Genomic DNA, 45,886 nt, shown 5'->3' with positions numbered 1-45,886 from the left:
AAAAGCCATCCTTTTCCTTCTCTCTTTTCTCTAGGTAATTCCTCTCGCATGTAAAATCCTTCTGGCGGTTTCATGGGAAACAGGAACTTAGAAATCTCTAACCAATACCTTTATTGACATTTTACCCGTCTCTTTGCGTTCTATGTGTTTGAGTGTCTTATTATGGACTCCCTGATGAGCTCTGGAAGGGTTATATAAGCCTTCTATGCCATATTTATCAAATCTTTTAAGCCATTTGTAAACGGTAGGTCTTCCTGTATTAAAAATACGGGCTACATCTCTATAGAGTCTTCTTTCGCATTTTTACCATCTCAAAACGGATTTTTACCTTATCAAAGGGTTGCATATTTTTATAACCTCGTCCTATTGATAATAAAACATATATCCTCCTTTTTTGTTTGTCTTTAAAAGGAGGAGATTTATTTTAACAATCATTGCAACTCCTTAATTCTTCTAACCAACAATTGAGAACAATTTCGCTCATTTTTCTATAAATCTCATCCCTTTTTGTGCAAAATACCTTATATTCTTTCATAACTTCTAGGTTTATATTTAAATCTACCCTCTTTATCTCCAAAACCTCCACAAAGTGTCCACCTGCTTTGGATTTAACAGATAAGATTAGAAAAGCTCTTGACAAAGACCTATTTATTTGTATTATGAACAAAAAAGGAGGCAGATTTATGAAGAATTTTTTTGTTTTTATGGTATTGCTTAGCTTGTTTTTTGTTGTTTTACCGGTTTTAGCTCAAGAGGAGACTCAGGAGGCGCAAGAAGTATTAACTATAGAACAAGTGGTTATCTGCACTTCTATTGAGGATAGGAATCCGGTGGGTGCTGGAGTAGTTTTCAATTCTAACTTGGAAAAGCTCTACTGTTTTACTAAAGTGGTTGGAGCCAAAGACACTACCTCTATTACTCACGTTTGGTATTTTGGAGAGAATGAAGTTGCAAGGGTTAATCTTGCCGTAAGATCTTCCAGTTGGCGCACTTGGAGTTCTAAAACACTTGGGGGATGGATTGGTAAGGGAAGAGTAGAGGTTCTTAGTGAAACCGGAGAACTTTTAACCAAGGTAGAATTTGAAGTTCAGAAGGGATCAGAATCTTTAGGTGAAGCTCAGGAAGAAGAGGAAACTAAAGAAGTTCAAGAGGCCCCTATTGAGGAATCTACTCAGCCTACCACAGAATAAGAAATAAGATTTGTTTTATAAAAACTGCAGTTATTCAAATAACTGCAGTTTTTATTATAAAAAGTTTTGAAAAAGGATTAAGATAATCCTATGATGTTTCCTTCTTCATCTATATCAATTTTTTCTGCACCAGGATATTGAGGTAGTCCAGGCATAAGGAGAATATCACCTGTTATCGGAATTAAGAAACCTGCCCCCCTAGCTATCTGAATTTTTCTTACTGTGACAATAAAATCTTCGGGTCTACATAAAAGTTTGGGATTATCAGAAAGGGAACTGTGAGTTTTTGCAATACAAATTGGAAGATTTTCTAAACCTAATTTTTTAACAAGATTGAGATCTGATTCTCCTTCTTTTGTAAACTCTACAGCCTGAGCCCCATATATTTCTCTAGATACAATTTCTATTTTTCTTTTTATTGACGCCTCAAGAGGATATAGGGGTGTAAATTTTGTGTTGGGCGAAATCATATGAATGACTTTCTCACTTAGCTCCAAAGCACCTTCTCCGCCTTTTTCATAAGCTTCAACAGTGGAAATCTCTATTCCCTTTGAAGAAACAAAATTTTTTATGACTTCAATCTCTTCCTGGGTATCTCCTATGAATTTATTTATTGCTACTATTGCAGGGACGTTAAATTTCTTTATGTTTTCTAAGTGTTTCTCTAAGTTCGGCAAGCCATTTTCCACTGCTTTGGGATCGGGTTTATTAATTTCTCTTAAGTCTTTCCCTCCATGAGTTTTTAGAGCTCTTGTTGTTGCTACAAGAACTACTACCTTAGGAGATAGCCCTGATTTTCTTGCAACAATATCGAAGAATTTTTCTGCTCCAAGGTCAAAACCAAAACCTGTTTCAGTTACTACAAATTCGGAAAGTTTAAGAGCTAATTTCATTGATAAGACCGAGCAGGTCCCTTGAGCAATATTTGCAAAAGGCCCCCCATGGATGAAAGCTGGGGTTCCTTCTGTTGTTTGAACTAAATTAGGTTTTAGAGCATCTTTAAGTAGGGCGGTCACAGCACCTTCAATTTTTAGGTGTTTTAAATAAACAGGTTCCTCTTCATAGGTAAATCCTAATAAGATGTTGGAAACCATTTCTTTTAATTCTGAGTAATTTTCCGCAAGGCAAAGAATAGCCATTATTTCAGAAGAAGCAGTTATTTGGAAGAAAGACTCTCTTGGAACACCATGAGTTTTTCCGCCAAGACCTATTATAATACTTCTTAAAGCTCTATCATTCATATCAATTACTCTACACCATTGTGTTGTTCTTGGGTCAAGCCTTGGTTCTTTTCTGTAATAAATGTGATTATCTAAAACTGCAGCGATGAGATTGTGAGCACTTCCTACAGCGTGTAAATCTCCTGTAAAATGCATGTTTATTTCCTCCATAGGAAGAACCTGAGCGTAACCTCCTCCAGTTGCTCCACCTTTTTTACCAAATAAAGGTCCAAGAGATGGCTCTCTTAAAGTTACAATGGAAGATTTACCTAACTTGTTTAATCCAAGAGAAAGACCTATTGAAATTGTTGTTTTTCCTTCTCCTTGAGGTGTGGGAGTCATTGTGGAAACTAAGATTAAATTTCCTTCTTCTTTTCCTTCTAATTTTTTTATTACTTCTGTTTTAATCTTAGCTTTGTATTTTCCATATAATTCAATCTCTTCCTCAGTTAAACCTAATTTCTTAGCAATTTCAGTTATCTCTTTTAATTTTATAGACTTAGCTATTTTTAAACTATTATCCATAAATAACTCCTTTTGTATACCCTTGACTATCTTAAAATCTTCTTTATTTTAAAATCAAAAACTTCCTTATATTAAGCATAATTGAATATTATGCAAGTCTATTAAAGGAGGAAAAATTATGTATGATATAATTATTATTGGTGGTGGTATTATTGGAGGCTCTTCCCTATTTCATCTTCTTGAAAGAGGATTTAAGGGGAAGATTTTAGTTCTTGAGAGACTTAATGCTCTTGCTCAAGAATCAACCTCTCTTTGCGCTGGCGGAATGAGAAATATATGGACGACAGAGGTAAATATAAAGATGTGTTCATATTCTATAGAGCATTTCAAGAATTTTAAGAAAAATTTTGGGATTTCAATTGGTTTTAGACAAAATGGTTACCTTTTTACTTATTATGAAGAAAATTGGCAGAGCGTTGTAAATTTTAAACCCAATTGGGATAGATTAGGAGTGAATGTTGAACTTCTTTCTCCTTCTGAAATTAGAGAAATTGTTCCTGAATTTAGGCCAGGGGTAGAACATCTTTCTAAAGATATCCTAAATACGATTTCTGTTTATCCTATTGTTGGTGGTCTTTTTGGGAAGGATTGTGCGATATTTAATGCAACAGCTCCGGCTCAAGCTTATTTTGAATTAGCGAGAAGAAAATATCCTGAGCTTGTAGAAATAAGGTTAAATACAGAAGTTAAAAAAATTGTTTTTGATAAAGGAAAAGCTAAAGGAGTGATTATAAATAGTGGAGAGAAAATAAATTCTGGAGCTGTTCTTCTTGCAGCTGGAGCTTGGTCAAGAAAGATCTTAGATGACTCAGAAGTTCCTGGTGAACTATCAATTCCTGTTGTTCCTTTAAAGAGAGTTTTATATGTTATTTCTCCGCCAAAAAACGGAAGGGATTATAGTAATGTTCCTCTAACAATAATAGATAATGGAGTTTATTTTAGACCAGAAGGGGAAAACCTTATTACAGGTAGAGCGGATGAAAAACAACCTCCAGGTTTCGATAAGACTCCAAGTAAGGCTTATTATGAGAAACTCATAAACCTCTATCTCCAGGTTAGGTTCCCTGGAGCCGAGTATTGTAGAATAAAAAATATGTGGGGAGGGCTGTATTCTTTTAATATAGAAGACCATAATGCATTGATTGGGAGACATCCAGATTATGAGAATCTTTTTATATGCACAGGTTTTAGTGGACATGGAGCTATGGAAGCTCCAGCTGCGGGTCTTTCAATTGCCGAAATAATAATAGAAGGAGAGGCGAAAACCATCCCAGAGGTTAATTCTTTAAACATTCAAAGAATTAGGAATAAGAGACTTATAAAGGAAACGATAGTGCTCTAAACTCTTGACAATCTTTTTATTTTAAGTAATATTCTAATATGAAGGATATAGCTATAGAAGGAGATTTATCTTATTTCTCAATGAAAGAGATTTTATATCTCTTCTCGAGATTTAAGAAATCTGGAAGATTGATTATTAAAGGGGAAGGCAATATTTATATCTCGGATGGTAAAGTTTTACACGCAGAAATGGATAATAAAGAAGGAATAGAAGCTTTTTTTTCTCTTGGTTTAAAAAAAGAAGGGAAATTTGTATTTCAGCCTGATGAAAAGCCGTCTGTAAATACTATTTTTCAACCTCTTTCGGATTTGATAGATCAAATTGAAACAAGAGAAGCGCAGATAGAAGAGTTTAAAAAAGATTTACCTCCTCTTTCAATAATTCCTGAAAAGTCTTCGAAGGTTCCAGAGGGAGACAAGATTGCTTTAAAGAAAGATGAATGGAAAGTTTTGATTTTAGTTGACGGGAAAAGGAAACTTTCTGAGATTATTAAAATGAGTCCTCTATCTGAACTTGATACCTTGAAAGCTTTATCCTGGTTGTTTAAGGAGTCTCTATTATATGATCCAGAAGAAAGGAAAAGAGTTTTAGAGGAGGGGATAAAGAAGACTAATTTATTTTTGAAGACTTTTGGAGAAGGGCCTTGGGTTGGAGCAGTTAGAGAATTAATTAAGCAGTATGGTATAGAAGATTGTGTTTCCTTAGATGTAAAGAGTATGCAGGTTAATGAAAAGAAATTCTCATTAGATCTTGAAAAGACGAAGAAATTTTTTTCTGATGTTCTAACTTCTTTAGAAAAGAAAGCCACTGAGACACTTGGCAAATTACTTGTAAAGAAAAGGATGAAAGAGATAGAGAATGAATCCTGATTTATTGGATGAATTGATGGAACTTAGAGAAGTAAAAGGATTTGCTTTGGTTTCTTCAGAAGATGGTTCGATTTTAAAGACAGGAGGGATAACACCAGGGAATATAGACGATTTAGTCGCTTTTATAGGTTCTGCAGCTGAAATTATAGCTGAGACTTGTGAAACAGGAGGGATAGATTCAATTAAAGGGATAGGAAGAGAAAATATTGTGATTTTGCCTTTTAATGGGAATTATTTAGGAATTATATTGGAAGAGGATGTTAAGGATGAAAATATAGAGGATAAGGTTTCCCAGAAGTTAGTGTCTCTGAAAAAAGAAGCTGTTTCGGATATTGAAAGAGTTTTTGTGGAAAGGGCAAGGCAATTAAATATGCTAATTAAAGAATTTGTTAAAGAATCTGATCCAAAGATGTGGAGAGAATATATAGAAAGTGGATTAGAGGCTCTTTCTAAAGAGGGAAAATTGAAGGATTCTATTAAGTTGGAAGGAATGGAACTGAAGGTTGTTCGTGCGGATGGTCTTAGTAGAGAAGATATAAATAAGTTTATGAAATTGTTGCTTGATTATATTGTTAAAAAAGCTTTAAGTAGTTTTGGTAAAGATCAGACAAAAATGATTGTGCAGAAGGTTATAATGGAAATTAGCAAAAAGGCGAAAGAATGATAAATTTGAAGGAATTGAAAGATAATTTTAATTTAGAAGCTGTCTTTAGTTTAAATGAACCTAAAGAATTTGTAGGGAATCTTAAAGATGGAAAAGAGGTTATAGATAGAATTAATCTTGTTTTAACTCAAACTTTTGATGCCATTGGGGGGTTGCCTTTTAGGCAGTTAATTGTTAAAGGTAAAGAGAAGAAAGTAGTTATAATATATTTCAAAAATAATTTCATAGGGATTGTTGGAGAGAGAGATAAAAATATTGATAGTATTATGAAATATATTTATCAGTCTATAGGAGAGGCGGAAGCAAGAGAACCAAAGGTTGAGATAAAGAGAGAAAAAGTCAAAATTGAAGAGATAAAGGAGGAGGAAGAGATAGTAAAGCCAGTTCTGGAACCTAAAAAGTTAGAAGAAGTTATTGTTAAGAAAGAAGTTTTTAGCCCAAAAGTGATAGAATATATAGAAGAGATAGCAAGAAATTACCTTGGGGATTTTTCTTTAGACATTGTTTCTAATGTGATTGAAGATAGCGGAATAGATAGGAATAAACCAACAAGAGATGAGGTTTTAGGTATTGCTCAGGCACTTAGAGATGCGGCTTCTTTAATAATAGGTCCATCTAAAGCGAAAAAAATGAAGGGTGAAATTTTGAAAAAAATAGAGGAGGTAGAATGAATCTTTTTTTGTTAAATTTTTCTTCTTTACCAGAAGAGATTACAAGAATTGCTTCAATTAGTAGTTGGATAATGATTATTGCTGCTCTTTTTCTATGGATTACTTTTGTTCTTTTTGGAATAATTGCCAAAAGATATGAGATTGTTTTAAGGAAAAAAACAGAATGGCAATTTATTATCATTGCTCCTTCTGGTATTTTGATTTATGCTGTGTTACAACTAATTTCGGTTTTACAGGGTAATTTGAAGATGCCTATTAATTTTGGGAGAATTGCGTATTTACTTTTTTGTTTTTCTGGGATTTTGTCTTTGCTTGGAGCTTTTCGTTTTAGAAGGGTTATTAGCCCAAAAAGGGGAGGTTTTAGATGAGAGTTGATATTCCTTTTGAGATTTTATTTGCCTTTAGCATCTTCATCTTTACAATTTCTCTTTTTGTTTACGGTTTGATTATAAAGAGGCTTCTTCCTTTAATTGAGAAAAAGGGAATATGGATTTTGCCTGTGATAGGCTCTATTTTCTTGGTAATATCAGCTGTTATACATTTTTATAGGATATGGTATTTTGGGGGGGCTCTTACAGTTGCAGATCCGGCAGACCTTTTCCCTTTAATTAAGGGAATGTTAAGAGCCAATTCTGTGGAATCTTTTTCTACGCTTAGCTCTGCCCTCTTGACACTTTTAGGAATCACGGTATATTACAGGTGGATTTCAAAATAAATTAAAGCTTGAAAAAGGAGGTTATATGCAAGCGGCTATTGATTTCTTTGTAAGAGGTAGATGGGCGATGTGGCCACTACTTTTCTGTGCAATTATTGGCGTTGCTTATATTATTGAAAGGTTGATAACGTTTGCACGGCTTAGAGTTGATCCTCAAGATCTTGTAGAAGAGCTTATTGATATTTTTAAGAAAGATGGAGCGTCAACCGCGGTTGAGTTTTGTCGACAGAATCCTTCCCCTGCTGCACGTATTTTTGGCCCCACAATAGAGAAATATAAAGAGTTAGCTAAAAAGACTAAAGAAAAGGAAGTTCTTGAAGAAGTAATCACAAGATATGCAACGAGAGAATTGGCTTTTCTAGACAGAGGAATGTTAATTCTTGCTGCTCTTACAAATATTACCCCGATGATAGGTTTTTTGGGCACTGTTTCCGGAATGATTAATGCTTTTGATGCAATAGCTCTTGCTGGAACAGTAGAAGCAACTCTTGTAGCTTCTGGTATTTCAGAAGCTCTTATTACCACTGCAGCGGGTTTATCTTTAGCTATTCCTTTTTCAATGGCTCACGCCTTCTTTACTCAAAAGATAAACGCATATACAAATTCTATGGAGGAGGCTTCTGCTTCTTTAATGGATTTCTTGTTGGAGGCATAAATGAAAATTTTTAAGAAGAAGGCAAATACACCTGAAATCCCGACAGCTTCAATGGCTGATATAGCTTTTCTTTTGCTTATATTTTTTATGGTTACAACAGTATTTGCCAATGAAGTTGGTTTACAAATTATGCTTCCAGAAAAAGAGCAAGAAGTCAAGGTAAAGCCTGAGAATATTCAGCGAATTTATGTAGAAGAAAAAGGAGAAATGAGGCTTAATGGTGAACCTATAACTCAGGATCGCTTAGTTGATGAGGTAAAAAGAATTCTTTCAGAGAATCCAAACGCAATTTTTTCTATAAAGACACATCCTCTTGCTCAATATCAATATATGGTGAATGCTCTTGATAAACTTAGATTGGCGAATGCTGAAAGATATTCTTTAGCACCTTCTTCTGAAGAATGAGGTGGAGCTATGAAGTTCTTTAGAGAAAGATTCGAGGCAAGAATCCCGACAGCTTCAATGGCTGATATAGCTTTTCTTTTAATAATATTTTTTATGGTTACGACCACTTTTAGAGCTGAGACAGGGCTAAAGATTATTATTCCTCAAGTAGAGGCAGCAGAGAAAATGCCTACAAAGGATTTGACACACGTATGGATTGCAAAAAATGGGCTTATTGCCATTGATGATGCGCTTCTTACTAAAGAGAGGGTTTCTGAGATAATGAGTAGGAAAAGGCAACTCAACCCAAATATAATTGTTTCTCTAAAATGTGATGAGGCGACTCCTTACAAACTTGTGGAAGATGTCCTCAATGAATTTATAGATGCTTCCGTTTTGAGAATTCATATGGCAGGAAGAAAGAAAAGGGGGTAAGTAATGGATAGAGAAAAAACAATTGATATAAAGAGAAGGTATCCCCTAAATATGAGGATAGGTTTTCTTACAGCTCTTGTCCTATTAATTCTTGGGTTTATTTTTATTCCAGAAATAGAGAGAAAACCTTACACTCCTCCTACACCAAAGCCAATAGAGGTCGACAAACTTCCCCCTCAGTTACAGAATATTGTGAAACCACCACCTCCTCCAAAACCTAAGATGCCTGTAGCAGCTAAAAGTGATAAGGAGGTTGAGGCGGAAACAATTGAAAAGACTGATTTTTCGGGTTTTGAGAAAAAAGAAGCTGATGTTGAAGTCCCTCCCCCTAAGTTTGTTTACTATGAGGTTCCGCCAAAGGTTTTAAATCCAAAAGTGATGGATTTTTATCCGGAAGTGGCTAAAAGATTGGGAATAGAAGGAACTCTTTATCTTGAGTTATGGGTAGATAAAGAGGGAAAGGTTAGGCAAGTTATTGTAAAAAAACCTCTTTATCCTGCTATTGATGAGGAAGCAAAGAAAAGAGCTTATTTGCTAAGATTTACACCTGCGATGCAGAGAGATAATCCTGTAGATGTTTGGCTTTCTTTTCCTGTGACGTTTAAATTGGAAGATTAGAGAAAGTTTATATTTTTTAAAATTTGTCTTTAAAAATAACTGATTCAATAAAGTGGGTTAAAGGAGTTGGCCCTAAGAAGGCAAGATTACTTTCTCAATTAGGAATTTTCACTATAAAAGATTTTCTTTATCTTGCTCCAAGAAGATATCTTGATAGAAGTCAGATTAAGTCTATTAAAGATGTTAGGGTTAATGAAGAGGTTACTATTACTGGTAAAGTTATCTCTGTGAATGCAAAAAGATCTATAAAAGGAACTCTTCTTTCTGATGTTGCAGTTTATGATGGGACTGGAGTTATTATCGGAAGATGGTTTAATCAGTCTTGGGTGAAAGAAAGATTTAAGATAGGGCAGGAAGTTTTCTTAAGTGGGAAAGTTGAATATTTTAGAGGTTTATATATCACAAATCCTGATTACGAGTTTTTAACCAAAGAAGAAACAAATCTGATTCACACGGGAAGAATTATTCCTGTTTATCCTCTTGTGAAAAATATTGGGCAAAGGTTTATGAGAAGAACAGCAAATTATGTTCTTCAGGCTGTTGTGGATAAGATTGAAGATCCTTTACCAATTGAGATAAAGAAATTTTATAAGTTAATGAGTCTAAAGGAAGCTTTATTTAATTTGCATTTTCCTCAAAGTGAAGAAGCTTTGGAAAAGGCAAAAAGAAGATTGGCTTTTGATGAACTTTTTTATTTACAGTTATTCCTTGCTCTTAAAAAGGAAGAAATAAAGAAAGAAAAAGGAATTTCTTTTAAGACAAATTTGGCTTTAATTGAAGATTTTTTATCTTCTCTTCCCTTTGAGTTGACTTCTTCTCAGAAAAAAGTGATTTCCGAGATAAAAAGAGATATGGAGAAACCTTATCCTATGAATAGACTTCTTCAAGGAGATGTTGGTTCTGGGAAAACAATCGTTGCATTAGTTGCAATGTTAATCGCCGTTGGCAATGATTTTAATGCTGTTTTTATGGTTCCAACAGAAATTTTGGCTTTCCAGCATTTTTTAGTTCTTAAGAAATTTTTGTCTTCTTTTTCTATTCCTTTATGGTTACTTGTGGGTAATATGAAAGAGACAGAGAGGAAGAAGATTCTAAGGGAAATAAAGGAAAAAAGAGGGATCATTTTAGGGACTCATGCCCTTCTTGAAGAGGATGTTGAGATTCCAAACCTTGGCCTTGTAGTAATTGATGAGCAACATCGTTTTGGGGTAAATCAGAGAGCAAAGATAAGAAAAGAAGGTGTCCCTGATGTTCTTGTTATGTCAGCTACTCCTATTCCCAGGACCCTGGCTCTTTCAGTTTATGGAGAATTGGATCTTTCCTCAATAGATGAATTACCACCTGGGAGAATTTTTCCAAAGACTAAATGGATTAGACAAGTGGAAAAAAGAAAAGAAGTATATAATTGGATAAGAGAGAAAGTGAAAGAAGGAAATAAGGCATATATTGTATTTCCACTTATTGAGGAGTCTTCAAGTTTGGATTTACACTCTATAGAGGAAGAAGCAGAGAGAATAAAAAGGAATTTCTTTGAAGATTTAAAAGTTGCTATTTTACATGGAAAGATGAAAAATGAGGAAAAGGAGGAAATTATTAAAGGTTTTAAGGAGGATAAATATAATGTATTAATTGCCACAACAGTTATTGAGGTTGGAATCGATATCCCTGAAGCTAATATTATGGTTGTGGAAGACGCAGATAGGTTTGGACTTGCACAACTCCATCAGCTTAGAGGAAGGATTGGAAGGGGTGGAGGGAAATCCTATTTTATAATGGTTGCAGAGGAAAAAAGGATTTCAGATAAAGCTAAAAAGAGGCTTATTACTTTAGAGAAAGTATCTTCAGGTTTTAAATTGTCGGAGGTTGATTTGCAGTTAAGAGGACCCGGAGAGTTTTTTGGGATAAAACAGCATGGATTCCCAGATTTTAAGTTTTTTGATCCATTTGGAGATAGGGATATAATTGGAGAAGTTAGAAATGCGGTGAATAAGATTCTCGAAGGCCGTTTAGAATATAGGTTCTTAGAAGAAATTGATAAGATAAGAAAAAAAGCAGAATTTTTAGATGTTGGATAAAAAATGGAACTTAAATGGATTAGAATAAGTCTTTTTTAAAAACACTAAGAACTTTTAGCAAAATAGGGGTTGACATTAATTTGTTTTTTGTTATCTTTAAAATAAAAATTTTTCTTAGGAGGATAAAAGATGAAAAAGTTTATATCTTTTTTGTTAAGCGTAATATTAATTTTGCCAAGCATAGCTTTTGGTAATTCTCTTCAAGCAGGGGCTGTTTTTTTAATGATTTTTCCTGGTTCAAGAGCCACAGGAATGGGGGGAGCCTTTACTGCTTCTAAAGGCGACATTTTTTCTACCTATTATAATGACGGATCCTTGGCTTTCAAAAATGGTATAGAATTAGGGCTCCAACATGCTAACTGGTTAAGTGGCCTTTGGCCTGGTATGTATTATGAATATTTAAGTTTAGTATATCCTCTTGGGAAAGATTTAAATTTGAATTTTGCAGTAACGTATCTTACAACAGGAGAGACTGAGGCGAGGAAAGAGGATGATACTACTTATAATAGGAAATGGAGAACATATGATGTGGCTGTTAAGATTGGAGGTTCTTTGAGATTGTTAGATAAACTTGGTTTAGGAATAGGAATGAAGTATATTTATTCTTTCTTAGCTCCAGAAGATGTTGTAAGAGAGTTACTTGGAATTAGTGGTTCTGGTGGAAGTGGGCAGGCTTGGGCAGTGGATCTTTCTTTATTATATTGTTTATATGACTCATTTCGTTTAGGAATTGCCCTTCAGAATTTAGGCCCTGAAATAACTTATATAGAAAATGGAGAGAGTGACCCCCTTCCAAGGATGTTAAGATTAGGAACATCGTTTGATATTTTGAGAGGAGGTTTTCATAAATTAAATTTAAATTTAGATCTGATAGGAATTCTTGTGGGTGTTAGATATACGAACTTTAGTGAGATTGTGAAGGATTCTTGGAAGGCGGGAGGTTTAGAATATACAGTTAAAGATCTTTTTTCTTTTAGAATAGGATATTTCATTGATAAGGTTGGAAAGAGAGAAGGGCCCACTTTTGGAGCAGGATTTAATCTCAACAAGAGATTTCTTATTGATGTTTCTATGGATCAGTATATTTATGCATTTGAAACGTCAAACTATAGAATTTCATGCCAACTTTCCTTCTGATGGTTTAATTCTGGTTAATAAACCCTCGGGCATAAGAACAACATATCTTTTGAATAGAGTGAAGGCTTTATTACATCTTAAAAAAGCTGGGCATGCAGGAACATTGGATCCATTTGCAGAAGGGCTTGTTTTGATTCTATATGGGAAAGCCACAAAGTTAATGGATTTTTTAGGAGACGAGAAAGAGTATATAGGGACAATTAAATTAGGTGTTGTTACAGACACCGATGATCCTGATGGGAAAGTAATTCTTGAAAGAGAGGTTCCTAATTTTACTGTAGAAGAAATAGAAAAGGTTATTTCTAAATTTAAAGGGAATTTTAAGCAAGTTGTTCCTCTTTATAGTGCTGTAAAAAAAGATGGAGAAAGGTTATATAATAAAGCAAGAAAGGGAGAAAAGATAGAAAGTCTTCCTGAAAGAGAGGTTTGGGTAGAGAAACTTGAATTGATTAACTTTTCTTCTCCTTTTATAGAATTTAGATGTTTGGCAAAACGTGGAACTTATATGAGAGCTTTAGCAAGAGATATAGGAGAAGCTTTGGGTTGTGGTGCGCATTTATATAAGCTTGTTAGACTCAGAGTAGGCCCTTTTGTTATTGATGATGCTTATACTCTTTCGGATATTGAATCTGGAAATTTTGAGGTGGTGAAATTTAGTAAAGCCTTGCCTCACTTAGAAACAATCACCCTAAGAGAAGAAAGTGTATGGGATTTTATTCACGGGAATAAAGTTAGGGGTTTTTATCCAAAAGGGATATATCAAGTGAAGGATGTTAGAGGAAATCTTTTGGGAATAGGGAAGGGAGAAATATATGCAGTCCAACCTGTTAGAGTATTCAGTAATTGAAGATTTGAATAAACTTCCCCAAGTTTCTGGTTTTCTCGCAATGGGAAATTTTGATGGTGTTCATCTTGGTCATCAGGTTTTAATTAAGAAAGGGAAAGAAGAGGGGGATATTTCTGTTCTTACTTATGACCCACATCCCTTTATTAGGATAAATGAAATAAAAGAACCTTTCTTACTCACTACAATTAGGGAGAAGATTTTTTTCTTAAAAAAATATTTGGTAAAAGAAGTGATAATTCTTAGGTTTTCTCCAGAGATTTCGCAAATGTGCCCAGAAGATTTCTTAAAATCAATTATAAAAGAAAGAATGAATCCGAAAGGAATTATAATAGGTTTTGATCATCACTTTGGAAAAGGGAAAAAAGGAGATTCTGAATTTTTAAAGAAGATAGGAGAGGATTTGGGACTTCGTGTCTTTGTTGTTCCTCCAGTTAGAATAGGGAATAAAGTGGTGAAAAGTTCTAAAATTAGAGAATTTTTGAGAAAGGGAAAAATGAAAAGCGCTTGTGAGATGCTTGGACATCCTTATTTGATAGAAGGAAAGGTTACCAAAGGAGATGAGGTTGGAAGAACTTTGGGGTATCCTACTGCAAATCTTGAGATAGACTCAGAGTATAAACTGTTACCCTTAGAAGGTGTATATTCTTCAATTGTTGAACTTGGAGAAGAAAATTTTCCTGCAATGGTTTATATTGGTTCTTCTCCTACTCTTGGGATAAATCGTTTGAAAGTAGAAGCTCACATCTTTGGTTTTTCAAAGGATATATATGGTGAAAGGATAAGATGTTTTCTCTACTCATTAATAAGAAAGAAGGAGTTTTTCTCTTCGGAGGGTTCTCTAAGAGAAAGTATAAAAAAAACTGAAGAAGAAACATTGAAAAATCTTAAGGAGGTTTATAAATGGGAATTACCACTCGGAAAAAACAAGAATTAATAAAGAAGTTCCAGCGACATAAAAACGATACAGGTTCTCCAGAGGTTCAAATAGCTATAATTACAGAAAGAATAAAAGAACTTACAGAGCATCTTGATAGACACAAGAAAGACTTTCATTCCGAAAGAGGTCTTGTGAATTTAGCATCTAAGAGGAAGAAGTTACTTAAATATCTAAGAAGGAAAGATTATAAAAGATTTGAAGAAGTTATCAAAGCTTTAAAAATAAGATTTTAAAAATAAAATGGGGTTTAACAATGGAGTTTAGAGATTGTTTGATTGTTGGAGGAAAAGAAATATGCTTTGAAACTGGTTCTTTAGCAAGACAAGCTGAAGGCTCAGTTTTTGTTTCCCTTGGTGGAACAGTGGTTCTTGCCACTGTTTGTTCTAAGGAGGAGGAAGAAAAGGAAGTTTCTTTTGCTCCTCTTGTCGTAGATTATCTTGAACGGACATATTCAGCAGGTAAGATTCCTGGAGGATTTTTCAAAAGAGAAGGGAAACCTTCTGAAAAGGAAATTTTGGTTTCAAGATTGGTGGATAGACCCATAAGACCATTAATTCCAGAAGGATATGCAAAGGAAACGCAGATAGTCATTATGGTCCTTTCGCACGATCAAGAAAATGATACACCTAATCTCGCAATCCTTGCAGCTTCTCTTGCTCTTGCAATTTCAGATATTCCTTTTGATGGTCCGATAGGAGCAGTTAGAATTGGATTAGTTGGAGATAGTTTTATAATAAATCCTACGGTTTCCCAGCTTGCTCAGAGTAAAATGGATCTCGTTGTTGCTGGGACTTCTTCTGCAGTTACAATGATTGAAGGAAAATTAGATGATGTGGAGGATAGTAAAGTTTATTCAGCAATAGAAATAGCTCATAGAGAAGTGGAAAGGATTGTACAGTTCCAGAGGAAATTTGCGGAAAAGATTGGGAAGCCCAAAAAAGTTTTTGAACCTATAAAAATTCCAGATAAATTGAGAGAGGAAGTTGTTTCAAGATATGGTTCCTTTATTTATAAGTTGAATACAACTCCTTATAAAGAGGAAAGGAAGATTTTGAAGAAAGAAATTCTTGAGGATGTTAAAAAAAGATATTCAGAAGAAGAATGTAGATATGTTGAGATGATAATAGAGGAGAGACAAAAAGAGTTAATGAGGAAAATGATTTTAGAAGAAGGAAAAAGAATAGACGGTAGAAATTTGGATGAGATTAGACCCATTGAGTGTAAGGTGAGAGCTTTGCCTCGTCCTCATGGTTCCGCGATCTTTAGAAGAGGAGAGACTGTTAGTTTGTCTGCTGTGACTCTTGGTTCAAAGAGAGACGAACAAAAATTAGATCATCTTATTGGAGAAGATTATAAGAGATTTATGGTCCATTATAACTTTCCACCTTTTTCGGTAGGAGAAGTTAAAGCGATAAAAGGACCTGGAAGAAGGGAAATAGGGCATGGGATTCTTGCTGAGAATTCTCTTCTCCCAGTAATTCCTAATGAAGAAAAATTCCCTTATACTATAAGAATCGTCTCTGATATTCTTGAATCCAACGGTTCTTCTTCGATGGCTACTGTTTGTGCTTCTTCTCTTGCTTTGATGGATGCGGGAGTCCCTGTAAAAAAGCATGTTGCAGGAGTTTCAGTTGGGCTTGTTAAGGAAGGAGGAAATTATCGTCTTCTTACAGATATTATAGGTGAAGAAGATCATATGGGAGATATGGATTTTAAGGTTGCAGGAACAAGAGAAGGTATTACAGGGATTCAGCTTGATACAAAGATACAAGATTTGACCCTTGATATCATTAAAGAGGGTCTAAATCGAGCAAGAGAGGGTAGAATTAAGATTATTGAAATAATGGAAAAAGTAATACCTGCTCCACGAGAATCTCTATCAGAATTTGCTCCTCGAATTTTAACTTTTGAAGTTCCTGTTGATAAAATAAGTAGAATTATAGGTCCTGCTGGGAAAACAATTAAAAAGATTGTTAGAGAAAGTGACACTGAGATCGAAATAGATGATGAAACAGGGGCTATCACTATTTTTGGAGACAATAAAGAATCTGTTCAAAAAGCCGAGTCAATGATTAGAAGAACTATAAAAGATGTTGAAGAAGGAGAAATTTATGAAGGTGAGGTGAAGAAACTTCTTCCTTTTGGTGCAATTGTTTCTATTGGAGAAGGCAGGGATGGTTTAATTCATATAAGCGAGATAGCTCACTACCATGTTAATAGAGTGGAGGATGTTCTTTCTGTTGGAGATAAACTCAAAGTTAAAGTGAAAAGAGTGGGAGAAGACGGAAGAATAGATCTTTCAAGAAAGGCTCTTATTGCTAAAGATAAGGATAAGGATCCCAAAAGAAAGAATAAATAAAAAGGGGAATATAAATTATATCGCCTGAAATGGAAGAGGATTTTTGGAACCATCTTGAAGAATTAAGGAAGAGACTTATTCTATCTATTTGTTTTTTTCTTTTTTCAAGCGTTTTTTTTTATCCTTTTTCTGGAAAGTTTATAAAATTATTTACAGATCTTGTTGGTAAGACCTATTTTTTTGCTCCCCAGGAAGCTTTATTTATTAGAATTAAATTCAGTTTTATGGCTGGCTTTGTTATCGCTTTGCCTTTAATCCTCCATCAACTTTATCTTTTTGTGGTTCCAGCTTTGACTAAGGAAGAAAGAAGATTTGCAGGACCTCTTCTCTTTTTTCTTATTGTTTTTTTTTATGGAGGGCTTTTCTTAGGTTATTTTATATTTTTACCTTATATTTTAAAAATTCTTTTGTCTTTTCAGACAGATTTTATGGTTCCTCTTATTTCTATTACGAAGTTATTTAGTTTTGTTTTTTGGGTTTTAGCTGGTTTTGGTATTTCTTTTGAAATGCCAGTTTTTTTCTTTGTTTTAAGTAAATTAGGTGTTATTACTCCTCTTATGCTTTTCCATAACTGGAGATTTGGAATATTATTTATCCTGGTCTTTGCTGCCATTATAACTCCAACCGTTGATGTGGTTACAATGGTTTTTGTGGCTTTTCCTCTTTTTTTTCTTTATTTTATTTCAATAATTTTTTCTTTTTTAGGAAGTAGAAGTAAAAATAAATAGAGATGTTTACAGGAGTAGTTCTTCATTATCTGTTGAAAGAGTTTAATCCCGAAAATGACCTATTGATTACAGATGTTGTGAGAAAAGGAAAAGAGATTTCAATCGTTTTTGGAAAGAAATCTATAACGGCAAATTTATCTCCAAATGCTCCATATATTTCTTTAAAGAAAATAAAAGGAGAAGGCTTCTTTTCTTCATTTTTTAAGGGAAAGAAAGTAAAGAAAATAGAGCAAGTAGGTTTAGATAGAATTCTAATTATAGAATTAGAAGAGAATTTTAAAATCCTATTCCAGATCTTTGGAAGGAGAAGTGATTGTTTGTTTTTTGAGGGAGAAAAAATATTTAAGTCATTTAAGGGAATTTATGAGGGAGAATATGTTTACCCTTTGCTTCCAGAAGTAATAAATATTCTAACAGCCGAAAAGGAAGATATTATAGAGGCAATAATATCTAAGAAAAAAGTAGCTGGATTATCTATGGAATTTATAAATAAAATAAGAGAAAAAGGGATAGATTTTGTGGATTCTTTTGCAAATAGAGAGTTTGGTCCAACTGTTTTTGAAGATGTTATTTCACCTTTTGTTCTCCCCAAAGGCGAGAGATTCAGAAGTATGAATGAGGCTATTTTATATTATTTTGAGAAAAAGGAGAAAGAAGAAGAATTAAGAAGAGTAAAAGAAGAGATAGAATTTAATATTCAGAAAAAAATAGAAAAAGCCGAAGGAATTATTGAAAAATTAAGCAATTATAAAAGTAAAAAGGAGAACTATCTTCTTATTGGAGAAGCCCTTTTAACTTATGAGAAAAAAATAGAGGTTTCTAATGGTAAAGTTTTCCTTGATTATTTAGGAAGAAAATTAGAGGTAGACCTTTTCCCTTCTCTTTCTGTAAAGGAGAATGCACAAAGGTATTTTGATCTTTATAAAAGAGAAAAGAAGAGGGATGAATTTATAGAGAAGAGAAAAAAAGAATTAGAGAAGGAGTTAGAGGTTCTTAAAAAGAAAAAGGAAAAATTAAAAGAGGCGGAAGATTTAAAAGAATTTGAGAAATTTTATAAAAAACCTGAGGAGGAGAAAGAAGAGATCATTCCAGATAAGTTTAGAACATTCATGACAAGAAATGGTTTTAAAGTGTTAGTTGGGAAAAGCGCTGAATCTAATCATGAACTTACTTTTTCTTATGCTCGTCCTTACGATATTTTTCTCCATGTAAAAAATGCACCTGGCTCACACACAATTTTGAGGGTTAAGGATAAAAATAAATATCCCCCTATGGAGGACATTTATGATGCAGCTTATTACGCTGCGAAATTTAGCAAGGCTAAACATTCAAAAGTGATTCCTGTTTCTTATACTGAAAGGAGGTATGTAAGAGGAGGTAAGGGACTGCCAAAGGGTACGGTAATTTTAGAAAGAGAAAAAGTTATTTATGTTTCTCCAGAAAGCCCTTGACTAATTAGAAAAATTTTCTATAATAAATATATGAATAGAGAGGAAGAAAAGGGGCAACTTATAAAGGATTTAAAAGAGCTAAGGAAAAGACTTTCGGGATTATCTGAAACTGTTGATAAACTTACTGGCTTATGTAACAAAGAGTATTTCATAGATCTTGCCGAGTGTGAATTTTTAAGGGCTTTAAGATTCCAAAGACCTTTATCTCTTATTCTTATTTCTATTAAGGATTTTGAGTTAATTAAGTCTCAAAACGGTAGTGAAGTTGCTTATAATATTTTGAAAGAAGTTGCAAATCGTTGTAGTAAAAAAGTAAGAGAACTTGATTATTTTGGAAGATATGATGAAGATAAATTGGTTCTTTTATTACCAGAGGCTGATAAATTTGCAATTCAGAAGGTTGCTGAAAGACTTCAGGAAGTTGTAAGGAGTTCTCCAATAGTTGTAGGAGAGCAAAATTTTAATGTTAGTTTGTGTCAAGGAGGTGTTGAACTTTCTGAAAAATACAAAGACCTTCAAGAGTTTTTAAAAGAAGGGGAGGAAGCTTTAAAAGAAGCTCAAAAGCGGGAAGAAAGTTTTTTTGTTGCGAAATAAATTATCTTGTTTTCTTGATGTGATTTAAAAGGGAAGCTATAATTCTAATAAGTTCTCCAATTAATAACCAATCAAGGTCATTACTTTCAAATGTTTCTAATTTCTTTAGAGCTTTTCCTATTTCTTTAACTTTTTCTATTCCAATATGAAGGTTATCATATGGTGTCTTTTCTCCATTTTCTTCCCATTCTTCAAATTCAATATTCTTTGTTCTTTCTTCTATTATAATCCCTGTTTCTTCGATTAGTTCTCCAAGAGATTTTGGATTTTTATTTTTAAATGTATCGGAAGAAATGCAAGATTGTTTATAAGCTATTCCTTCCCTTTCAAGAGTTTCAAAAGCTTCTTCTGTAGAATGGAAGTCTATATTCATCTTTTAGAACCTCCTTTTACTTAAAATTATAAAAAATTTCTCTAAAAGTCAATAAGAAAATAGGGTTAGAAAAATATTTATAATGCCGGAGGGGGGACTCGAACCCCCACAGGAATAATCCCACATGGCCCTCAACCATGCGCGTCTACCAATTCCGCCACCCCGGCAAGGGATTATAAAAAATTTATATGAAAAGCTTAAGATGTCAAGAGATTTATTTGCTTTCTTGTTAAATCCAAAGCAGATGGACACTTTTTGGAGGTTCTGGGGATAAAGAGGGTAGATTTAAATATAAACCTAAAAATTGTTGGTTAGAAGAATTAAGGAGTTGCAATTATAATAAATCTCCTCCTTTTAAAGACAAACAAAAAAGGAGGAAACACGTTCTATTATCAATAGGACGAGGTTATAAAAATATGCAACCCTTTGATAAGGTAAAAATCCGTTTTGAGATGGTAAAAATCTGAAAGAAGAGTCTATAGAGATGTAGCCCGTAATTTTACTACAGGAAGACCTACCGTTTACAAATGGCTTAAAATTTGATAAATGTGGCATAGAAGGCTTATATAACCCTTCCAGAGCACATCAGGGAGTCCATAATAAGACACCTAAACACATAGAAAAACGCAAAGGGAAGGGTAAAATGTCAATAAAGGTATTGGTTAGAGATTTCTAAGTTCCTGTTTCCCATGAAACCGACAGAAGGATTTTACATGCGAGAGGAATTACCTAGAGAAAAGAGAGAAGGAAAAGGATGGCTTTTAATGCTTTCGAACAGGTAGAATATCAGTATAGTGCGAGGTGTGTATCGAGTGGTTTTACCGCCTATTCCGAGAACATCAGTATTGCTCATTCGTGCATATTTGCCAGGCTTTCATGTGAGTTTTTAAAGGGAAATGGGTTCATCTAAATAAAGTCAGATTTCAATATGATAATGGTCTGGAGTTCATAGGAAGTATCTATAGAAATAATAGAAAGAGAATTCTTTGATATAGAAGTCTTTGAAGGAAAATAGCATTTCTTTCATAAAGTCAATAATTATCTATTTTTCTTTAATACGATGAGAAAGAACTCAAACAAGAATGATAAAACACTTTAGAGATACTTATTGAGAGAAACAAATCTCCTGAACTTCTCCACTTGTTTGCGCCTGATCTTGATAAACTCCTGGAGAAGAAAATGGATATGACTCTTGATCCGGATTTAGACCTTGTGAATGTAAAATATCTCAAAGTGTCCACCACCTGCCTTGGAGGGTCTATTATTTACTTTTTAAGATAGACTTGAAAAATGATTTTATTTTGTTATATTCAATAATGATTGAATATTTAATAGAAATAATAAAGAAGAAAGAACTTCTTAAGGATGTAAAGAAAGTAGTGATAGGTTTTTCTGGAGGGCCGGATTCTACTTTCTTAAGAGAAGTTCTTTCTACCTTTAAAGGAATGGAGATAATTCTTGCGTATTTTAATCATAATCTCAGAGAAGATTCTGAAAAAGAAGAAGATTTTGTTAGAAAAGAGGCAGAAAAAGGAGGTTATAAAATAAAAATAAAAGAATGCGATGTAAGAGGTTTTTGCAAGAGAAACACTCTCTCTATAGAAGAGGGGGCAAGAGAGCTTAGGTTCGCCTTCCTTAGGGAAGTAAAAGAAGAAGAGAGAGCTGATGTGATTGCTCTTGGACATACTCTTGATGATAAGATAGAAAATTTCTTTATTAGATTGTTAAGAGGTTCGGGTTTTGGTCTTTCTCAAATGGATTATAGGAATGGAGATCTTTTTAGACCTCTTTTAGATATTAGAAAGAAAGAGATTGTGGATTATCTTCTTAGAAAAAAAATTCCTTTTTATAGTGACCCTACCAACGAAAGTTTGAATTTCCTTAGAAATAGAATAAGAAAGGAATTAATACCTTTATTAGAGGATCTAAAAGAAGATGCAATTATGAGTATAAAAAGGAGTATTGATAATCTTAGGGATATTGAAGAAGCTTTAAGAAAACAGATAGATGATGTCGAGATAAACACTCATTTGACTTCTGCTGAGATTGATAGAAAGGTTTTTGAGGAACTCCCTTCTGCTTGTAAGTTTTTGGTTTTAAGTAAAATGCTTTCAATTTTTGGATGTAATTTGGAGTTAAAAAGGGCTCATTTAGAGAATTTTCCCAGAATAGGGATTATAAAATTGAAAAATTCAAGTATTGAAATTCTTCCTTCAAAAGTAATTGTGGCAAAAAATTTAGAGGATGAAGATAAAGAATTACCTCTTTCTGGCAGTTTGTTGTATGGAAATTATAGAATTCAGACAGAGATTGTTTCACCTCCTGTAGAGTTTAATAAAAATGGTTGTGAATTTTTTGATCTTGATGCTTTAGAGTTGCCTATTCTGGTAAGGGGAAGAAGAAAGGGTGATTATATTATTGGATTTAGATCAATGGAAAGAAAGAAACTGAAAGACTTGTTTATTGACAATAAGATTCCAAGAGTTCTAAGAGATAGGCATCCTGTAATTTATGATAGAAAAGGAATAATTCTTGTTCCAGGAATTAAAAGAAGTAATAGAGCTCCTGTAGAAGATAAAACGAAAAGGATTTTAAAAATTAAAATTGAAGAGGTTTAAAGATGCCTGAGGAGAAAAACAAGAAAGAACCACAAAATAAAGTTCAAATTTTAAAACCCTTTTTGATATGGGCTGTATTTTTTAGCTCTTTATACATCATTTTTCAATATACTAAAATGGAAAGACCAAAAGAGGTGAGCTTTACTATGTTCTGGGAATTGGTTGAAGAAGGGAAAGTAAGTAAGGTGACTTTTTCGGGTGTGGATATGATAGGGGAGTTAAAGGATAAAGCTGGACTTGTGGAAACTCGTCTTCCTTTTGAAGACCCAGAATTACCAAAAGAGTTAGTGAAAAGAGGAATAGAAGTAAAAACACAGATTAAAATAGATTTTTTGAAAATTGGGCAACTTTTGTTTCCTATTTTGTTTATGGTATTTTTATTTTATTTCTTGATGAGTAGACTTCGTGGAAGTGCGAATGAAGCTTTGAGCTTTGGGCAAAGTAGAGCAAAGGAGATTCGTTTTACTTCTGTGGATGTGACTTTTGACGATGTTGCGGGTGTTGATGAAGCTAAGGAAGAGCTCCAAGAAATTGTGGAGTTTCTAAAAAACCCTTCTAAGTTTAAAAAGCTGGGGGCAGAGATCCCTAAAGGAGTTTTACTCGTAGGTGCTCCTGGAACGGGAAAGACTCTTCTTGCAAAAGCTGTGGCAGGAGAGGCTAAGGTTCCCTTTTATTCAATAAGTGGATCTGATTTTGTTGAGATGTTTGTGGGAGTTGGAGCAGCAAGGGTGAGAGATCTTTTTAGAAGAGCTAAGATGAATACCCCTTGCATTGTATTTATTGATGAAATTGACGCTGTAGGTAGATATAGAGGAGCTGGTATTGGGGGTGGGCATGATGAGAGAGAGCAGACTTTGAATGCCTTGCTTGTAGAAATGGATGGTTTTGATACGAACGAGGGTATTATAGTAATTTCGGCTACAAATAGACCAGATATTCTTGACCCAGCTCTTCTTCGTCCTGGGAGATTTGATAGAAGAGTCGTAGTGCCAATGCCTGATATGAAAGGAAGGGAAGCGATTTTAAAAGTCCATACAAAGAAGATTCCTTTGGGAAGCGATGTTGATTTGTCTGTGATTGCAAAGACAACACCAGGCTTTAGTGGAGCTGACATTCAAAATCTATGTAACGAAGCTGCTTTAATTGCTGCTTCAAGAGGAAAGGATAAGGTGGAAAGTGAAGATTTTGATGAGGCGAAAGATAAAATTTTGATGGGTAGAGAAAGGAAATCAATGCTTATTTCTGAGGAGGAGAAAAAGCTAGTTGCTTACCATGAGGCAGGGCATACAATTGCTTCTCTTTTTACTAAACATAGCGATCCCATTCATAAGGTTACAATCATCCCAAGAGGTGCCTCTCTTGGGCTTACTCAGCAATTGCCTCTTGATGATAAAAGGACTTATTCTAAGGAATATCTTGAGGCAAGATTGGTTGTTTTGCTTGGGGGAAGAGCAGCAGAGGAGTTAAAATTTAAGACGGTTTCAACTGGTGCCGGTAATGACCTTCAAAATGCTACTGAAATAGCAAGGAAGATGATCTGTGAATGGGGTATGAGTGATAACCTTGGTCCCATTACACTTGAAAGAGATACAGATAGTATTTTTCTTGGTAAAAGGCTTGCAAAAGAAAGAGAATATTCTGAAGAAACAGCTCGTCAGGTTGACCTTGAGATAAAAAATTTTGTGGAAAAGGCTCATAATATAGCAAAGACAATAATTAAGAAACATAAAAAAGAACTAGATAAAGTTGCAGAAGCTCTCCTTGAGAAAGAAGTTCTTACGGGAGATGAAGTGAAAGAAATTGTTTATGGACGAGGAAAGAATAAAGAAGGCGATAAGAGAAATAATTGAAGCATTAGGGGAAGACCCTGAAAGGGAAGGATTAAAAAGAACTCCAGAGAGAGTCGCAAGGATGTATTTGGATTTCTTTAAGGGAATAAATGAGAAGCCTGAAAAGGCAATAAGAGTTTACCCAACACCTCATTATGATGAAATTATAATATTGAAAAACATCCCATTTTTTTCTTTTTGCGAGCATCATTTGTTACCCTTTTTTGGAGAAGTTCATATTGCTTATATTCCAAAGGATGATAAGATAACAGGTTATTCAAATCTCGTTGAAATTGTTCAGATTTATTCTGGACGTCTCCAACTTCAAGAGAGAATGACCTCTGAAATCGCCGATTCAATAATGAAGGTTTTGAATCCTATGGGCGTTCTTGTAATTATAGAAGCCAGACAACTTTGTTTGGAAATTCAAGGGCTGAAAAAAATTGGGCAGAAAACAGTCACTTCTGCTATTAGAGGTGCATTTAAGAAAGAATCTACACGCCTTGAGGCTCTTAGTCTAATTGGTTATGAAGGTTAGAAAAAGATTAATAAGTAATTTAAAAGAAGCTAAGAAAGCTGTAGAATTAGTTGGAACCTCTAAAGAAGTCCAGGATTCTATGGCAGAAAAAACTATTTTTTGTGTTCTTGAAATAGAGAAGATTCCTTCTCCGGCAGCAAATATTATAAAACAAATTGCAATCTCAAGAGGAACAGATGCAATTGTTCATAAGGATGTCGTTTCTAATAAAATTGAGAATTCTACTGTTTTGCTACCAGGAACAATAAGAGAACTAAAACTAATTTCTGAAGAGCTTAAAAAGCAACCCTTTGGTTTAAAAATACTTAGCGAAGAGATTTCAAAGGTTTTGTCAGAATTTGAGATATCTAAAAGTGATTTTTTAATTATGGGCGTTCTTAATGTTACACCAGATTCTTTTTCTGATGGTGGGGATTATTTTGGGGAAGTGGAAGCAAGGGAGAGATTTTATGAGATGATAAAAGAGGGTGCTGATATTATTGATATTGGAGCAGAATCTTCAAGGCCTGGTTCTAAAAGAATAACAGTAGAGGAAGAATTAAATAGGCTTTATAAGCTGTTCCCTTTAATTGAGGAAAGTCCTGTTCCTATTTCTATTGATACCTATAAAGGAGAGGTTGCTGAGGCAGCTCTATCTAAAGGTGCGAGCATCGTTAATGATATTTCTGCTCTTAGGATGGATAAGAAAATGGTGGATGTGGTTCGGAGCTATGATTCGAAGGTTGTTCTTATGCATATGAAAGGGACACCAGAGACAATGCAGGTAGACCCTTATTATGAGGATGTTATAGAAGAAATAAAAGAATTTTTTAAAGAAAGGATAGATTTTTGTTTATCACATGGTATTAAAGAAGATAAAATAATCCTGGATCCTGGAATTGGTTTTGGGAAAAGATTGATAGATAACCTAATGATTTTGTCTCATTTGGAAGAATTTACTTCATACGGATTTCCTCTTCTTGTTGGAGCTTCCCGGAAATCATTTATTGGAAAAATAACGGGAGAGGATTTTCCTAAAAATAGACTGGATGGGTCTATAGCTACGGCTGTTTATTCCTATTTAAAAGGAGTTTCTATTCTTAGGGTTCACGATGTTAAAGAAACAAAAAATGCTCTTTCGGTTATAAAGGCTATTAAGGAGAATAGAAAAAATGATTAATTTTTCTTGGGTAGATGCTTTGGACATTTTTTTTGTTTCTTTGCTTATTTTTGTATTAATAAGATTTTTTGTAAATACCAAGTCTCTTCCCCTTATTTTAGGTCTTGGGATTATTTTTGTGGTTGTTTTTATAAGTAAGTTTTTAAACTTACCAACAATGAAGGTTATTATGGAGGGTGTTGGGGGAGTTTGGATAATTATTCTCATTATAATTTTTCAACCCGAGATAAGGAAAGCATTAATTAGACTTAGTAAGATGAGTAAACTTGGAACTTTTATTATGGAGAATGTAAAGGATGTGGCTGAAGAAGTTAGCAAAGCGCTTATCCAACTTTCTGATAAAAGAATGGGAGCTTTGATAGCTATAGAAAGGAAAGTCCCCCTTGATTCTTATATAAGATCAGGGATTAAGATGGAAGCTTTGGTTTCTTCGGATCTTCTTGTTTCTATTTTTTCTATATATTCTCCTCTTCATGATGGTGCAGTAATAATAAGGGAGGATCAAATAGTTGCAGCAAGAACGATCTTGCCGCTTACAGACCATCCCGATTTAAGTCCTACCCTTGGAACAAGACATAGAGCTGCTATTGGTCTTACAGAGGAAACAGATGCTATTTGTTTGGTTGTTTCGGAGGAGACAGGAGCAATCTCAATGGCTGTGGGTGGAGACTATTATGGAGATTTAGATCATAAGGAGCTGAAAAACACTATATATGATATGTTAGAGAGGTAGTAAGTGAAAATAGGTGAATTTCTTTTTGAGAAATTTAAGAATGGTATTTTAGGTTTTTTTATTGTTTTTTTTATTCTATTTTCAGTTTATTTATATACAATTGCTCCAACCGTTTCTTTTTGGGACTGTGGAGAATTTATTGCTTGTGCTCATATCTTAGGAGTGCCACATCCTCCAGGAACGCCTTTTTATGTATTAATCGGTAGAATATTTGATATAATTCTGCCTTTTAAAGAAGTTGCAAAAAGAATAAATATAATTTCTGCTCTTTCAACTGCTTGTGCAGGAGGGTTTCTTTATCTTGTAATTATTAAGGTTTTAAAGAGATTCAAAGAAAATAAAGGGAAAGAAATATCCTCTTTTGTTCATTTAATAGCGATTTTTTCCTCTATAGGAGCTGGTTTTTGTTTTAGTGTTTGGGATAGCGCTGTTGAGGCAGAAGTTTATGCACCTTCACTTTTTTGCTTAGTTTTAGGCTTATGGATTATTTTAAGCTGGGAGAAAAATATTGGAGAAAAAGGCAATGATAATTTGCTACTAATTTTATTATATCTTTTGGCTTTATCTTTCGGAATTCATATGATGCCTTTGCTTCTTTTGCCAGGTGTATTTTTATTTATTATACTTTCAAACTGGAAGGTTCTGAAAAATCCTAAAATTATTATTTGGACTATTTTCCTCATTTTAATAGGTGTCTCTACTTATTTCTACTTGATGATTCGTGCTCGAGCCAATCCTCCTATAAATGAAAATGCGCCAAAAACTTTCGCTAAATTATGGTCGGTGATAAGAAGAGAACAATATGGAAAGATGAATTTATATCCAAGGCACACTTCTCTTGCAACAGGACTTTCTTTCTTCCCTGCTTTATTTGAACAATTCAAGGTGTTTTTTAAATATTTTTCTTGGCAGTTTTTCCCTTATCCAAGAGAAAACGTAGGTCATTTACTTCAGTATGTTTCTATAATTGGAACCTCTTTATATGTTTTAATGGGTCTTTGGGGTATTATTTTACATTTTAAATTTGATAAAAAGAGTTTTTGGTTATTATTTATTCTTTATATTCTTTTAACTGCTGGGTTGGTTGTTTATTTAAATCATGAGTTTTCTCCTTCGGATCCAAATCCAACTCATCAACCCAGAGAGCCAAGAGAAAGGGACTATTTTTGGGGGGCTGGTTTTTTCTTATTTATGTTTTATGTTTTTATTTCTTTTTACTACCTTTATGAAAGATTCTTTAAAAAGAAAAATTTTAGGTATTATGTGGTTGGCTTAAGTTTCATCTTTGGCTTTATCCCTTTTGTTTCAAATATAAAAAGTCATGTAAATAGGAGAGGAAATTGGATTGCTGATGAATATGCTTACAATCTTCTTTCCTGCCCAGAAGAGAATTCCATTCTTTTTACTAATGGAGATAATGACACTTTTCCTCTTTGGTTTCTTCAGGAAGTTAAAGGCTATAGAAAATTTGATGCTAAAAGAAAAAAAGGAGTTAGAGTGGCTTGTTTACCTCTTATGAATGGTGAATCCTATATAAAACAGATGAAATTAGATGGGATCCCAATGGATTTTGATTCGCCTTTTAGGGGAACTGGGATTGAGGCAACTTATTTGAGAGAAAGAAAATCTGGAAAGACTAATTTAGAATTTGAAGATTGGGTCATAGATAATGTTGGTTATCTTCCTACAAAAGATAATAAATTGATTTTTCGTAAAGAAATCGTTATTCGTAACATTATTCTTTCTTCTCAAGGGATTAAGCCTACCTACGAGGCTCTTACACTTCCAGTAGACTCTTTTGTTAAAAGATATATAAAGGAAGATTTTAATCCATCTATAAATATTTATTACTCGGTTACCGTTGCTTTTTCGGAAACAAAATGGTTAGAAGGCCATCTTCTGTTAGAAGGTTTCGCTTTTAAATTGGTTGGGAAGAGAGAAAAAAATATGAATATTCCTTATTTTATTGATTTGTTTAAAAATAAACTGCGTTTTGAAGCAGCGAAAAATCCAAATGTTTATGTTGGAGAGGCAGATGAGAGTGTTTTCCATAATTATGTTTATGTCCTTTATAATTTTGGAGCAGAATTGAGGAGAGAAGTTTTGCCAGACCATAAGCTTTTGAATATCAGAGAATATAGAAGAAATTTAGAAGAAGAGGAAAAACAAAAATTGAGAAATTCTGCAAATTTACTAAAGACATCTATAATTTTGGCAAAAGATAGCGTTTTATTATCTATTGTATTAAATGAATTGAGGGGAGAATATTTCCTTCTGAGGGAGCCTGATAGTTTATTGGTATTTATTGAAGAGATATTAAAAAGAAGAGATTATTTCCCTGTTGTATCTTTTTTCAAAGGGATTGTTTTACTTGACAAATTGGTAATTTCTGAGAATCTAAACCAAGAGCAAAGAAACAAATTGGAGGAAAAAATAGAAAAAATATTTGAGGAAGTAATAAGAGTTGTGGATGAGAAAGAGAAGGCAAATGGGTATATAGGGCTTTTTGAATTATACAAGGAAATAAATGCTACCCAGAAAATGGAATTGTTGGTGAAGGAGTTAGTTTTGTATCCTGAATTTTTTTATTCGGTTTTTGCATATTACTACAATTTAAAGAGAGACAAAGAAACTTCAATTTATTTGTTAAAAAACTGGTTGGAGGTAAATAAATATGATAAAAAAGCAGAAAACTTGCTTAATTCTCTTACTGGTGGTCTTAGTAAATAGTGGTTGCAAAAGAAACGTTCTACCCCACTCAATAGGGGCTCGGGACCAGATTGTTGTTATTTCTTCTCCAGAGTTTGTTTTGGATTCTTTAATTAATGTATTAGAAAAAGTTGAGTATTATCCCACTGCTGAGGAGGTTTACAATGTAAAAAAAGCAAGTTGGGCTGAATTTGAACGTTACAAATTCTGGCGTAATCTGATTTTGGTGGGAACTTTGGGAAGTTCTTATATTAGAGAAGTATTAAAGGAGGAAGCAAGCGAAAAAAATGAAAAAGAACCTCAAATTTTTTTAGGGCAAGATTTATGGGTAAGACTTCAAACAGTAATAGTAATTGCAGGAGCCACTCAGGATAAGACACAAAAACTTGTTGAAAATGCTGCAAAGAAAATATATGAAATTTTAAGAGAGGAAGAGACAAATAGATTCAAAGGGGTAGTTTATATGAATGGGTATCAAAGGAGAGAAACAGAGAAAATGAATTCTTTCTTAGGAGCTTCTTTTGAAATTCCTTTAGGGTATAGATTAGCTAGAGCTGAAAATAATTTTATGACTTATATAAGAAGGGATCCTGATAGGTTAGTTACTCTTTTATGCCAAAGTAGTCCCATAAAGAATCCAATTAGATTTCGTGATAGTCTTTTTTTGAGGTATTTTAAAGGGGATGAAATTGTTATGGATAGTTTTTATGTCACAACTGAAAGAGGAGAAAAAAGATTAGTTAGATTAACCGCTTTAGATACTTTTAATTTTAAGAACAAGAAGGCGATTAGAATTAAAGGGGTTTGGAAGAATGAGAAGATTGAAGGAGGCCCTATGGGAGGTCCTTTTGTTAGTTATATATTTGAGAGATCTGGGAAATGGTATTTTCTTGATGGGCATGTTTTTGCTCCAGGCAAGAAAAAATGGCCTTTTTTGGAAGAAGTGGATATAATACTGAATACATTTCAAGAGGCAGAATAATGGATAACTTTAAAGACAAAATTATTGAGAAAGTCCATAAGGCAATAGTAGGGCAGGATGAAATTATTGAGCTTCTTTTATTGTGTATTCTTTCGGAAGGGCATTGTATAATTGTAGGTGTTCCTGGGCTTGCTAAGACACTTTTAGCAAGTTCCTTAGCAAAGGTTCTTGGACTTAAGTTTTCTCGGATTCAATTTACTCCAGATCTTATGCCTACAGATATCACCGGGACAGAAATTATAGAGGAAAATAAAAAAGGAGAGAGGTTTTTCAAGTTCGTAAAGGGTCCTATTTTTGCCAATTTTGTTCTTGCAGATGAAGTAAATAGAACTCCTCCGAGAACTCAATCTGCCTTGCTGGAGGCTATGCAAGAGAAAAAAGTTACTTATGGGAGAGAGGAATATCCAATTGAATCTCCATTTTTTGTTATTGCCACCCAAAATCCAATTGAGCAGGAAGGGACTTACCCTCTTCCTGAAGCTCAACTTGATCGTTTTATGTTTTCTTTAAAAATAGATTATCCTAAGGAAGAAGAGGAAAAGAAAATAATTGCAAGCCCACCAAGAAGCTTTTCTTCTGATATTGAATCTGTAACTACTAAAGAAGAATTGCTTAAATTACAGGAGGAAATTAGATCCATACCTTTGAGTAAGAAGGTTGTAGATTTTGTTTCAGCTCTCCTTAGGAATTCGCGTCCCCATACCACTAAGATTGAACTTGTGAAAAAATATGTAGAATGGGGCGTGAGTCCAAGGGGAGGGCAATATTTATTAGCAGGAGCTAAAGCGAGAGCTTTTATCTATGGAAGACCCACTCCTTCTTTAGAAGATGTTAGAAGTTTAGTTCACTCTGTTTTTGATCATCGTATTATTGTTAACTTTCTTGGAGAAGGAGAGGGGATAAAATCTGAAGACATAACAGAGGCGATTTTAAATGAAACAGATTAATTTTTCTGATGAATTAGGAAAAGTTTTTAAAGAGATAGGAAAACTTGCAAAGAGTTTACGGTATTCAGTTTATCTTGTAGGTGGGCCAGTGCGAGATATCCTTCTTGGAAGGGCTTTCCAAGATGTTGATATTGTATGTATAGGTAATGCTGTTAAACTTGCTAAAGTTTTTAGCGAGAAAATAGGAGGAAAGTTAATTCATCGTCCTCTTTTTCCAAATGCTACTGTTGAATTAGACTCTACTTCCAAGATTGACTTTGTTTCTGCGAGGAGTGAGCGATACCCTAAGAATAAAGTTGCTCTTCCAAAAGTCAGAAAAACGAAAGATTTAATTGTTGATCTTGAAAGGAGGGACTTTACTGTTAATGCAATGGCTGTGGATTTAAATCCTGATGGGTTTGGAAATCTTATAGATCCTTTTAATGGTTTTTCTGATTGTCAGAAGCATCTTTTGCGAGTCTTACACGAGAATAGCTTTAGAGAAGATCCCACGAGGATCTTTAGAGCTTTAAGATTTTCTGTTAAGCTTTCTTTTGAAATAGAAGAAGAAACAAAGAAATTGTTAAAAAGGGATTTAAAATTTGTAAGGGAATTAACACCAGAACGTTTATGGAAGGAGATAAGATTGTCTCTTGAAAGTGGATCGGAAAATCTTAATTATTTAAAAAAATATGGTGTTTTAAAAGTTTTAGATCTTTCTTATCCCGGAGATAGTTTTTTGGAGAGAATTGATTTAGGGGCCGTTCAATTTAATATTTCTCCGGTTGATGCTTTAATCATTGCCCTTCTTGAGGGAAGGTCAATCAAAAGGAGACCTTTTGATAGGAGCTTCATTCAGCAAATTGGTTATTTAAGAGAAATAAACAAAAAAGTTCTTGGAAATGTGAAAGTTGTTCATAGATTATTTCAACTTAAGGATTATTCTCTTTTGTATTTATTTGCAAAATATCCTGAAACATCTATTGTGATTGAAAATTTCTTTGATAACAGAGATAAACTTAAACCCGAGTTAACAGGTGATGAGATTAAGAATTTAGGAATAAAAGAAGGTCCTGAAATTGGGAAATTGATGGAGTTGATAATAGAGGGAAGATGGTTGGGTAAGATATATGATAAAAAGGGCGAAATTGAATTTGTGAAAAAATATTTGGGAGGAAAAGATGCCGATTAATGAATTGAAAGATTGGGTTAATAAACTTGGGAGGTATATTTGAAATTGATAAGAAGGAAGAATTGTTAATTCAATTAGAGAGAAAGACCCGAGAGGAAAAATTCTGGGATGATGTGGAAGAAGCAAAGAAGACTATGAGGCAAATTCAGGAAATAGAAGATTTAGTAAAAGAGTGGAAAGCTTATAAAGAAGATATTGATTATCTTTGGGAGCTTAAACAATTGGGAGAAGAAAATGAGTTAATTGAAGAGGAAAGCAAGAAAATTAAAGAAAAATTAGAGGATTTTGAATTAAGAATTGTTCTTTCTGGAGAGAATGATAAAAAAGACGCTGTTTTGACAATTCATCCTGGTGCAGGTGGAACAGAGTCTTGTGATTGGGCTTCAATGCTTTTAAGGATGTATACAAGATGGATTGAGAGTAAAGGTTATAAATATAAAATTGTAGATTATCAGAAAGGAGAAGAAGCTGGGTTAAAAGATGTAACTCTCGAGGTTTTTGGTAATTATGCTTATGGATATTTGAAGGCTGAGAGAGGAGTTCATCGGCTTGTTCGTATTTCTCCTTTTGACGCAGGAGCGAGAAGACATACTTCTTTTGCAGCAGTTTTTGTATATCCTCTTGTTGAAGAGGATATTAATATTGAGATAAGAAGTGAGGATATAGAACTTGAGACTTTTAAGTCTTCTGGTCCTGGAGGCCAACACGTGAATAAGTCTAATACAGCTGTTCGTTTAATACACAAGCCAACGAATATTGTTGTTACCTGTCAAAGTGAACGTTCTCAAATGCAGAATAGATTGATCGCAGAGAGAATTTTGAAGGCTAAGCTTTATCAGTTGAAAAAGGAGGAATTGGAAAAAGAAAAACAAAATATTGAAAAGAGTAAAGAAGATATTGAATGGGGACATCAGATAAGGTCCTATATTCTTCATCCTTATCAGAAGGTAAAGGATCATAGAACCGGGGTTGAGGTAGGAGACGCAAGAAAAGTCCTTGATGGTGAAATAGATATTTTTATAAGAGCTTATTTACGATCGGAGGCAAATAAGAATGCGAGATAACAGAGTGGTGGTCACCGGAGGAGCTGGTTTTATTGGCTCTCACCTTGTGGATAGGTTAATTTCAATGGGATTTAAGGTTCTTGTTATAGATAATCTCCTGTCAGGTTCAGAGAAAAACTTAAATAAAGAGGCAGAATTTGTTAAGAAAGATATTTGTGATCTTGATATTGATTCGTTAATAAAAAAATATTCTCCCTCTTTCATTTTTCACCTTGCTGCTCAAATAGATGTGAGGAAATCTTTAAGGGATCCAATGTGGGATGAATTTATAAATATTAGAGGTACTCTCAATTTGTTAGAAGCCTCAATCGTAGCAAAGGTGAGAAAGTTTATCTTTGCTTCTACTGGGGGAGCTATTTATGGAGATGCAAAATATGCCTCCGAGCAATTAACACCTAAGCCTCTTTCTCCTTATGGAGTTGCTAAATTAACCTGCGAGCATTATCTTAGGATTTATTATATGTGGAAAGGTTTGGCTTTTACATCGTTACGATATGGAAATGTTTATGGACCAAGACAGGATCCTTATGGTGAGGCAGGAGTGGTGGCTATATTTTGCAATCAATTAATAAAAGGGGAGAACCCTGTTTTATATGGATATGGTTCTATGGTGCGAGATTATATTTATGTTTGGGATGTTGTGGAAGCGAATATTCTTTCTATGGATAAAGGAGATGGGGAAATATATAACATTGGGACGGGTAAGCCAACGACTGTTTTAGAACTTTTTTCAATATTGAAGGAAATTTCAGGGAAAGATGTAGAGCCTAAACTTGCTCCAGCGCGTAAGGGAGAAATTCAGGAAATTTATTTGAATTCTGAGAAAGCAAAGAATGAATTAAAATGGGAGGCAAAAGTTAACCTCTCTAAGGGACTTAAAAAGACGTTTGATTGGTTTTTATTAAATCTGAAATAAGGAGTGTTTATGAAAAGAGTAAACGCTATTTCTCCAACTCGAGAGGAAAATTATCCTGATTGGTATCAGGAAGTGATAAAAGCGGCTGATCTTGCCGAGAATTCGCCTGTTAGAGGTTGTATGGTGATTAAGCCTTGGGGTTTTTCTATATGGGAGAATATAAAAGCTGAACTTGATAGGAGGTTCAAAGAGACAGGTCATCAAAATGCTTATTTTCCTCTATTCATTCCAATAAGCTTTCTTGAAAAGGAAGCAGAACATATAGAAGGTTTTGCTAAAGAATGTGCTGTTGTTACTCATCATCGGTTAAAAAAGACAAAAGATGGAAAGTTGGTTCCTGATTCTAAGCTAGAAGAACCTTTGGTTGTTCGTCCAACTTCAGAAACAATTATTGGTGCAATGTTTTCAAAATGGGTTCAGTCTTATAGAGACCTTCCTCTACTCATTAATCAATGGGCAAATATTGTTAGGTGGGAAATGAGAACAAGGATGTTTTTGAGAACCACTGAATTTTTATGGCAAGAAGGTCATACGGTTCACGCAACAAAGGAAGAAGCAATGGAAGAAACTCTAAGAATGTTAAATGTTTATTCGGATTTTATGGAAAAATTTATGGCTATACCAGTTATTAAAGGACGTAAGACTGAGAGTGAGAAGTTCCCTGGAGCCGATATTACATACACTCTTGAAGCTATGATGCAGGATAGAAAGGCTCTACAAGCTGGGACTTCTCATTTCCTTGGGCAAAATTTTGCTAAGGCTTCTAATATAAGATTTTTAGATAAAGATAAAAAACTTAAATATGCTTTTACAACCTCTTGGGGAATGTCTACAAGACTAATTGGAGGTCTAATTATGGTTCACGGAGATGATGATGGGTTGGTTTTACCTCCAAAAGTTTCCCCTTTGCATATAATAATATTACCCGTAATTTCTAAAAGTAAATTCAAAGATAGAATTTTTGAATATTGTGATAGAATAAAAGCAGAACTTTCAGGACTTATTTATAATAATGAGAAGCTTAGGATTGAGGTTGATAAAAGTGAAGATTCTGGAGGGAGTAAGAAATGGAAATGGGTAAAAAAGGGTGTCCCAATTCGTCTTGAATTAGGAATAAGAGAGGTGGATGGTGAGTTGGTGAGTTTTGGAAGAAGAGATAAATCTCCATACGAAAGTTTTTCCCAGAAGAAAGAAGAATTTGCTAAAAATGTGGTGAATTTGTTAGAGGAAATTCAACAAGTTCTTTACGAAAGAGCCTTGAAGCTTCTTCAGGAAAATACTAAGATAATAGAATCTGAGGAAGAATTTTATAAATTCTTTACTCCTCGTAATCCAGAAAGACCGGAAATCCATGGGGGATTCGCCTTAATTTATTTTTCCGGAGAGGAAGCTATTGAGAGTAAAATAAAAGAAGATCTTGGGGTTTCGATTCGCTGTATACCTCTTGAAGAAGAGAAAAATGAGGAAGAGGGGAAATGTATTTTTACCGGAAAACTTACAAAGCAGAGAGTTATAGCTGCAAAAGCTTATTAAAAATGATCTTGATTTTTAACTTATAGAGGTTAATTTATTAAAAATTTAATTTTTTAGTAGATGTTTGAGGTAAAAGAAGAGAGAGAAAAAGCCTTAATAATAAGTTTGGTTAGGAAAAGCAAAGAAAAAAAAGCAAAGATTGAAGAATTGAGAGAATTGGAAGCTCTTACAAAAGCAGCAGGAGCAATTCCTTTAGAAAAGATTATTCAGGTTAGAGAAAAACCTGACCCTGCTACTTATATAGGGAAGGGGAAAGCTTTATTCCTTAAAGAAATAGATGTTGATGTCCTCGTTTTTAATGAACCTCTCACGCCGGCTCAGATTTCAAATCTTGAAGAGTTAACAGATAAGAAGGTTCTTGATAGACAGGATATAATTTTGGATATTTTTGCCCAACATGCGAGGACCAAGACAGCTAAAATAGAAGTGGAACTTGCTCAACTAAAATTTCGTCTAAGTAGATTAACTGGTCGTGGAGTAGAGCTTTCAAGACTTGGAGGTGGGATAGGAACAAGAGGCCCTGGAGAGAAAAAATTAGAGGTTGATAGGAGAAAGATATATAAGAGGATAGACCATTTGGAAAAAGAATTGAAGAAAATTGAAAAAATGAGAAACGTGCAGAGAAACAATAGAAGAGAAATTTTTACAGTAGCTTTATTAGGGTATACAAATGCGGGTAAGACAACTCTCTTTAATGCTATAACAAAGAGCTTTGCTCCGGTGGGGGATCAACCTTTTGTTACTCTTGATCCGTTAACAAGAAGTGTTAGTTACCCAGATGGAGATAAATTTCTTTTAGTTGATACTGTTGGTTTTATTAAAGGTATTCCTTCAGAAATTATGGCGGCTTTTAAGTCTACACTTGAAGAAGCCAAAATAGCTGATCTTAGACTTATTGTGGTAGATGCTTCTTCAGATAAGCTCAAAGAGGAGCTTGAAGAGACTAAGAAAGTAATGGAATTTTTAGGAATTGATGATTCAAACAATATTTTAGTATTTAATAAAATAGATTTGGTAGTGGATCCTGCAATACTTTCTGTGATCCAGAAAGAATTTCCAGAGGCTCTTTTTATTTCTGCGAAAGAAAAAGAAGGTCTTAGGGAATTAATGGAGAGAATAGATGATTATAAAAAGCATATCAGGAATTAGAGGCATTGTAGACAAGGAGTTTAACCCTCTTGTTGTTTTAAACTTTGCTGCAAAATTTGGAGAATTTATGGGGAATAAGATAGTCGTAGGTAGAGATTCAAGGAAGTCAGGATTGGCCTTTAAAAATGCTGTGATTTCTGGTTTGTTAGGGGTAGGAGTGGATGTAATTGATTTAGATTTGGTTCCTACCCCCACTTTACTTTATAATGTGAAAAAGTTAAAAGCCTCTGGAGGTATTATTGTTACCGCCTCGCATAACCCCTCTTCCTGGAATGCTTTAAAACTTGTAAGTTCTTCTGGAGAATTTTTAAATGAAGAAGAAGCCAATAAGTTTTTTGGAATGGAAGGGGAAGAAATTCTATGGGAAATTGGAGAGAATTATGGCGAATTAGATATTGATAAATTAGCAGTAGAAAGACATATTGAGGGTGTTGTAAGAGCTTTAAGAATGGACTCTAATTTGATGAAGAAAAGGAAATTTAAAGTAGTGTTGGATTGTGTGAATGGAGGAGCTTCTTTTGCTTTCCAAGATTTTTTAAATTTCTTAGGGGTGGAAGTTTATCCTCTTTTCTGTGATGGGAATGGGATTTTTTTAAGGAATCCTGAACCAAGAAAAGAGAATGTAAAAGAACTGGCAAATAAGGTTAAAGAAATTGGTGCGGATATTGGATTTGCAACCGATCCTGATGGAGATAGGATTTTAATTGTTTTAGAAAACGGAAAGCCTATATCTGAAGAATATACAATAACACTTGCGGTTAAGGCTATTTTGAGTAAAAATAAAGGACCTGTTGTGGTAAATTTGTCTACCACAAAAAGTGTAGAGGATGTTGCAGCAAGGGCAGGGGTCCCTTTCTATCGTTCTCCTGTGGGAGAGGCTAATGTAATTAAAGTAATGAAAGAAAAAAAAGCTATAATAGGTGGAGAAGGAAATGGAGGAGTGATTGATCCGAAAGTTCATTATGCCAGGGATGGGATGGTAGCTATGGGTCTTATTCTAAGATATCTTTTTGAGGAAGAAAGACCAATCTCATCCATTTTTGAAGAACTCCCGAGATATGAGATGGTAAAGGAAGCAATAAAGATGGAGAGTGAAGCGGATGCAAGAAGAGTGCTTGAGAGAATAAAAGAAAGAACTAAGGAGAAGAATCTTGATTTAACCGATGGCATTAGATTTGGAGAAGATAATTATTGGGTTCATATTAGAAGAAGTGGAACAGAACCGGTTTTGCGTATAATAGCTGAAGCTACAACAATAAATAAAGCCAAAGAAATTGTAGAACTTGTTAAAGAAAAAGGGAATATAAAATGTGTGGGATTATAGGTTATATAGGAGATAAAGATATCAATTCTGTTTTAATGGCTGGGCTTTGGAGGCTTGAATATAGAGGTTATGATTCTTCAGGAGTAGCCTCTATTTCAAATGGAGATTTGGAAATAAGAAAAATAAAAGGAAGGTTGATGAACCTTCAAGAGATTCTTTCTGAGAAGCCACTTACCGGGAATCTTGGAATTGGGCATACGAGATGGGCCACTCATGGAGAGCCTTCCGAAAAAAATGCACATCCTCAAGTGGATTGTAAAAGTTCAATAGCTGTTGTTCATAATGGAATTATTGAAAATTATTACTATCTTAGAGAGGAACTTATAAAGAGAAGGCATTTTTTTAATTCTAATACAGATACAGAGGTAATTGCTCATTTAATAGAGGAAAATTATGAAGGAAATTTAAAAGATAGTGTTTTGAAGACAGTTTCTTTTCTTGAAGGCTCATATGCAATAGCTGTAATCTCAGTTAGAGAACCAGATAAAATAGTGGTTTATAGATCTGGAGCTCCAATGATAGTAGGTTTAGGTAAAAAAGAGAATTTAGTTGCTTCTGATATTCCAGCTCTTCTTGACCATACGAGAAATATCATAGTCTTAGAAGATGGAGAATTGGCTGTGGTTAGAAAAGATGAGGTAGATTTTTATAATAAGAAAGGAGAAAAAATTGTAAAGGAGAAGAGAAAAATAATGTGGAAGGCTGAGAGCCTTGAGAAAGGGGAATTTCCACATTATATGTTGAAAGAAATTCATGAACAGCCAGATGTGATTAAGAGAAATATAGATTGTAGGATTAAAGGAAATAATGAAATTTGTTTTGGAGAAAGTTTCAGGTTTCTCCCGAAAGATCTTGTAAATTTATCAAACATAATAATTCAAGCTTGTGGGACTTCCTGGCATGCTGGTTATGTTGGTAAATATTTGTTTGAGGAACTTGCCAGGATTAGAACTGAGATTGATATTTCTTCGGAGTTTAGATATAGAAATCCAATAATGGATGGAGAGCCTCTTGTTATTGCTATAAGTCAGTCTGGAGAAACAGCAGATACTCTCGCGGGCCTTAGAGAAGCAAAAGCAAAATTTTTGAGAATTTTGTCAATTGTTAATGTATATGGAAGCACCATTGCAAGAGAATCTGATAGCACTATTTATTTGAATGCAGGGCCAGAAATAGGAGTTGCCTCTACAAAAGCTTATACAGCTCAACTTTTGCAGTTATATTTTCTCTCGTTGTATCTTTCAAAGTTGAAATGGACTCTTACTGACTCTGAAATAGCTAAAAAATTGGAGGAGGTTAAGGAGCTTCCTAAGAAGATAAGGAAAATCCTTAAAAATAAAGATAAGATAAAAGAAATTGCAGAAAAATTCAGAGACGCCAGGGATTTTATGTTTATTGGTAGAGGAATTAATTATCCTTCTGCCTTAGAGGGAGCTTTAAAATTGAAAGAGATTTCTTATATTCATGCCACTGGTTATCCTGCAGGAGAGATGAAGCATGGACCAATTGCCTTGATTACAGAGGGAAGCCCTGTTGTTGCAATAGCTCCTAAATCTTCAGTTTATGATAAAATGTTGAATAATATTGAAGAGCTGAGGTCAAGAAAAGCGAGAATTATTATAATAGGGACAGAAGGAGATAAGGTAATAAAAGATTTGGGAGAAGAAGTTGTTTATATCCCTCCTTGTGAAGAGGGCCTTTCACCTATTCTTGTAGCTGTTCCTCTTCAGCTATTTGCTTATTATATAGCCGTTTTAAATGGAAGAGATGTTGATAGGCCAAGGAATTTGGCAAAATCTGTTACTGTAGAATGAATGTTCTTTTATTTTTGGCTTTTAGCAATTTGAACCTACCTTATAATGGCAAAGTTTTATCTTATGGCACTTCCTTCTCTGCAAAAGAAGCTCCGGAAAATCTTTTTTGGAATCCCGCAGGAATGAAGGGAGAAGCTTATGTTGTTTCGGCTTTTAATTGTTCAGGACTTATTTTAGGTTCTTTGGGTAAATTATGGGATAGAGAGTCTTTTTCTTTAGGATTAGGAATCCAATTAATGAACTCAGGAAAAATGATAAAAAGAGAAGAAGATGGAGATTCAATAGGGATTTTTAATTATCAGTTTATCTCTCCTTTTTTAGGGGGTAAAATTAGAATAAAAAGAGCCAATCTTGGAATGAGAGTTTTATTTCCATATACTTATGTGGATGAATATAATAGCTTTGGATTGGCTATGGATCTGGGGCTTATTTATTCTTTTAAAGAAGAAGTTATTTTTTCTTTTTGTGTAAAAAATCTTGGGAGAGAGATTAACCCATTTTTAGTAGAAAGAGAGAGATTCCTAAGAGAATATAGATTTGGAGGGATTTTAAAGTTTGGAGAGATGGATTTTTCTTTTGAGTATAGTTCTATTTTTACCTTGTGCTCTTCCATTTCTTATAATTTTAATAAGGATTTTAGCTTAATTATTGGATATAATGGAGAAAAGAAAAGATTTGAAGAAGTAAATTCTTATATTCTTTCCGGTTTTTCCTTTGCTGGGGATATAAAATGTGGAAAGATAAGATTTTGTATAGGAAGCGTATTTTCCGAACCCTTAGGATTAAGTACTTTAGCTTCAATTTCCTTAATATAGTATATTGAAATAAAGGCTTTTTAAAATTAGGGTCTTGACAAAAGCAAAAAATCTATTATTTTATGAATAGCTCATTGATAATTGAATAGTTGTCAGGGTTCCTTATAAGATTTTTATTCACGAAGGGTTTGATCCTGGCTCAGGACTAACGCTGGTGGTGTGTCTAAGCCATGCAAGTCGTGCGGAACTTCAGTGGTTTATATCATTGAAGTTTAGCGGCGGACTGGTGAGTAACACGTGAGTAACCTGCCGTCAAGTTGGGCATAGCCTTGAGAAATCAAGGGTAATTCCCAATGATGCCTGAGGACACAAGTCCGATGGTTAAAGGTGCCCTCTTTATGGGTACCGCTTGATGAGGGGCTCGCGTCCTATTAGTTAGTTGGTGAGGTAATGGCTCACCAAGACTATGATAGGTAGCCGGCTTGAGAGGGTGACCGGCCACGCTGGGACTGAGACACGGCCCAGGCTCCTACGGGAGGCAGCAGGCTAGAAAATTGGACAATGGGCGAAAGCCTGATCCAGCGACACCACGTGGGGGATTGAAGGCCTTCGGGTTGTAAACCCCTGTCGAAGAGGAAGATGCCTTGAATGTCTAATAAACATTCAGGGTGACGGTACTCTTAATAGGAAGCCACGGCTAATTCCGTGCCAGCAGCCGCGGTAAAACGGGAGTGGCGAGCGTTGTCCGGAATCACTGGGCGTAAAGCGGGCGTAGGCGGATAGTTAAGTTGGAGGTAAAAGCCATCTGCTCAACGGATGGAGGCCCTTCAATACTGGCTATCTTGAGTCTAACAGAGGAGAGTGGAACTTCTGGTGTAGCGGTGGAATGCGTAGATATCAGAAGGAATACCGAAGGCGAAGGCAGCTCTCTGGGTTAAGACTGACGCTGAGAGCCCGAAAGCTAGGGGAGCAAACAGGATTAGATACCCTGGTAGTCCTAGCCGTAAACGATGGGCACTTGACGTGGGCTTTTTGGTCCGCGTCGAAGCTAACGCGTTAAGTGCCCCGCCTGGGGAGTACGTTCGCAAGGATGAAACTCAAAGGAATTGACGGGGACCCGCACAAGCGGTGGAGGATGTGGTTCAATTCGAGGCAACGCGAAGAACCTTACCTGGGCTTGACATGTGGGAAGTAGAAGCCCGAAAGGGTGACGACCGGTAACCAGCCCGGAGCCCACACAGGTGCTGCATGGCTGTCGTCAGCTCGTGCTGTGAGGTGTTGGGTTAAGTCCCGTAACGAGCGCAACCCCTGCCTCTTGTTGCCATCAGGTTAAAATAACGCTGGGCACTCGAGAGGGACTGCCCCGGATAACGGGGAGGAAGGTGGGGATGACGTCAAGTCATCATGGCCCTTATGTCCAGGGCGACACACGTCCTACAATGGCCGCTACAGAGGGTCGCGAACCCGCGAGGGGGAGCCAATCCCAGAAAAGCGGCCACAGTTCGGATTGTAGGCTGCAATTCGCCTGCATGAAGATGGAATCGCTAGTAATCGCGGATCAGCATGCCGCGGTGAATACGTTCCCGGGTCTTGTACACACCGCCCGTCACGCCATGGAAGTCGGCAATACTCGAAGACGTTGACTCCCAAAGGGCAACGTCGAAGGTAAGGCCGATGACTGGGGCGAAGTCGTAACAAGGTAGCCGTGCCGGAAGGCGCTGCTGGATCACCTCCTTTCTACGGAGTCAAAATCTCCGATTAAAGGTGTTAAAGATCCCTGACAACTATTCAATTATCAAATTTTTATTTCTTAAGATGGAAAGAAAAAATTATACTGAGAAATTAGTAGAAGAAGTTTTAGAAAGAATAATTAAAGATTATCCTGAGTATTCAGATATTGAACCTTACAAAGAAGATGTGATAGCTTTTGCTTTAAGTAAATGTGAACCTTATTATACTACAAGTGATATTGGACATGCAGTTATAAAAACAAGGATGGATAGCTCTTCTTTTCGATCAAAAGTTACTGCTATTGTTTTGGAAGCAATAGAAAAAGTCAAAAAGAATCCGAGAAAATAGAATTCTTTTAGTAAAGCATTTTGAGTTATTTTCAGAATTTTTATGAAAGTCGGTTTTCTTCAATTTTCTCCAAAGTTCGGGGAACCCAAAGAAAATCTTAATTTTATAAAGACGAAGCTTAAAAATTCTTCTATAAATCTCCTTACCTTGCCAGAACTTGCTCTTACTGGTTATACTTTTAAAGATTATGAAGAAGCTTATTCTTTGAGTGAGGAAATTGGAGGTAATTTTACTCAGGAGTTAATAAAAATCGCAGAAGAAAATGATATTATAATAGCGAGTGGTTTTCTCGAAAAAGAGGGTAAATCTCTTTATAATTCAAGTGTTCTTTTAGATAAAAATGGTGTTATAGGAGTTTACAGAAAAATACATCTTTTCTATAAAGAAAAAAATATTTTTACTCCCGGAAATAAAGGTTTCCCTGTTTTTTCTATAGGAGATATTAGAGTTGGGTTACTTATCTGTTTTGATTGGATTTTTCCTGAATCTATACGAACTCTTGCCCTTAAAGGAGCTGATATTGTTCTTCATTCTGCAAATTTAGTTTTGCCTTATTATCAAACTGCTATCTTAACAAGAGCAATAGAAAATAGAGTTTTTATAGTTCTTGCAAATAGAATTGGCAGGGAAGAGAGATTTGGGCAAGAAAATGTTTTTATTGGGGGAAGCAAAGTGGTTGATCCTTCTGGAAAGGTATTATTAGAAATAAGTGATAAAGAAGAGGGTTTATTTGGGGTTAATATTAATCCTATTTTAGCCAGAAATAAAAACATTACGGAATTAAATAATATATTTGAAGATAGAAGGCCTGAGTTTTACTATAAAGATTAAGTCTCCTTAACCAGTATAGGGGATTATTTTTTGAATTGAATTAAATAATGGTTGAGAGGATTTATCTTATGGGTAGGTGGCATAATTATGGGAGTAATTTTTGGCATTCGTATTACCTTATTTTTGAGATGTGAGATATATACTGGAGTTGGGGTAGAGGAGTTAGGTGATAGTTGTGATGGGATTTACCTTTTTGGTGGTTCCTCGAAATATGTTCAGGCTCTCCTAAATCCACAGCCTTTAGGGATTGAGGAACCGAAAGAAAAAGAACATCCAGTGAGTAATATTATTCTCCCTTCACATATAGCGGCCAATTCAATAAATTTTACTTACAAGGGAAATAAACTGGCAACTTTAGTTATTCGGGATGTTTTAGGGAGAGTAATAAAGGAATATCCAGATGTAAAACCTGAGACATCTTTAGAATTTGGTGGAGAAGGAATTTCATCAGGGATATATTTTATTGGTGTTAAGGGGAATAAGGAAAGCGAGAAGGTTGTGTTGGTGAGATGAAGAAAGGGTATAGTTATGAGGGTATAGGGGATAGTGAGGGTATAGATTGAAGGGTATAGATAAGAGGGTATAGTTGATAGGGTATAGGGGATAGCTAATTGGAAATTGAAAAATGAAAATTGCAAAATGCAAATTTGAAACAAAAAACGAAAATTGTAAATAAAGTGAAAATTTTAAAATGAAAATTGAGGGGAAAAGGCAAAAACAAAAATAGGAGAGAGAAAAATGAAAAATTTAAGATTTAAAATTTCTAATTTAAAATTTCAAATCTTTAGTAGGAGGATATGGGTAGGGATTAGTTTGGTAATTGTTTTGTGGATGTTTACTGGTTGTAGTATAGAAGTTACCGAGTACACGAAAGCAAAAGCTCCGAACTGGACATCGGATGGTAAGATAGTTTTTATAAAAGACTACAATTATGTTAAGATTAGCCATTCACTTTTTGGGACAATGGATAATGTTGAAGGGAGTTATGAGGTTTTAACTCTTTGTGAAGTAAATAGTGATGGCACGGGATATAAAGAGATAGCAGAAGTTTTCAGGAGCGAGCGTCACGCAATTTCAATAGCGATAAATTCAACATCTTCTGTTGGGGACTGGGTTACCTTTGATTTAAGGACAGAGGATGAGAGTGTGCATAGAATATGTACGATAAGAAGAGATGGAACTAATTTTAATAATACAGGTGTTATAGGACAGAATCCTGATTTTTCGCCTGATGCTTCAAAGATAGTTTATGAGAAGCCTGGAGAGGGGATATGGATAATGGATAGGGATGGTAGTAATGACCACCAGATTATTGCGGATCCTGATGCAAAATATCCTGCGTGGAGTCCGGATGATACGCTGATTGCGTATGGGGGTTGGGGAGTAAAAATTGTTAACTTAATAAATGATAGGATCATTTCAGAATATCCAATGACTGGGTTCCCAGATTGGGGTTCGAGCGATAGTCTTATCGTTATTAGCACATCCGGGCCTATAATTATAGATATTATATCCGAAGAAACGGATACTATAACTGATTTTAGTAGTGGTGCGGGTATTTTTTGGTCACCTGATCGACAGAGGTTTATTTGTTACGATGGCAATTGGTTTGTAATTAACCGTGATGGGACGGGTAAATGGTATTTGAGGCCATAAGTATATATGGAGAATTTAAGATTAGATATCGAATATTTTAAATTTAAGGAGGTTATGTAATGAGTAGAGCTATAAGTATGATTAAGAAATCAACTATCATACTGATATTCCTTGTTTTTCCGATAATTGCGAAAGCTGAACCATACAAGCCATATCCGATATTATTTGTTCATGGTCTTGGGGCACATTCGGGAACATGGGGAGCTGGCACCTATATATTTGGTGATAATAGAACAGATTCTCTTAATTTAGATTCGATACCTGATGGAGGCACCTATGACCATTTCCTT

Annotated in this window: 44 protein-coding genes, 1 tRNA gene and 1 rRNA gene; 43 read left to right on the top strand and 3 right to left on the bottom strand. The window is 34.7% G+C overall.

Going from position 1 to position 45,886, the window contains the following annotated elements:
• Positions 1-683 precede the first annotated feature (683 nt).
• Positions 684-1,190, top strand: a complete 507-nt coding sequence (locus ABIN61_06395) for a DUF2914 domain-containing protein (GenBank protein ID MEO0293832.1) — start codon at positions 684-686, stop codon at positions 1,188-1,190.
• Between the two features lie 77 nt (positions 1,191-1,267).
• On the opposite strand, the gene ABIN61_06390 is transcribed toward ABIN61_06395, so the two are convergent.
• Complete coding sequence (locus ABIN61_06390) at positions 1,268-2,935, bottom strand: formate--tetrahydrofolate ligase (GenBank protein MEO0293831.1); 1,668 nt, start codon at positions 2,933-2,935, stop codon at positions 1,268-1,270.
• Between the two features lie 118 nt (positions 2,936-3,053).
• Here ABIN61_06390 and ABIN61_06385 point away from each other — a divergent pair, with 118 nt between their 5' ends.
• The 19 genes from ABIN61_06385 (at position 3,054) to ABIN61_06295 (ending at position 19,416) form a co-directional block, all read left to right on the top strand.
• Positions 3,054-4,277 carry an FAD-binding oxidoreductase gene (locus ABIN61_06385; GenBank protein MEO0293830.1) on the top strand — a complete coding sequence of 408 codons (1,224 nt, stop codon included), beginning with the start codon at positions 3,054-3,056 and terminating at the stop codon, positions 4,275-4,277.
• 38 nt (positions 4,278-4,315) lie between these two features.
• On the top strand, positions 4,316-5,146 hold the full coding sequence (locus ABIN61_06380; GenBank protein MEO0293829.1) for a DUF4388 domain-containing protein: 831 nt from the start codon (positions 4,316-4,318) through the stop codon (positions 5,144-5,146).
• Entirely contained in the window at positions 5,136-5,810 is a 675-nt protein-coding gene (locus ABIN61_06375; protein ID MEO0293828.1) for a hypothetical protein, read from the top strand. Before ABIN61_06380 ends, ABIN61_06375 begins: the two co-directional genes overlap by 11 nt.
• On the top strand, positions 5,807-6,481 hold the full coding sequence (locus ABIN61_06370; protein ID MEO0293827.1) for a hypothetical protein: 675 nt from the start codon (positions 5,807-5,809) through the stop codon (positions 6,479-6,481). Before ABIN61_06375 ends, ABIN61_06370 begins: the two co-directional genes overlap by 4 nt.
• Positions 6,478-6,849, top strand: coding sequence for a hypothetical protein (locus ABIN61_06365; protein MEO0293826.1), 372 nt, complete (start codon positions 6,478-6,480; stop codon positions 6,847-6,849). Before ABIN61_06370 ends, ABIN61_06365 begins: the two co-directional genes overlap by 4 nt.
• A complete protein-coding gene (locus ABIN61_06360; GenBank protein MEO0293825.1) occupies positions 6,846-7,196 on the top strand; it encodes a hypothetical protein in 351 nt (116 codons plus the stop codon). Before ABIN61_06365 ends, ABIN61_06360 begins: the two co-directional genes overlap by 4 nt.
• Positions 7,197-7,221: 25 nt before the next feature.
• The gene (locus ABIN61_06355; protein MEO0293824.1) at positions 7,222-7,851 is read left to right on the top strand and encodes a MotA/TolQ/ExbB proton channel family protein; all 630 of its coding nucleotides are present in this window, start codon (positions 7,222-7,224) and stop codon (positions 7,849-7,851) included.
• Positions 7,852-8,256 (top strand): biopolymer transporter ExbD, encoded by a 405-nt coding sequence (locus tag ABIN61_06350; GenBank protein ID MEO0293823.1) that lies wholly within the window; start codon positions 7,852-7,854, stop codon positions 8,254-8,256.
• Positions 8,257-8,265: 9 nt separating this feature from the next.
• On the top strand, positions 8,266-8,670 hold the full coding sequence (locus tag ABIN61_06345; protein ID MEO0293822.1) for a biopolymer transporter ExbD: 405 nt from the start codon (positions 8,266-8,268) through the stop codon (positions 8,668-8,670).
• Positions 8,671-8,673: 3 nt separating this feature from the next.
• A complete protein-coding gene (locus ABIN61_06340; protein MEO0293821.1) occupies positions 8,674-9,288 on the top strand; it encodes an energy transducer TonB in 615 nt (204 codons plus the stop codon).
• Positions 9,289-9,311: 23 nt separating this feature from the next.
• Entirely contained in the window at positions 9,312-11,363 is a 2,052-nt protein-coding gene (recG, locus tag ABIN61_06335) for an ATP-dependent DNA helicase RecG (protein MEO0293820.1), read from the top strand.
• Between the two features lie 129 nt (positions 11,364-11,492).
• Positions 11,493-12,500 carry a PorV/PorQ family protein gene (locus ABIN61_06330; GenBank protein MEO0293819.1) on the top strand — a complete coding sequence of 336 codons (1,008 nt, stop codon included), beginning with the start codon at positions 11,493-11,495 and terminating at the stop codon, positions 12,498-12,500.
• Positions 12,427-13,347: a tRNA pseudouridine(55) synthase TruB gene (truB, locus tag ABIN61_06325; GenBank protein ID MEO0293818.1), complete on the top strand. Its 921-nt coding sequence runs from the start codon at positions 12,427-12,429 to the stop codon at positions 13,345-13,347. Before ABIN61_06330 ends, truB begins: the two co-directional genes overlap by 74 nt.
• Positions 13,313-14,281, top strand: a complete 969-nt coding sequence (locus tag ABIN61_06320) for a bifunctional riboflavin kinase/FAD synthetase (GenBank protein ID MEO0293817.1) — start codon at positions 13,313-13,315, stop codon at positions 14,279-14,281. The genes truB and ABIN61_06320 overlap by 35 nt, the downstream gene beginning before the upstream one ends.
• The gene (gene rpsO, locus ABIN61_06315; GenBank protein MEO0293816.1) at positions 14,248-14,517 is read left to right on the top strand and encodes a 30S ribosomal protein S15; all 270 of its coding nucleotides are present in this window, start codon (positions 14,248-14,250) and stop codon (positions 14,515-14,517) included. The genes ABIN61_06320 and rpsO overlap by 34 nt, the downstream gene beginning before the upstream one ends.
• Positions 14,518-14,537: 20 nt before the next feature.
• On the top strand, positions 14,538-16,643 hold the full coding sequence (locus ABIN61_06310; GenBank protein ID MEO0293815.1) for a polyribonucleotide nucleotidyltransferase: 2,106 nt from the start codon (positions 14,538-14,540) through the stop codon (positions 16,641-16,643).
• 29 nt (positions 16,644-16,672) lie between these two features.
• Complete coding sequence (gene tatC, locus ABIN61_06305) at positions 16,673-17,371, top strand: twin-arginine translocase subunit TatC (GenBank protein MEO0293814.1); 699 nt, start codon at positions 16,673-16,675, stop codon at positions 17,369-17,371.
• 2 nt (positions 17,372-17,373) lie between these two features.
• Complete coding sequence (locus ABIN61_06300; protein MEO0293813.1) at positions 17,374-18,822, top strand: NFACT RNA binding domain-containing protein; 1,449 nt, start codon at positions 17,374-17,376, stop codon at positions 18,820-18,822.
• A gap of 30 nt (positions 18,823-18,852) precedes the next feature.
• Complete coding sequence (locus tag ABIN61_06295) at positions 18,853-19,416, top strand: GGDEF domain-containing protein (GenBank protein MEO0293812.1); 564 nt, start codon at positions 18,853-18,855, stop codon at positions 19,414-19,416.
• 1 nt (position 19,417) lies between these two features.
• Here ABIN61_06295 and ABIN61_06290 read toward each other — a convergent pair whose 3' ends face one another.
• Positions 19,418-19,789, bottom strand: coding sequence for a hypothetical protein (locus ABIN61_06290; protein ID MEO0293811.1), 372 nt, complete (start codon positions 19,787-19,789; stop codon positions 19,418-19,420).
• Positions 19,790-19,872: 83 nt separating this feature from the next.
• Positions 19,873-19,956: transfer RNA gene (locus ABIN61_06285), tRNA-Leu, on the bottom strand.
• Positions 19,957-20,543: 587 nt separating this feature from the next.
• Here ABIN61_06285 and ABIN61_06280 point away from each other — a divergent pair.
• From ABIN61_06280 to ABIN61_06170, 23 genes are all read left to right on the top strand, one after another.
• Entirely contained in the window at positions 20,544-20,699 is a 156-nt protein-coding gene (locus ABIN61_06280; GenBank protein MEO0293810.1) for a hypothetical protein, read from the top strand.
• A gap of 406 nt (positions 20,700-21,105) precedes the next feature.
• On the top strand, positions 21,106-22,407 hold the full coding sequence (gene tilS / locus ABIN61_06275; GenBank protein ID MEO0293809.1) for a tRNA lysidine(34) synthetase TilS: 1,302 nt from the start codon (positions 21,106-21,108) through the stop codon (positions 22,405-22,407).
• 2 nt (positions 22,408-22,409) lie between these two features.
• Positions 22,410-24,257: an ATP-dependent zinc metalloprotease FtsH gene (gene ftsH / locus ABIN61_06270; protein MEO0293808.1), complete on the top strand. Its 1,848-nt coding sequence runs from the start codon at positions 22,410-22,412 to the stop codon at positions 24,255-24,257.
• Complete coding sequence (gene folE, locus ABIN61_06265; protein MEO0293807.1) at positions 24,214-24,774, top strand: GTP cyclohydrolase I FolE; 561 nt, start codon at positions 24,214-24,216, stop codon at positions 24,772-24,774. Before ftsH ends, folE begins: the two co-directional genes overlap by 44 nt.
• Complete coding sequence (folP, locus tag ABIN61_06260) at positions 24,764-25,933, top strand: dihydropteroate synthase (GenBank protein MEO0293806.1); 1,170 nt, start codon at positions 24,764-24,766, stop codon at positions 25,931-25,933. The genes folE and folP overlap by 11 nt, the downstream gene beginning before the upstream one ends.
• Positions 25,926-26,666, top strand: a complete 741-nt coding sequence (gene cdaA, locus ABIN61_06255) for a diadenylate cyclase CdaA (GenBank protein MEO0293805.1) — start codon at positions 25,926-25,928, stop codon at positions 26,664-26,666. Before folP ends, cdaA begins: the two co-directional genes overlap by 8 nt.
• A gap of 3 nt (positions 26,667-26,669) precedes the next feature.
• Complete coding sequence (locus ABIN61_06250; protein ID MEO0293804.1) at positions 26,670-29,396, top strand: DUF2723 domain-containing protein; 2,727 nt, start codon at positions 26,670-26,672, stop codon at positions 29,394-29,396.
• Positions 29,341-30,357, top strand: coding sequence for a DUF4837 family protein (locus ABIN61_06245; protein ID MEO0293803.1), 1,017 nt, complete (start codon positions 29,341-29,343; stop codon positions 30,355-30,357). Before ABIN61_06250 ends, ABIN61_06245 begins: the two co-directional genes overlap by 56 nt.
• Entirely contained in the window at positions 30,357-31,304 is a 948-nt protein-coding gene (locus ABIN61_06240) for a MoxR family ATPase (protein ID MEO0293802.1), read from the top strand. The genes ABIN61_06245 and ABIN61_06240 overlap by 1 nt, the downstream gene beginning before the upstream one ends.
• Positions 31,291-32,475 (top strand): hypothetical protein, encoded by a 1,185-nt coding sequence (locus ABIN61_06235; GenBank protein MEO0293801.1) that lies wholly within the window; start codon positions 31,291-31,293, stop codon positions 32,473-32,475. The genes ABIN61_06240 and ABIN61_06235 overlap by 14 nt, the downstream gene beginning before the upstream one ends.
• Positions 32,476-32,486: 11 nt before the next feature.
• The gene (prfB, locus tag ABIN61_06230) at positions 32,487-33,539 is read left to right on the top strand and encodes a peptide chain release factor 2 (GenBank protein ID MEO0293800.1); all 1,053 of its coding nucleotides are present in this window, start codon (positions 32,487-32,489) and stop codon (positions 33,537-33,539) included.
• Entirely contained in the window at positions 33,529-34,455 is a 927-nt protein-coding gene (locus ABIN61_06225; GenBank protein MEO0293799.1) for an NAD-dependent epimerase/dehydratase family protein, read from the top strand. Before prfB ends, ABIN61_06225 begins: the two co-directional genes overlap by 11 nt.
• A 9-nt stretch (positions 34,456-34,464) precedes the next feature.
• On the top strand, positions 34,465-35,988 hold the full coding sequence (gene proS, locus ABIN61_06220; GenBank protein ID MEO0293798.1) for a proline--tRNA ligase: 1,524 nt from the start codon (positions 34,465-34,467) through the stop codon (positions 35,986-35,988).
• Between the two features lie 60 nt (positions 35,989-36,048).
• A complete protein-coding gene (gene hflX / locus ABIN61_06215) occupies positions 36,049-37,137 on the top strand; it encodes a GTPase HflX (protein ID MEO0293797.1) in 1,089 nt (362 codons plus the stop codon).
• Positions 37,109-38,461: a phosphoglucosamine mutase gene (gene glmM, locus ABIN61_06210; protein MEO0293796.1), complete on the top strand. Its 1,353-nt coding sequence runs from the start codon at positions 37,109-37,111 to the stop codon at positions 38,459-38,461. Before hflX ends, glmM begins: the two co-directional genes overlap by 29 nt.
• Complete coding sequence (gene glmS, locus ABIN61_06205; protein ID MEO0293795.1) at positions 38,446-40,275, top strand: glutamine--fructose-6-phosphate transaminase (isomerizing); 1,830 nt, start codon at positions 38,446-38,448, stop codon at positions 40,273-40,275. Before glmM ends, glmS begins: the two co-directional genes overlap by 16 nt.
• Positions 40,272-41,090 carry a hypothetical protein gene (locus tag ABIN61_06200; GenBank protein MEO0293794.1) on the top strand — a complete coding sequence of 273 codons (819 nt, stop codon included), beginning with the start codon at positions 40,272-40,274 and terminating at the stop codon, positions 41,088-41,090. The genes glmS and ABIN61_06200 overlap by 4 nt, the downstream gene beginning before the upstream one ends.
• Positions 41,091-41,206: 116 nt before the next feature.
• Positions 41,207-42,767: ribosomal RNA gene (locus ABIN61_06195) — 16S ribosomal RNA — on the top strand.
• Positions 42,768-42,845: 78 nt separating this feature from the next.
• Positions 42,846-43,109 carry a late competence development ComFB family protein gene (locus ABIN61_06190; GenBank protein MEO0293793.1) on the top strand — a complete coding sequence of 88 codons (264 nt, stop codon included), beginning with the start codon at positions 42,846-42,848 and terminating at the stop codon, positions 43,107-43,109.
• A gap of 42 nt (positions 43,110-43,151) precedes the next feature.
• On the top strand, positions 43,152-43,940 hold the full coding sequence (locus ABIN61_06185; protein ID MEO0293792.1) for a nitrilase-related carbon-nitrogen hydrolase: 789 nt from the start codon (positions 43,152-43,154) through the stop codon (positions 43,938-43,940).
• A gap of 87 nt (positions 43,941-44,027) precedes the next feature.
• On the top strand, positions 44,028-44,453 hold the full coding sequence (locus tag ABIN61_06180; protein ID MEO0293791.1) for a T9SS type A sorting domain-containing protein: 426 nt from the start codon (positions 44,028-44,030) through the stop codon (positions 44,451-44,453).
• Positions 44,454-44,678: 225 nt separating this feature from the next.
• Positions 44,679-45,596 (top strand): hypothetical protein, encoded by a 918-nt coding sequence (locus ABIN61_06175; GenBank protein ID MEO0293790.1) that lies wholly within the window; start codon positions 44,679-44,681, stop codon positions 45,594-45,596.
• Between the two features lie 59 nt (positions 45,597-45,655).
• Positions 45,656-45,886 (top strand): hypothetical protein (locus ABIN61_06170; GenBank protein ID MEO0293789.1); only part of this gene is annotated, 231 nt, incomplete at its 3' end.

The organism is candidate division WOR-3 bacterium (genome assembly GCA_039804165.1).
Taxonomy (GTDB): domain Bacteria; phylum Hydrothermota; class UBA3072; order UBA3072; family UBA3072; genus JAFGHJ01.
The sequence above is the reverse complement of the archived record's forward strand: the minus strand, read 5'-3'. Positions and strand labels throughout refer to the sequence as shown.

Bases quoted from the DNA above. Each gene is read 5' to 3' on its own strand.
- ABIN61_06395 (MEO0293832.1), top strand. From the start codon at position 684: ATGAAGAATTTTTTTGTTTTTATGGTATTGCTTAGCTTGTTTTTTGTT.
- ABIN61_06390 (MEO0293831.1), bottom strand. From the start codon at position 2,935: ATGGATAATAGTTTAAAAATAGCTAAGTCTATAAAATTAAAAGAGATA.
- ABIN61_06385 (MEO0293830.1), top strand. From the start codon at position 3,054: ATGTATGATATAATTATTATTGGTGGTGGTATTATTGGAGGCTCTTCC.
- ABIN61_06380 (MEO0293829.1), top strand. From the start codon at position 4,316: ATGAAGGATATAGCTATAGAAGGAGATTTATCTTATTTCTCAATGAAA.
- ABIN61_06375 (MEO0293828.1), top strand. From the start codon at position 5,136: ATGAATCCTGATTTATTGGATGAATTGATGGAACTTAGAGAAGTAAAA.
- ABIN61_06370 (MEO0293827.1), top strand. From the start codon at position 5,807: ATGATAAATTTGAAGGAATTGAAAGATAATTTTAATTTAGAAGCTGTC.
- ABIN61_06365 (MEO0293826.1), top strand. From the start codon at position 6,478: ATGAATCTTTTTTTGTTAAATTTTTCTTCTTTACCAGAAGAGATTACA.
- ABIN61_06360 (MEO0293825.1), top strand. From the start codon at position 6,846: ATGAGAGTTGATATTCCTTTTGAGATTTTATTTGCCTTTAGCATCTTC.
- ABIN61_06355 (MEO0293824.1), top strand. From the start codon at position 7,222: ATGCAAGCGGCTATTGATTTCTTTGTAAGAGGTAGATGGGCGATGTGG.
- ABIN61_06350 (MEO0293823.1), top strand. From the start codon at position 7,852: ATGAAAATTTTTAAGAAGAAGGCAAATACACCTGAAATCCCGACAGCT.
- ABIN61_06345 (MEO0293822.1), top strand. From the start codon at position 8,266: ATGAAGTTCTTTAGAGAAAGATTCGAGGCAAGAATCCCGACAGCTTCA.
- ABIN61_06340 (MEO0293821.1), top strand. From the start codon at position 8,674: ATGGATAGAGAAAAAACAATTGATATAAAGAGAAGGTATCCCCTAAAT.
- ABIN61_06330 (MEO0293819.1), top strand. From the start codon at position 11,493: ATGAAAAAGTTTATATCTTTTTTGTTAAGCGTAATATTAATTTTGCCA.
- truB (MEO0293818.1), top strand. From the start codon at position 12,427: ATGTTTCTATGGATCAGTATATTTATGCATTTGAAACGTCAAACTATA.
- ABIN61_06320 (MEO0293817.1), top strand. From the start codon at position 13,313: ATGCAGTCCAACCTGTTAGAGTATTCAGTAATTGAAGATTTGAATAAA.
- rpsO (MEO0293816.1), top strand. From the start codon at position 14,248: ATGGGAATTACCACTCGGAAAAAACAAGAATTAATAAAGAAGTTCCAG.
- ABIN61_06310 (MEO0293815.1), top strand. From the start codon at position 14,538: ATGGAGTTTAGAGATTGTTTGATTGTTGGAGGAAAAGAAATATGCTTT.
- tatC (MEO0293814.1), top strand. From the start codon at position 16,673: ATGGAAGAGGATTTTTGGAACCATCTTGAAGAATTAAGGAAGAGACTT.
- ABIN61_06300 (MEO0293813.1), top strand. From the start codon at position 17,374: ATGTTTACAGGAGTAGTTCTTCATTATCTGTTGAAAGAGTTTAATCCC.
- ABIN61_06295 (MEO0293812.1), top strand. From the start codon at position 18,853: ATGAATAGAGAGGAAGAAAAGGGGCAACTTATAAAGGATTTAAAAGAG.
- ABIN61_06290 (MEO0293811.1), bottom strand. From the start codon at position 19,789: ATGAATATAGACTTCCATTCTACAGAAGAAGCTTTTGAAACTCTTGAA.
- ABIN61_06280 (MEO0293810.1), top strand. From the start codon at position 20,544: ATGGCTTTTAATGCTTTCGAACAGGTAGAATATCAGTATAGTGCGAGG.
- tilS (MEO0293809.1), top strand. From the start codon at position 21,106: ATGATTGAATATTTAATAGAAATAATAAAGAAGAAAGAACTTCTTAAG.
- ftsH (MEO0293808.1), top strand. From the start codon at position 22,410: ATGCCTGAGGAGAAAAACAAGAAAGAACCACAAAATAAAGTTCAAATT.
- folE (MEO0293807.1), top strand. From the start codon at position 24,214: ATGGACGAGGAAAGAATAAAGAAGGCGATAAGAGAAATAATTGAAGCA.
- folP (MEO0293806.1), top strand. From the start codon at position 24,764: ATGAAGGTTAGAAAAAGATTAATAAGTAATTTAAAAGAAGCTAAGAAA.
- cdaA (MEO0293805.1), top strand. From the start codon at position 25,926: ATGATTAATTTTTCTTGGGTAGATGCTTTGGACATTTTTTTTGTTTCT.
- ABIN61_06245 (MEO0293803.1), top strand. From the start codon at position 29,341: ATGATAAAAAAGCAGAAAACTTGCTTAATTCTCTTACTGGTGGTCTTA.
- ABIN61_06240 (MEO0293802.1), top strand. From the start codon at position 30,357: ATGGATAACTTTAAAGACAAAATTATTGAGAAAGTCCATAAGGCAATA.
- ABIN61_06235 (MEO0293801.1), top strand. From the start codon at position 31,291: ATGAAACAGATTAATTTTTCTGATGAATTAGGAAAAGTTTTTAAAGAG.
- ABIN61_06225 (MEO0293799.1), top strand. From the start codon at position 33,529: ATGCGAGATAACAGAGTGGTGGTCACCGGAGGAGCTGGTTTTATTGGC.
- proS (MEO0293798.1), top strand. From the start codon at position 34,465: ATGAAAAGAGTAAACGCTATTTCTCCAACTCGAGAGGAAAATTATCCT.
- hflX (MEO0293797.1), top strand. From the start codon at position 36,049: ATGTTTGAGGTAAAAGAAGAGAGAGAAAAAGCCTTAATAATAAGTTTG.
- glmM (MEO0293796.1), top strand. From the start codon at position 37,109: ATGATTATAAAAAGCATATCAGGAATTAGAGGCATTGTAGACAAGGAG.
- glmS (MEO0293795.1), top strand. From the start codon at position 38,446: ATGTGTGGGATTATAGGTTATATAGGAGATAAAGATATCAATTCTGTT.
- ABIN61_06200 (MEO0293794.1), top strand. From the start codon at position 40,272: ATGAATGTTCTTTTATTTTTGGCTTTTAGCAATTTGAACCTACCTTAT.
- ABIN61_06190 (MEO0293793.1), top strand. From the start codon at position 42,846: ATGGAAAGAAAAAATTATACTGAGAAATTAGTAGAAGAAGTTTTAGAA.
- ABIN61_06185 (MEO0293792.1), top strand. From the start codon at position 43,152: ATGAAAGTCGGTTTTCTTCAATTTTCTCCAAAGTTCGGGGAACCCAAA.
- ABIN61_06180 (MEO0293791.1), top strand. From the start codon at position 44,028: ATGGGAGTAATTTTTGGCATTCGTATTACCTTATTTTTGAGATGTGAG.
- ABIN61_06175 (MEO0293790.1), top strand. From the start codon at position 44,679: ATGAAAAATTTAAGATTTAAAATTTCTAATTTAAAATTTCAAATCTTT.